Origin of the sequence: Streptomyces sp. NPDC057010, from assembly GCF_042673805.1 — a bacterium.
Classification (GTDB): domain Bacteria; phylum Actinomycetota; class Actinomycetes; order Streptomycetales; family Streptomycetaceae; genus Streptomyces.
This window is the reverse complement of record NZ_JBHUSC010000004.1, coordinates 110,038-167,708: the sequence shown is the minus strand read 5'-3', so window position 1 is coordinate 167,708 and position 57,671 is coordinate 110,038. Positions and strand designations below refer to the sequence as shown.

Sequence of the window (57,671 nt, the reverse complement as noted above, 5' to 3'; positions counted from 1 at the left end):
GTGACCACAGCGCTGGACACGCCGTCGGGCACGGTGAGGCTTCCGGAACCACCCGCCGCGCAGGTGATCGTGGTGACGGCATCCGCCACGACCGGGGCGGCGCACACCCCTTCCGCCGCCGCCGGAACCGCAAGCACCGTCAGGCCGCCCGCGGCCAGTACGGACGACGCGGCCACCGCCAGCAGGCGGTTGTGCCACCAGGGTCTTGGTCCGCGTAACACGGCAGTCGATGACATCGAAGTCTCCCCCTCTCAGCTCCGCCCGGCGGCTGGAGCGACGGCCAGATACCGGCGGAAGCATCGCAGCGGCGGAGGCGCGGCGCGCGCGAAATGCCGGATCGTTGCGGACGGGGCGGAGTTTCGCGGTCGCCTACCCCGGGGCGCTCACGGCGGGGTCATGGGCTTCGGATCGCCCGCCAGGCGGACCGTGCTCAGGATCCGCATGACCAGCTCGTCGCTGATGGCGCCCGGCACGCCCGTGCGTCCGTGGAAGTCCCAGGCGACGAGGTCCCCCTTGGAGTTCTTGAAGCCGAAGGAGACGGCTTTGCCGTCACCGTCGCATCGGGTGGACTGCTGGGCGCCTTCCGAATGGGCCTTGATGTAGGTCCCCTTCACTCCGTACTTCGTGGTGTACTCCACCGGCTCGTCCCACTTGACGACGCGCTTGTCCGGCTGGGTGAAGGCGGCGTACACCCAGGTCGGTGCGGTCTTCTCGGCCACGTCCTCGGTGGATCTGGCGCCGTCGGCGCCTTTGGTTCCGACGGTGGCGAGGGCGTGGTCGTTGACCACGCCGTCGCCGTTTCCGTCGATGCTGCACCACTTGTGCTTGTAGAACGCGGGCGCCGAGTGTCCGATGAGGACCTTGTCCGGGTCCTTGCTGTCCGGGTAGGCCGCCACCACGCTGGACTCGGCGACCTCCCAGCCCGGGGGGACGTCGAAGGCGGTGCCGTGTTCGGGATTGACCACCGTCTTCCACCCCTCGGTCGAGGCGGCTCTGGCGGCGTCCTCAGCCCGGTGGTACATGGCAACGGCCCCGGCGGCGGCCGCGGTCGCGGCCAGCGCCGACACGGCGTAGATCCCGATGACGATCCTCCACCTCGCGGCGTCCTGCGGATTGCGCACCCTGCCCCTCCTCCTTGCCTGACTGGTCGTGTACGTGGGTACGTGGCTACTTGCCGAAGGACAGGAACGCGCGGCTGGCCTTCCTGGGCTCCGAGGTGTAGACCCTGCCGTTGAGCAGGAACAGCCGTCCGCCCGCCCAGGCGACGCGCAGGCTGGTGCTGTAGAAGACGCTCTCGGCGCCGGCGGCCGCGGCCGGGCTCTGCAGGACGGGCTGTGCGGTGCCGTCGGCCGGGGCGAGGGAGACGACCGAGGCCGCTTCCCCGCTGCCGGGCGAGACGTACACGACGACCCTGCCGTTCTCGATGGCGAGCGGCCATACCGTGCGGCCCTTGGGCTGCCCGGCGGTGCGCCACTTCTCCTTGCCGGTGTTCAGGTCGATGGCGACGACCTGGTCGGTCGCGTCGATGCCGAGTTCCTTGCCCTGCTTGCCCGCGCCGATGTACAGCGTGTCGGCATCGGCCACGGCGGAGTAGCAGTCCTGGAAGCCGCCGGAGTTGCCCCAGCCGTTGCAGCGGCCGCTCACCCCGAACGTCGCTTCGCCCTGGGAGCGGACCTTGCCGTCCGGGGTGAAGGCGATGATGTGCCAGATGTTGCGCTCCTTGTGGTACGCGGCCACCACGATCGGCTCCGCGGACAGTACCCGGCCGAGCTTCCATCCCTTGTCGAACATGTGGCTCCACTTGACGGTGCCCGTCGCCGGGTCCAGTTCCTGGAGCACGACCTGGTCCTGGTTGAGGCAGGTGCGGGCGGCGAGCAGGCGCGGGCCGCCGGCGAACATGGTCACGTGGCAGCCGCTCTCGGTCGGCGTGGCGAAGAGCTTGTGACCGTCGGCGACCGAGAAGGCGCTCCCGTTGCCCGTCCGGCCGACGGCGACGGTGTCACCGGTGATCGCCATCTCGAACGTCCCCGTGGTGTCGAACCGGTTCTCCTGGGGTACCGGCGCCTTCCACCCGGCCTTGCCCGTGGTCAGGTCGATCTGCTGGAGATCCGTGCAGGTCGAGGTGCCCGAGTCCTTCTCCTGGAGACCGAGGACCAGCTTGCCGTCAGCGGACGGGGCCCTCGGAGCTCCACAGATCGGCGTCGGGAGCGGGATCTTCCACTTCTCCTGGCCGTCGGCCACCGCGTAGCCGGCGACCTCCTTGAACGTCGCCCTGACCACCACGTCGCCCACCCACCACGGGCCGAACTGCGAGACTCCCGAGCCCGCCACGTCGATCTGGTTGTCGCGGAGCCAGACACGGGCCTCACCTGGCTTGATATCGACGTTGGGATCGTAGACGTCCCGCCCGACACCGGGGCCCTTGCCGTCGCCCTGATCGACCGAGGCCGAACCGGACGGCGCGGGCGCCGTCCCGCCCTGCTGCGCGAGCCGGTGGTCGCGGTCGGTGCGGACGGTGACGAACACGCCGCCTCCGATGGCGAGCAGGACCGCGACCAGCACCGCGAGCACCACCGTGCCCGGCCGGTCGGCGAGCCAGTCGCGGGCCGGGGCGGGGGTCCCGGGGGCCTCCGGCTGCGGCTGTGGCTGCGGCTGCGGCGCGAAGGCGCCGTGGACGGCGGGGTCGATCGGGGGCCCGAATCCGACGGGCGTCGTCGGAAACGGCCCGCCAGGGTTCGGCTGTTCGCCAGAGGTGCGACCGGTCATGGGAAGAGTGTGTCCCGGACGCCGAAATTCTAGAATAGATTTTTAGACTACTTAGCGATCTACGTAATTTTCACGCCGCGGCGACCATCATGCCGCCAGGCGAGGCCCCGTCGTACGAAACCCAGTTCGTCAGCGGCATGGGGCGCGGGCCGCACGTCCGGGTGGATCTTTCCCGCCCGGACGCTTTTCGGCGCTGCCCGCCGACACCGGCCGCGAGAGTTGCCGCATGATCACCAACTCGCCTTCCACGCCCGGTTCCTCCGACGAGCCCGCTGCGGCACCCGCGCGCCGCAGGCCTTCCCGTCGTACCGTCATCGCCGGTGCGGCCGCCGTCGCGGGGGCCGGTGCGCTGACCGTCGCGGCCGCGTCCGCGGAGACCCCGCGGACGTCGGCCGGCACCGCTCGCCCCGATTGGGACACCTGCCTCACCATCGCCCGCGCCATCCTCGTACGGGATGACGACGATCAGCCCCTGGTGCCCCGCTACACGGACGTCCTTCTGAAGAGCGGTCTGCCCCGTTCCCGCGCCCGCAAGAAGGTGCTGATCGTCGGCGCCGGGCCCGCCGGGCTCACCGCCGCACACCTGTTGCACGAAGCCGGGCACCAGGTCACCGTCATCGAGGCGAACGGCAACCGCGTGGGCGGCCGCATCAAGACCTTCCGTGCCGGCGGCCACGAGAACTCCCCCGCACCCTTCGCCGACCCGAAGCAGTACGCCGAGGCCGGGGCCATGCGCATCCCCGACAGCCACCCGCTGGTGACCGGACTGATCGACAGCCTCGGCCTGAAGCGCAGGCGCTTCCACCTGGTCGACGTCGACGGGGCCGGGCGCCCCGCCTACCGTACGTGGATCTACGTCAACGGCATCCGCGTACGCCGGGCCGACTACGCGCGCAGCCCGCAGGAGCTCAACCGCTCCTTCGGAGTCCCGGCGGCCTACGAGCCCCTGCCCGCCGCGCAGATCGTGCGGGGAGCCTTCGCTCCCGTACGCAAGGAGATCGAGGGCAAGAAGGACAAGGAACTCGTAGAGGGCTGGGCGCGGGTGATCCAGCGCTACGGCCACATGTCGATGTACCGCTTCCTGACCGAGGAGGCGCAGCTCGACGAGCGCACCATCGACCTCATCGGAACCGTCGAGAACCTCACCTCCCGCCTGCACCTGGCTTTCGTCCACAGCTTCATCGGGGCTTCGCTCATCAGCCCCGACACGGCCTTCTTCGAACTCCCCGGCGGCACCGCCACCCTGGCCGACGCGCTCTACGCACGGGTCAAGGACCTGGTCAGGCTCGACCGCCGCGCCACCCGCATTACGCACGGCGAGGGCAAGGTCACCGTGGAAACCGTCTCCGAGGGCCGCGACGGCGGCGCCGTGCGGCGCGAGACCTTCACCGGCGACGCCGCGATCATCACCGTGCCCTTCTCCGGTCTGCGCCACATCCCGGTGTCCCCCGCCCTCTCCTACGGCAAGCGGCGCGCGGTCACCGAACTGCACTACGACGCCGCCACCAAGGTGCTGCTGGAGTTCAGCCGCCGCTGGTGGGAGTTCGACGAGGCCGACTGGAAGCGCGAGCTGGAAGCCGTACAGTCCGGCCTGTACCGGAAGTACCAGCTCGGCCAGACTCCGGGGGACGGGGCCCTGCTGGGCGCCCACTCCTCCGTACCGAGGGGTCACGTCTCCGGCGCGCAGCGCTCGCACTACGCAGCCTGCCGCGTCGTCACCCGCGATCAGCCCGAGGCGGCCGACGTCATCGGCGGCGGTTCGGCGACCGACAACCCCAACCGCTTCATGTTCCAGCCCTCGTACCCCGTCGAGGGCAGCCCGGGCGGGGTGGTCCTCGCCTCCTACAGCTGGTCGGACGACGCCCTGAAGTGGGATTCCCTCGACGACGCGGAGCGCTATCCGCGCGCCCTCGCCGGAGTGCAGGAAGTGTTCGGGCAGCGGATCGAGGTGTTCTACACGGGCGTGGGACGGACCCAGTCCTGGATGCGTGACCCGTACGCCTACGGCGAGGCCTCCGTACTGCTTCCCGGCCAGCACACCGAGCTCTTCCCGCACGTCCGCAAGGCCGAGGGGAACCTGCACTTCGCCGGGTGCCACACCTCCGTCAAGCCCGCCTGGATCGAGGGGGCCCTGGAATCCGCGGTGCGCACGGCGCTGGAGGTCAACTCGGCGCCGTAGGCGGGGCCGTACGGGGGCCGGCCGGGGCCGCGAGGCCGCCGCGTCCGGCCTCCCGGCGTCAGCCTGCGGCGAGCACGATGAGCCAGTCGCCTTCGGTGAACCGGATCCGTTCCCGCTTGTCGGGATTGATCCGCACACCGTAGGCGGGGGCGGTGGCGGCCTCCGCGCGCAGCCGGTATCCGATCGCGCACTCGCGGCGCCGCCGCGCCGACTCGACGGCGGTGGCGAACGTGACGTCGCGGCCGGCCGCGACGTAGTGCGTGACGGGCTTCAGGTAGAGCTCGCTCCCCTCCGCCCGGAACAGCTCCTCGAAGAGGGCGGCGAGGTAGGGGCTCTCCGAGATCTGGGTCATGAGGAGGCTGATGAGCCGACCGCTGACGATGAAGTCGGCCCCCTCCCGGGCGGGCGCGAGCAGCCGGTTCCCGTCGTCCGCCATCTCGGTGGTGAGCGCGAGTTCCCGGTGCGCGGCCTGCCCGATCGCCCGTAGGTGCAGCAGGGTGACGAGCGTGCGGTCGTCCGCCTCCGCCTCCAGTTCGGCCTCCGTCCGCGGGGCGAGCGCGTCGGAGGGCGTGCGGCGGCCCGTCTCGCCGATGACGATCACACCGTCGTACGACGGCACGTCCAGCTTGGCCAGGACGCCGGGGTCGGTGATGTCCCCGCTGTGGAACGCGACTTCGAGATGGCGCCGGCCCATCGCGACGGCCGAGTCCCTGTGAGCCGTCGCCTCGTCGCCGAGGGCCACGACGTCCAGGGTGGTTCCCGGAGCCACGTACTCGTCGAGCTGCTCCACGACGAGGGGAGCACGGCGGTTCCAGCCGAGGAGCAGCAGGCGTTCGGCGCCGGGCGGCTGTGCGTCCTTCCTCACGATCGCGCCCTCGTCGACCCAGGGGGCCGCGTCCGCCGGTACGGCCGTGTCGTCGTCCTGGCAGACCACGATGATCCCGTCTCCCGTACGGATGACGGTGCCGGGATCCGGGTTGAGCACGACGCTTCCGTCGGCGCCGAGCAGACCGACCACCGAGGACGTGGCGAACGACAGCAGGGCGTCACCGAAGGTCCGCCCTGCGAGGTCCAGGGCGGGCGTGGTGTAGAACTCGTCGCCCTTGAAGGCGAGCAGTTCCTGGTACACGAGGGAGAGGCCGGGCCGGCGGGCGGTCTGGACGAGGAGCCGGGCGACGATGTCGTCGACGCACAGGACCTGCCCTCCCGGCCCGGCTGCCAGCCGCGCTGTGACGAGGTTGCGGGTGTCGCGGACCGCGGCGACGACCACCACCGCGTTCCCGGCGTCCGGCACCGCCGCGCCGAGTGCCAGCAGGGTCTTCACCACGTGGGCGTCACCGGTTTCCCCGTCGGGCGGCAGGACGAGTACGGCCTTCGCCGTCCGCGGACTGACCCTGGCCAGCTCCGTGGGGTCGGTGGTGCGGCCGCTGCGGCAGACGATGCGGGTCCTGGCGGTGCCGGTGACGTGGGTGGAGATCTCCTCCTCCATCTCCGTCTTGTCCTTCGGAGCGAGGACGGCGAGGGCGGACCGGCGTTGGTTGGCGTTGGCCTCGACCAACTCCCCGATCACGGGGAAGATCTGGTCGGACCAGCCCAGGATGACGGTGTGCCGCGTCTCGAGCACCGTGGAGTGGCCCAGGCGAAGGGCCATGATGCGCCGGTTGATGCCGGTGGTGATCAGACTGACCAGCGTCGACACGAACAGCAGGGCCACCAGGGCGAGGGCCACGGAGGCGAGTACGTACAGGGGAGGTCCGACCGCGCCTCCGATCTTGAGGGTCTGGCCCACGCTGACCCACACTGCCGTGAGCCGACCGGAGAGGGTCGTCGGCGCCGTACGGTCGGCCCAGACGAGCACCATGCTCGCCGGGACCACGACGCTCAGGCAGGCCACTGCCAGCCAGCCGACCAGCGCGGTGGTTCCTCCGGCCACCAGGTGGTCGAACCTGTACCGCAGGCGCAGCCGGAGGGACGTCCTGTGCTGCCCCGCCATTGAAAGCTCCCGAGCCTGAGACCACGCGCCCACGGCAGCGGCTCCCCGCGGCCTCGGGCTCACGTTAGACAATTCCGGCCGCCCCATCCCACCCAGGCTCCCTGCCCTCACCCGGAGGAATGAACGTGCGGGTACACCGACTTCGTGGCGCGGGGGCGGGAGCGGGAGCGGGAGCGGCTCCAGGCCGCGCCCGCCCGGCGTCCTGCTGTGCCCCCTCAGCCACTACGCCGAAGACCACGCCCCCCCTTATGGGTGATTCCAACGGCCCACGCCGTGAACCGCAGGTCCGGGTGGCGAAGTGGGGAAGTCTCGGCCGTCGCCATGGGTGTGGGGCAATCCGGTGCCACGTACTCCATCGTGGTGTGCAACGCCGGGGACGATTCGGCGAGGGGCAGGTCAGGGTTCTCGAGCAGTTGCCGGCCGGACTCACCGAGACGGGGCTGAGCGGAGAGGGATGGCAGTGCAAATGCTGCAAATGCTGCCACTCAGGGCGAGACGGACTACACCGTCATCACCGGTGGCCCCTGTGGCGGTAACGGCGGAGGCGGAGGAGGCGGGGGCGGGGATGGCGACGGAGGCGACGGTGTGTCCCTCCTCGGCATCAACCTCAGCGGGCTCATCTCGCAGAACTTCAGCAACGTCAACACGGGCACCATCAAGACCCCCAACCCCTACGCCATCCCCCACCGCTGAGAAATCCAGTCGACGGGCGAGCGCGCGACGCAGTGTGATGGGCCGGACTGTCCGCCGCACGCAGCGGGCCGACTCCAGGAGTTGCTCTTGGCAACCGGGACCCCGGCCACCCGCCCCGCGATCGATACCTCACTGGTCAGACGCCTGGTCGATACCCAGTTCCCGCAGTGGGCCGAGCTGCCCCTGCAGCCGCTCGAACCAGCCGGATCGGACCACGTGATCCACCGGCTGGGCGAGGAGCTGACCGTCCGACTGCCCTGCCATGCCGGCGCCATTGGGCAGGCCGGGAAGGAGTTCGAGTGGCTGCCCCGGCTCGCCCCGCACCTGCCCCTGCCCGTTCCGGTCCCGGTAGAGGTGGGGGAACCCGACTTCGGCTATCCGTGGCCGTGGGCGGTCTCCCGCTGGCTGGACGGCGAGGTAGCCACTGCCGGGGCACTTGCCGACTCGTCCGAGGCAGCCGTCGAACTGGCCCGGTTCCTGAGGGCACTTCAGCGGTTCGCACCCGAGGAGGTTGCGGCCGGAATCTCCCGCGCAGACCTCACCGCCCAGCCGCTGGCCGCGCGCGACGGGGCGACGCGCGCCGCCATCGCGGAAGTCGCCGGCACGTTCGACGCCGTGGCCATGACCGAGCTGTGGGACGCGGCACTCAATGCCCCCGGATGGGATCGCCCCCCGGTCTGGTTCCACGGCGACTTCCACACCGGCAACCTGCTGACCGTCGACGGCCGCCTCAGCGCGGTCATCGACTTCGGCGAGCTGGGCATCGGCGACCCGGCCCGTGACCTGACCATCGGCTTCACCCTGATGTCGGCCGAACCCCGGGCGGCCTTCCGCGCCGCGCTCGGTGTGGACGACGCCACCTGGACCCGAGGCCGCGGCTGGGCCTTGGCCACGGCCCTGAACGCCCACTCGCGTATGCCGCCGTCAACCTGAGAGTCGCCGCGCAGACCACCCGTCAGATCACCCAGGCCCTCATCGGCTAGGCAACCCGCGGATCCAGTGCGGCCTTGACGGCCGCCTCCACTGCCGCGCACCACGCAGCAGATCCTGAGTGGCCAGCCGGGTCAGGACAGGCCGATCTGGCCCGAGCGGGCTGGTCCTGCGCTAGCCTCGTGGCAGAACTATTCCCGGGAGGGCCCGATGCGGATCGTCTTCGACGAGGCGGAGCAGGACGCGCTGCGCGCTGACGCGCGGGACCTGGCAGGTGATGATCCGCAGATCGCCTACGTGCTTGAGCGCCTGGCCGGCGAGGGCATCGATCTGGACCGGATCACCCCTTGGGAAGACCTGCGGGAGAACCTCGGGCAGCCCCCGCTGGATGACAGCGGTTCCTCTGCGAACGTCGCCTGATGGGCAAGCACGGCCCGCGGCGCGCCCGCGTCGTCTTCTACGACGTGGCGCAGGAGCAGATCGAGCGGATGTCCGAGATGGAGCGCGCACGTCTTGATCCAGTGCTCGTCTCCGTCTCCCGGAATCCGGAAGTCGGCGTGCTGTCGAAGCACGGGTCCGTCCGCGAGCACCGGGAGGACGGGGTCCGCATTCTGTACGTGCCGACCGCGTTGGGCACGCTGGTCCTCGTCGCGTACGTCGAGGCCTGACCGCAGCTGGTCCGGGGGCCGGGTCGGGCGTGGACTGCGGGGAACGGAGGGGCGGTGCGCGTCGACGGGTGACGGAGTTCCCTGGATTCGATGTGCTGTTGAGCCGGTTGGCGGAGCAACGCGGGCTGTGCGTTGACGACCTGTCGCGCTTGGCCGATGTCCCGGAGGCCGAGGTGCGGGCGCTGTTGGACGGTGCACGCCCGGCTCGTCGCTGCTGCGGCGGCTCGCCCCGCTGTTCCCGCTGGAGGCCGAGGACCTGTTCGTCATTGCCGAGGTGGCTTTGCCGCCGGGGATGACGCCCCTTGACCCTCGGGCCGGAACGGCTCTAGCTCACCTCGCTCGGCACGCAGCCCAGTTGCCGCGGGTTCAACGGGACCAATTGCGTCGGCTCGCGCAGTCGCTGCCGCAGGAGCACCGCACCCAGCCGGTCCCGCCCGGTCCTGGTGCACTGCTCCTGCGCTTGCTCGCCAACCGGAACCTGGGATGGGTGGCGGGGGCACAGACATTCCTGGCCCTGACCGGCCGGTATTGGTCTGCGGCAACGTACGGACAAGTCGGCCACGGCCGCGTCGAACTCACACCCGATCTCGTGGCCGACTTCGCCACCGTGCTCGGCATCCGCGCCGACGACCTGGCCGCACTGACCGGCATCGCCCTGTAGGACGGGACGGTGCCCCCGTCAGAAGCCGCCGTCGAGTGTGACACCGCGGAGAGCCTGCGTTGAGAAGCGAGCGCAGAAGGTAGTCACGCAGTTGCCGGCAGCCCGACCGCCCGTGCTGCGCCGCCGGGGCTGGCGCTGGCTCCCCCACCTCCATTCACGAGGGTTACGACGCCATGCACCTCTTGTGCCGCAGTACGTGCCGTGCGGATCCGACGGAAGCCGGGTGCGAGGCTCACACGAGCCGGATGAACGCCTGTGCGTCGGCCACCGCCGCTCCGCCGGGGTCGTTGTTGAAGTAGGCGAAGACGTCCGCGTCGCGGGGCCAGGTGTCGGCGATCCGTTCCGCCCAGCTGCGCAGGGCGGTACGGCCGTACCGCGGCCAGGGGTGGGCGCGGCCCTCGTGGAAGCGGACGTAGCCCCAGTCGGCCGTGCGCCAGAGTGGGGTCACGGGCCGCGATCCCCGGTCCGCCCAGCACAGGGCCGCGCCCCGGTCAGTCAGCACCGATCGCACCTCCGGACTCCACCACGACTCGTGACGGGGCTCGACGGCAACACGTACACCGGCGGGGAAACAGGCCAGGCAGCGGTCGAGCGCGTCGGGATCGCCGCGCAGCGTGGGCGGGAGTTGCAGCAGGACCGGGCCGAGCCGGTCCGCGAGGGAGGCGGCGTGCTCCATGAGCCTGTGGACCGGTTCGGCCGGGTCGCGCAGGCGCTTGATGTGAGTGAGGAACCGGCTCGCCTTCACGGCCATCACGAAGCCGGGCGGAGTCCGCTCGCGCCATTGGGCGAACGTCTCGGGTGACGGCAGGCGGTAGAAGGCGTTGTTGCTCTCCACGGTCCGGAAATGCCGCGCGTACTCCTCCAGCCACAGCCGCTGTGGCCGGTCCGGGGGGTAGAAGACGCCTGACCAGTCCCGATACTGCCAGCCGGAGGTGCCGACGATCACGGCCATACCGTTCGCCTGCCCCTGGGTGGCCCGTCCACACCTGGCGGGGCTTGTCGAGCTGCATGCGCAAAAACGCTCGGCCCGGTTTCCCGGCCGAGCGTTTCCCTGCCTGTTGGCGGTTTAGTACCAGTGGTTGGCGGACCAGAAGTTCCAGGCGTCGACGGGGCTGCCGTAGCGCTCGTTCATGTAGTCCAGGCCCCACTTGATCTGGGTGGCCGGGTTGGTCTTCCAGTCGGCGCCCGCGGAGGACATCTTCGACGCGGGCAGGGCCTGGACCAGGCCGTAGGCGCCGGAGGAGGCGTTGGTCGCGGTGTAGTCCCAGCCACTCTCGTGGGAGACGATCTTGTCGAACGCAGCGAACTGGGCCGGGTCCTTGATCATCTGCTGGGCGATCGCCTTCGCACCCATCGGGGCAGCCTGCGCGGGAACCGCGGCAAGCATGGAACCGGCGACGCCCAGGGCGAGGACGGTACCCGCGAGGGTCTTCTTCGAAGCGGCGATGCGGCGGATGACGGCGTTGGACACGGATTGACCTTCCGAAGGGGACAAGGACGGTCGCGGGCACGCCGGAGCATGCGTGAGCCACTCACGCGAAGGAGAGGGATTCGTCGGCGGCGGGTGAAGCACCCGGGCCGCCCTGCGACTCATCCAGTTCTACAGACGCCCCCACCCCCTGGCAACGACCCCGCCTACTAGCCGCCCTCGCAGCCAAGGCGCAACGACCCCCCGCCACGGTGGCGCGAAAGGCCGCATAAGGGGTGATTGAGGTCTACTGTCCCGGTTCGTATGTGACCTGGGTCCTGTGGGGCGGCTCACCGCCCAGGGCCCCGGATCTCACCGTCCGTACCCGTCCGTACCCCTTTGGAGTGTGCTCCGGCCCACCACTGACCCCCCGAATCCAAGGAAATGGGAGCGACGGGGAGCCATTTCCCGTGGGTCGGCGCAGCGGGCGGGGGTCAGGGCTTCGGGACGGTGTTGACGTGGTGGGTGCCGGCGCCGTAGAAGCCGTCCACCGTTTTCTGGACGTCCGCCAGGGAAACGGCCTCGTCGGCCTTGTAGTAGAACCAGTTGACCTTCATGTCCCACGTGCGCGGACCACCCGTGAAGGGGAGGTCCACGAACCAGTTGCTGAAGTGGACGTCCATCTTCTCGCGCGCGACGTACTTGCCGGAGCTGGTGAACAGGTCCTTGCCGTCCAGGGAGTAGGTGACCTTCCCGTTCATGGCGGTGATCATCATGGTGTGCCAGCCCTCAAGGCGCTGCTTGAGCGTGTGGTTGACCCGGTCCGGCGGATCGGCCTTGTACCAGCTGACGTTGTCGAGTTCCGGACCCACCGAACCCCAGCCGCCGTTCGGCAGGTACTCGTGGTCGAGTTCGCTGTAGTTGGGCGAGGCGTCCTCGGGGGAAATCGGGAAGAAGGTCTGGACGACGTGGTCGCCGTTGCGGCCGCTCGTGGGCTTGTCGCGGAGGTAGATCCGAGCGGCGAAGGTCCCCGTGAAGAGGTTCCGGCCGGTGCTCTGCACCTCGACCTGCCTGGTGCCCTGCTTGGTGCCGTCGGTGGAGGACTGCAGCTGCAGGACCCTGCCGCCCTGGGCGGTCGTGTCGGCGGGGAAGCCGGCGCCGGCCGCGGACCAGGTGTCCTTGATCCCCGGGCCACCCCCGTCGGTACGGACCTGCCAGCCGTGGGCGGCGAGCGAGGGGTCGTCGGGGCCGCTGTAGTGGAAGTCGTCGAACAGGGTTCCCGGCGGTCCGGACGGGGTCGGCGAGGCGCTCGGGGCGTCATCGGCACCGCCGGCCGACGTGGAGCCGCCGCCGGAGCACGCGGCGAGCACGCACAAGAGGGCGGGCAGCGTGAGCGCGGCCCACGCGCGGTGACGAGAGGTGCGGCGAGGCTGGCTCACGCGGGCTCCTTGGGGCGTAGAGGCGGTATCTGGACACGCCCTTTGCATGAGGATCAATGGCTGATCACACGAGGGGGGTCATCCTAGCCACGGCTCGGACGGGGTCGCGCAGGTGGTCACGGGCGGCTGTGATGCCGGAGCCGCCAGCCTTACCGGCCAGTACCGTCAATTGGTATTTCGATCCGATTACGACGCCCGAGCAGACCGATCCAAATGCATACATCGAGCCAAATTCGATTCAGGCCGGTGCACTAGCGTTCGCCCTGCGATCCCGCGCTCTACGTACCCTGCACTGAAAGGCCTCGCAAGGTGCGCCCAGTCATCACTTCCATGGAACGCGGATCGGCACACCCGGAACCGCCCTACACCTCCACCTCGAGCTTCGAGGAGCCCGCGCCCGCACCGGTGTTCGTCGACCAGTCGGGTCTGCGCGGCCGTCTCCTGCGGGGCCTCGGCTGGCCGGTCTCCGTGGTCGGCGCGATCCTGGCGGTCGCGATGGGCAGCAGCCTGGTCGGCGGGCAGGCGGACGCCCCGGCGATGGGCATACCCGCGCAGCCCTCGGGGTCGCCCGCCCCGCCGCCGGCGCCCTCACCCGCGCCGTCGCTGTCGGCCACCTCCACGCGCTTGCCCATCCCGTCACGCTCGTCGCCCACGTCGGCTTCTGTGGCCTCGTCGTCCTCGCCCCGGGCGGGCACGCCGGCTGTGACACCCCAGGCGAAGACCTCCGCCATCGCGTCGAAGCCCGCGACCACCGCGCCGCGCGGGTCAAAACCTTCGGTCCAACCGACCAAGCACCGCTGATCGTCCGCACCACCCATTTCCAGGAGCGTCATTGTCCCGCCACCAGCGCCGCCGACAGTCCCTGTCAAGGCCGCGCCGACTGGCCGCGCCGCCTCTGCGCTTCTTCATGCCGCTGTCCCTGCTGGCCTGCCTGCTCTCGCTCATCGTCCTGCGCGGCCTCGCGACCAACGAGGCGTTCCACGACTCCCGGGTCGCGGAGTCGGTCGACAAGCACACCGTGCCGGAGAACCTGCTCAAGGGTGGCCCGGTCATCGATGCGCGCGGCGCCAAGAACGAGCACCCCGTGAGCTACCGCATCCCCGACCGCACCGTGGTGCTGAGCTTCGACGACGGCCCCTCGCCGGAGTGGACCCCGAAGATCCTGGAGCTGCTCAAGGCCCGCGACATCCACGCGTCCTTCTTCATCACCGGCGGCATGACCGCGCGCCATCCCGAGCTGATCCGGCAGATCGTCGCGGACGGCCACGAACTCGGCGTGCACACCTTCACACACCCCGATCTGGTGTACCAGTCCCACGCCCGGACCAGCTGGGAGCTCGCGCAGACGCAGCTGGCGCTGGCCGGCGCCGCGGGCGTGCACAGCACGCTGTTCCGCCCGCCGTACTCCTCCAACGCCGCGGCGCTGGACGACTGGACCTACCCGGTGATCAAGTACGTCGGCGCGCGCGGCTACGTCACCGCGTTCATCGACAAGGACACCGACGACTGGAAGCGTCCCGGCGTCGAGGAGATCGTCAAGGCGGCGATGCCGTCCCAGCCCGGTGCGGGCGAGATGATCCTGCTGCACGACGCGGGTGGCGACCGCAGCCAGACCCTCACCGCGCTCGTGCAGATCATCGACAAGCTGCAGGCCCAGGGCTACCGCTTCGCCACCATCTCCGAGGCGCTCGGTGCCTCCAGCGCCACCACGCCGGTGCACGGTTTCCAGCTGTGGGCGGGCAAGGGATACATCTGGGCCACCCAGTTCGCCGTGGTCACCCTGCCGGTGCTGATCGGGCTGCTGGCCGTCGTCGGCTTCCTCAACTTCGGCCGGTTCGCGCTGATGCTCGTCCTCGCACCGATGCACGCCCGCCGCGCCAAGCGGCGGGACGCCTGGGGACCGCCCATCACCGAGCCGGTCACCGTACTGGTCCCGGCCTACAACGAGCGCGAGTGCATCGCCAACACCCTCAACTCCCTCGCCGCGAGTGACCATCCGATCGAGGTGATCGTCATCGACGACGGCTCCACGGACGGCACCGCGGACATCGTCGAGGAGATGGGCCTGCCGTTCGTCCGGCTGATCCGCCAGGTCAACGGCGGCAAGCCCAGCGCGCTGAACACCGGCGTCGCGGCCGCCTCGCACGACATCATCGTGATGATGGACGGCGACACCGTCTTCGAGCCGTCCACCGTGCGCGAGCTCGTGCAGCCCTTCGGCGACCCGGGGATCGGGGCGGTCGCGGGCAACGCCAAGGTCGGCAACCGCGACAGCCTGATCGGCGCCTGGCAGCACATCGAGTACGTCCTCGGCCACAACCTGGACCGCCGGATGTACGACATGCTGGGCGTCATCCCGACCATCCCCGGCGCGGTCGGCGCCTTCCGCAAGGCGGCCCTGCAGCAGGTCGGCGGGATGAGCGACGACACCCTCGCCGAGGACACCGACATCACCATCGCGGTGCTCTGCGAGGGCTGGCGGATCGTCTACGCCGAGCACGCCCGCGCCTGGACCGAGGCCCCCGCGAGCCTCCAGCAGCTCTGGTCCCAGCGGTACCGCTGGAGCTACGGCAGCATGCAGGCGATGTGGAAGCACCGCGGCGCCGTGACCTCGCGCGGGCCGGCCGGGCGTTTCGGCCGAATCGGACTGCCGCTCGTCGTGCTGTTCGGTGTGGTCGCCCCGCTGCTGGCGCCGCTGGTCGACATATTCCTGCTGTACGGGGTGCTGTTCGCGGACGCCTCGATCACCCTCACCAGCTGGGGCGGCTTCATCCTGCTCCAGGCCGCTCTGTCCTGGTACGCCTTCCGGCTCGACCGAGAGAAGCCCTGGCACCTGATCAGCCTGCCGATCCAGCAACTGGTCTACCGGCAGCTGATGTACATCGTCCTGTTGCAGTCCGCGATCACGGCGATGACCGGTGGCCGACTGCGCTGGCAGAAGCTCCGGCGCACCGGCGAGGTCGCTGCACCGGTGGAGGCCTGACCGTGACTGCATCCATCGACCTCGGGCGCACCCAGGACACCCTCCGGCTGCGCATTCCCGCCGCCCTGCGACCGGGGCCGGAGGCAGAGGCGGGGGCGGAGGCACCGCCCCAGCGCAAGGGCGGGCGGGACCGCTACCTCGACCTGCTGCGCGCGCTGGCGCTGGGCCGCGTGGTGCTCTACCACAACTTCGGCTGGTTCTGGCTGCCCCTCGTCTTCCCGTCGATGGGCGTGATGTTCGCGCTGGCAGGCTCTCTGATGGCCCGCTCGCTCAGCCGTCCCGCTCTCGGCGTGATCCGCGGCCGGCTGCGCCGCCTGCTGCCGCCGATGTGGCTGTTCGGCGCCATCATGATCACCCTCCAGATCCTCGACGGCTGGGGCCCCGGCTCCGAGGGCCGGCCCGCCTGGTGGTGGGCCAAGCTGGCGTTCTGGATCCTGCCGCTGAGCACTCCGCCGTACGCGGAAGAGCTGGCCGGCTTCCAGCACCACGTGGAACTCACCTGGGCCGCGCAGGTCATCGTCCCGCTCTGGTACCTCCGGGCCTACCTCTGGTACGTCCTGCTCTCACCGCTGCTGCTCCGGGCACTGCGGAGGTTTCCGGTGGTGACGCTGTCGGCGCCGCTGGCGCTGGTGATCGTCATGAACGCGTTCTTCGCCGACCAGGAGTTCATCTACAGCCGGGTCTGGGAGACCGCCAACGACTTCGCGACCTTCGGCGCCTGCTGGATCCTCGGCATGGCCCACCAGGAGGGGCTGCTCAAGAAGATCCCGCAGTACGTGGTGCCGTCCATCGCGCCGCTGGTCATGGTGGCCGGCCTCTGGTATCTGCAGACCCGGCCGGTCGATCCGACCGAAGCGACCGACATCGAGTCCTGGCCGATCGCCCAGGCCCTGTGGTCCCTCGGCTTCGTCGCCCTCCTGCTCCACGTCAGCCCGTCATGGGAGGTGTGGCCCAAGCCGCTGGAACGCTGGAACGGGCTGGTCAGCCTGCTCAACGCACGCGCCGTCAGCGTCTACCTCTGGCACGAGGTCGCGCTGGTGCTCGCCGTCCCGCTGATCGACCCCCTCTGGACCGTCCACTTCATCTCCACGCACTTCCGGTGGCTGCTGGCCAGCCCGTGGTTCACGCTGCTGGCGGCGATCCCGTTGATCGGCCTGCTGGTGCTGACCTTCGGCTGGATCGAGGACGTGGCCGCCAAGCGCTCGCCACGGCTCTTCCCGTACCCGCGCCGCCAACGGGGCAGGCGCCGGGCCGCCTGATGCCGACGACGGCCCGGCCCCGCTGGTGGGCCGTTGAGGGCCCGGCTACCGGGCCGCGCGTACGCTCGTCCCGCGCGCGGACCTGCGGTGCTCGGTCGGGGTGATCCCGTACACCTCGCGGAACGCCCGGCCGAACGCGGCGGTGTTGCAGAAGCCCCACCGGAGCGCGATCGCCTGCACGGGCTGCCCGTCCAGCTCCGGGCGCGCGAGATCGGCGGCGGCGCGTTCCAGCCTGCGTTGACGGATGTGCGCCGCCACGCTCAGGGGCTGGTCGGCGAACAGGTTGTATAGGGTGCGCAGGGAAATGGCGTGCCGGTCGGCCACCGTCTGCGGCGTCAGGTCCGGGTCGCCGAGGTTGTTCTCGATGAAGCGGTGGATCTGCTGCAATGCCTGCTGTGCGCGGGCCTCGGCGGGCGCCTGGTCAGGCTCCCCGAGCTGCTGTGCGAGGAACGCGGTGGTCAAGTCGAGGGTGACGGAGCCCAGCGCGCGCAGTTCCTCCGGGCGGCACTGCGGGCCGCGCGTGACCAGCGACTTCAGGAAGTCGGCGAGGATCGCCCCCGACCCCGCCGCCGCGCACAGGCTCTGCGCGAGGAGGCGGTCGACGCGGTCCGGGTTCAGTGCCAGGGCCTTACGGGGGATCTGCATGACCACCGTCTCGGTCTGCCCGCCCGTGCATGCTCCTTCGCTCGGCCGTGAGGTGTCGGTGAGCACGAGTCCCCCGGCGACCATGGATTCGTTGCCCCGCTGGGAAATCCTGGCAGCGCCTCGCGTGATGAGCGCCAGCTGCAAGTGCTCGGGATCGCCGCGCCGTACGTGACTGGAGGTGCGGCGCGAGAGCAGCGGTGAGCAGGTCAGAGCGGAGAGCTGCACCTCTCCGAGGTCGAGGTAGGAGAAGCTCGCCCGGAAATCGGCAGCATGACGGGAACTGAGCATGACGGGCATCACCTCGCTGGACACCGTCTGGCAGAACCAATCGAACCTGTCTCTGCTGGCAACCGCCGCAGTTGACACTTCCAACAACCCACACGCTCCCCTGCCCCGTTCTCGACATCAATTATCAGCCGGAACCTGCGGGTGTCAGGACCGGTCGGGGCATGGATCACGGCGGCGGGCCCTCGTGGAGGGCGAGGGCCCGCGCCCGCGCAGGGGTTCAGCCCCGGGGCAGCAGTTCCAGGGCGCGGCCCTGCGCGTCCCGTACGATCTCCCGCACTGCGACCACCGCGGCGCGGGCGACCGGCCCCCGGATGCGGGGAAACAGGACGCCGGTCCCGTCCAGTGGGGAGCCGGGCGCGGGAGCCGTCCACTCCACCGGGGCGTCGAGCCGGCTCTGGTCGATGACCAGCGCCAGCAGGGTCCCTGCCGTGCCCCGGTGGAAACGGCCGGCCGCGGCCAGCACCGCCTCCTCCCTCGGCACGCAGTGCACCGTCCCGTCGCGTGCCAGCGAGGCCGGCTCGTAGGGCCGGTCGGGCCGCGCCAGCCACTGCGCGAGCGGAGCCACGTGGTAGAGCAGGCTCCCCTCCTGCCGGGGGGCGGGGAGCCGCGCCTGTCCGGCACCCGTGGTGGGGGCTTCGGGCGGCGACCAGTGGCCCAGGGAGATCTCCGCCGTGATCCCCGGACCGAACCCGGCCAGCAGCCCGCGCCCTCCGGGCCGCGGGCCGCCCTCGGCGAAGAGCCGGGCCAGGGCGTCGAACACGACGGCGCTGGCGATGTTGCCGCGCTCGGTGAGCGTGGCCCGGCTGTGCCGGAAGACGTGCGCGGGCAGCCCCAGGTGCTCCCCCAGGTCGTCCAGGATCCGCGGCCCGCCGGCGTGCACCAGGTAGAAGTCCAGCTCCCCGACGTCCCAGGCGTACGGCTCCGCCATCGCCCGCAGCGCCGGAGCCAGCACCCCCATCGTGGCGGGCACCCGCTTGTCGAGCCGGAAGTGGAACCCGGTGTCCCGGACCGCGTACGAGATCCACTCCTCCGTCCCGGGTACCAGGTGGGATCCGTTGTGCTCCAGGCGGATCCCGTGCCCGCCGTCCCCGCGCACGACGACGGCCGCCATCGCGTCCCCGAAGAGGCCGTTGGACAGCAGGCTGCCCACGTCCAGGTCGGTGGGCTGGTACAGCAGCGAGCAGAACTCACACGCGACGATCAGCACATTGCGGCCCGGATAGGCCGTCACGAAGTCGTGGGCCCGGTTGACGGCCGCACCGCCGGCGGCGCACCCCAGCTGTGCGACCGGCAGCTGCCGGGTGTCCGAACGGAAACCCATGCTGTTGATCAGGTGGGCCGTCATCGAGGGCATCATGAAGCCCGTGCACGACACGTACACGATCATGTCGATGTCGCGGGCGCCGAGCCCGGCGTGTGCCAACGCCCCCTCCACCACCTGCGGGAGCCTCCGCCTGGCCTCCTTCTCGTAGACCAGGTTGCGCGCCTCGAAGCCCGGGTGGCGCAGGGCCTCTTCCAACGGCTGCACCAGATGGCGCGTCCGCACCCCGGTGTTGGTGATCAGCCGTAGTACGAGGTCCAGTTGTGGATGCCCGGCGAGCAGGGCGCGGGCGGTCTCCAGGGTCTCCTCGGCGGTGACCACGTACTCGGGGACCGCCACCTGCGGACGGCACAGGGTCGCCACCGCGCTCACCACGCCACCGGCAGCGCGAGCGGGTAGCGCCAGATCGACCGCGTGTTCCAGCGGATCTCCTCGGCGGGCACCGCCAGGCGCAGCCCGGGGAAGCGCGACAGGAGCGTGCCGACCGCCGTACGCAGCATCAGTCGGGCCAGGTGCGAGCCGAGGCAGTGGTGCATGCCCCAGCCAAACGTCATGTGCGGCGCCGGGCAGACCCGTTCGAAGTCCAGCTCGTCGGGACGCTCGTACGCGGCCTCGTCGCGGTTGGCGGTGAGGTAGGAGACGTGGACGGCGTCACCGGCGCGGATGGTCACCCCGCCGACTTCTACGTCCTCCAGGGCGACGCGCGGGATGCCCACGCCCTGGCGGAAGGGGATGTGGCGCAGCAGTTCCTCGACCGCCTGCTCCAGCAGCTCGGGGCGGGCCCGGAGCCGGGCGAGGTGCGCGGGGTGGGTGAGGAGGGTGAACACCATGTTGGACATGTCGTACGTCGTGGTGTCGTGACCGCTCACCATCAACAGCTGGGCGAGTACGGCAAGTTCTGCATCGGTCAGGGTCTCGTCACCGATCCGCGCGGTGACCAGGGCGGAGAGCAGGTCCTCGCCGGGCGCGGCACGGCGCACGGCGGTGAGCTCGTCGAAGTAGCCGCGCAGCTCGTGCTTGGCCGCGACGGCCGCGTCACGCGCCTCCGGTGTCATCGTCATCATCGCCACGGCCCGGGCGCGCAGCCGGGGGCGGTCCTCGGCGGGGATCCCGAGGAGTTCACAGATGGTCTCGAGCGGCAGCCGGCCCGCCAGGTGCTCGGCCAGGTCCGCGCCGGGGCCCTCGGCCTCCATCGCCGAAAGCAGGGCGTCCACCCTGGCACGCACCCACGGGCCCATCCGGTCCAGCTGGCGGGGACCGAAGGCGTGGGTGACGAGGCGGCGGACCCGGGCCAGGACGGGCGGGTCCATCAGGTTGATCGCCTCGGGCTGGGCGATGGGCGCCGGGGTGATGCGGGGGAAGTCCGCGCCGACGAGCGCGGCCCGGCTGAAGCGCCGGTCCGAGGTGACCAGCTGGACGTCCGCGTAGCGGGTCACCAGCCAGCACGGCCCGCTGCCGTAGGGCATCTCGACCCTCGCGACGGGCTCCTCCCGGCGTAAGGAGGTCATGAACGGATCGGGCTCCAACGCCACGTCGTGGCGGAACGAGTATGTCTGGCTCACATCATGATCAAACGACCGGTGACCAGCGCGGTCACGCGCCGATCACCGGCCCTTCAAGAGGTCGCCGATGCCTTGAGGGCCTACGGCGGGGGCGCAATCCAGTCCGCCTGGAGCTGCGGAGCCAGGCTCCCTCCGAAGAAGTGCGAGCTGGCCGGGTTTCCGGTGTTCTGATAGGCCTTGAGAGAGATCCTGTCACCGACATCCAGCGCTAGAGTCGTGGCGACGTCCTGCGTGATTCCAGAGCTCGTGTCGCCCGGGTTGGTGTTCTGCATGTCCACCGCGGCCAGAGCATCGTTCACGAAGATGCCCAGCATGTATTCCTTTCCGTCAGCCGGAGCGGGCGGACCGAACTCCCAGCCGAGCTTTCCCTTGAGGAGGAAGCGCCCGGCAGTGTTGACCACCAGCTCGTCCGCTGCGTCGTCGAACATCGCGTCCGTGTCGTAGTCGGCCGCGCTGAAAAAGATCTTCGTCGGGGTGTCATGCGGGATGGACTGGCCGAGCGAGCTGAAGATGCTCGCGCCGACATTGACCGTGGCCTCCGGATCCCCGGGGCGTTCCTTCTTGCACTTGTCCTTGCCGCCATGGTGCTGCGAGTCCCTGCACTTGCCGTCTCCGTCGAACAGTCCGCTCGGCGCGGTCACGCGCTCGCCCGCGCCCTGAGCCGCCTCCGCGGTCGGACCGACCGCACCAGCCGCCAGGAGCAGTGCGAGTGAGGTCATCGCGCCGCCGGCCATTCGCCTGGCCCGACGCGGCACAGTCCTCGGCGGAAGGCCTCTCCTGCTGTCAGAACCCACCTAGACACTCCTCGTTCGATCGATTGAGGATTCCATGTCCGAACCCAGGAGCGAGCCTGGGCCATGGGCGGCCTGTCGATCGCCATGCCCGCCGGGAACACGCCGAACATGAGCAGCTCGGAGTAACGGCGGACGGTCTATGGCGGAGCCGCTAGGACGGGGGTGGCGGGGTGGGCTTCGGGCTCGGGACCAGGTGGTCGAAGGCCAGGCCGCTGGAGGCTTCGCCGCGGCCGGCGTTGCGGCGGGCGCTCAGCCAGACGGTCACGCGGCCGTCCTGGCCGCGGGTCCGGTTGAAGGCCACGGTCAGCCGCGAACCCGCCTGCGGGACCTCCTCCTCGTTGACGTAGTACGAGCGCGTCCGGCTCTGCGCGGGTACGTCCAGGCCCTCGCGCAGCAGTTCCGTCCGCGGCCGGACGGGCGCGCCGTCGACGGCGTGGGGCATGGCGGCCCGCTGGAGCCGTACCGAGCGGTGGTCCTCGCCGGTGTGGACCGCGATGAAGGGGATCCAGTTCTCGGGGACGGAGTTCATCGCCCGGTACGCCACCGGCGCACGCGGCGGCCCATCGGGCTCCCGCGTGTGGTGGAGGCGGAGCCGGTGGGCCGTGCTCTCGGCGGACATCTCACTCCCCCGGCGCGGCTCCCCGGTCGCCGTGCGGACCGTCTGCTCCAACCCCCAGACCAGGTTGGCCTGTTCGTCGCGGACCAGCAGCACCTCCTCCAGCACCGGTCCCTCCGCGACGGAGGGCGCGCCGGGCGGGAGCAGCAGGACCGGCGGGTCGAGGGGTGGTGGCGCCGGTGCCCGTCCCCCGGGGGGAGCGTCGGGGACCACCGCCGGGTCCAGGCTGAACATCGTCCAGCGCCGGTCCTCGTCGCCCGTGTCGGCGGGGGCCGGGGTGATCCACAGTTTCGTGCCGAACACGTCGGTCACGCTCAGCCCGCGGATCGACGCCAGGGTGCCGGACGGCAGGTCGCAGGGCAGTTGATACCAGTCGTTGCTGTAGACGAGGGCGAACTCCAGGAAGATGAGCCGGGCCAGGTCGGTGCTGTCCGGGCGTACCGCCGCGAAGTTCGTGCGCCCGTCCTCCACCGCCCACCAGCGCGGCAGGGGCATCCCGGAGAAGCGGACCGGGCTGGGGAGCACCGTGCGGTGGACGGGTGCGGGGGCGGGCGGGGTGCCGCCGAGCGGGCCTTGTCCGTCCACCGAGAAGGCGTGCCAGTCCAGTTCGCCGCCCGGGTACTCCGGTGCGGTCAGGACCCGTTCGCCCTCCGGGGTCGACGCGGCCACGCTGAAGCGGTGTTCGAGGCGTTCGGGGTCCCAGGCCGGGGCCCCGCCCGGCTGGTCGATCAGCGTGTCGAACCAGGCGGTGAACTCCCGGCCGAGGGCGTCCAGTTCCGGGTAGTGGATGTGCGCGGCGTTGACGATTCCGTCCGAGGCCCGGTGGGCGGGCGCGTCCTTGAGGTACCGGTAGAGCAGGTAGCCGTCCATCTGGCGGCCCGCGGCGGCCTGGAGGGTGGCCCACACCTCCGGGTGGGCGACCCGTGCGGTGTCCGCGGGGGCTTCGGGGTCGGGCAGCGTGACCGGGTAGCGGGTGACGTACTGTCCGCGGAAGTCCTCGGCCGCGGCCAGCCGCAGGCCGCGGATCAGCTTCAGCCAGCGGTGGCCCATCGCCAGGCGCAGGTCGAAGGAGACCGGGTCCGTGCCGAACCGGAAGGGCAGCGGCCGGCGTTCGGCCACCGATTCCAACGGCCGGTCGCCGGCCAGCGGTTCCACCGGGCCGGTCGGGGGGCGGTACCGGGTGGGCGGGGCGGCAGCCACCGAGTAGGTGGCGGTCACCGGTGAGCCGGCGTCCGAGGCGCGGAACTCGCCGAGCTGCCACTGGCGGGTGAGCAGCCACAGTGGGTCGCGGATCTCCGCGCGCAGGGCGGCGGCGAAGTCGGCGGTACGGGGCCGCCCTTCCAGCCGGTTCCACACGCCGACGGTGGGTTCGTACCGCTCGTCCAGGGCGAGCGGGAACTCGATCCGGGCCGGTTCAGTCATGGGCCGTCGCCTTCCAGCGGAGGTTGCCGAGCGCCAGGTCGGTGCTGACGGTGATCGGCTTGCGGGTCGCGGACATGACCGTGGCGGGCAGCAGCTGGGCGTACGCGGTGTCCTCCAGGTGCGCGGGCTCCACGGCGCGGGTTCGGGCCAGGTCGAAGGTGTCCGTGATCGCGGCGAGGAGGTCCTCGGTGGTCCAGGCGCCGTCCGTACCGGGCGGTGTGACGAGCAGCATGGCCTGCGGCGGCTCCGAGTCCGGGCCGTCGTAGTGGACCGCGATCCCCGTGGTCTCCCGGCCCGTCGGGACCACCTCCGTCCATTCGTCGAGGAGGAGTCCGCAGGCCCCGGGGGCGGCACCGGGCAGCGGCTGCGCGGTCCGGCCCGCGTAGTGCGCCGTGTACAGGACACGGTCCTCGTCGAGCGGCCGGCGCCGTCGGGGGTCCCGGGGGAAGTCCATGGCGAGCCAGTGGTCGTCGGGGCGGCGGGGCAGCTGCACGGGGATCAGCCGGGGTTCCTCCCGGGTGACGGTGAGGCGGCCGTAGCCGTTCAGCGCGTCCGCCAGGACCACCGTCTTCTCCCACAGCCGGGGTTTGTCGCGGATCCGGGCCATGCCGTGCAGCCAGTCCTCGACGGGGAAGCTGCGGGGCGCGGGCGGGTCCGTGCGCAGATGGGCGATCAGCGCGTCGCTGTCCCGGAGGGCGGCCCGCCAGTCCTCGGTCAGCGCCTGGGACGGCGTGAACTCGGGTACGGCGAGCACGTCCTCGCCGAGCAGGGCCTTGAGGGCGTCCAGCCCGGCGCGGACCCGGTCGGGTCCGGTGACCGCGGCGTCGTACGCCCGCAATCCGTCCTCGGCGCGGCCGATGCGCTCGCCGATGTCGCGCAGCAGGTCCATGGTTCGGGTGAGCAGTTCGCGGGCCTGGGTCACGACCCGGTCGCCGTACGGGGTGAGGTCGAGGCCCTCGTGGTCGAAGGCGTCGAGCGGGAGCAGGGCGGACACCTCGAAGAGCAGGCCCGACAGGGTGGTGCGTACGGTGCCGTGCACCCCGGCGAGGGCGGCCTGCCGGTCGGCGAACTTCTGACGGCGGGAGTACAGCTGAGCGCGGTAGAGGGCGGGCGGGTCCGGGGGCGGGTCGGCCGGTGCGGTGGTCAGGAGCCGTTCGGCCTGCAGGAGCAGGCGGTAGCGTTCGGCGTCCGGGGTGCCGGCCGGAAGCCCGTCGTACTGTGCCAGGAGGAGGTCCGCCTCGCGCAGGGCCCGGTCCATCCGGGCGGCGGTCCGGGCGGTGGCCGCGAGCACGTCGGTGAACACCGCGCGTCGCCATACGGCGAGTTCGGCCCAGCCGCTGCGGAGCAGTCCGAACCGGCCGGCCGCGGCGGCGAGGTCGGCGTACTCGCCCAGGAACCCGTCGATGTGGCGCAGCAGTTCGGCGCGGGCGGACGGCGTCGGCGCCCCGGGCGGGAGGAGCGGTGCGAGTTCGTCCCGGAAGCCCTCGGCGCGGGTCCCCAGCGCCGTGAGCGTTTCGAGCACCTTGGCCGGCCGCTCCCGGCGCAGGAGCACGGCCTCGTCGGCGGTGCGGTCCACGGGGGCGACGCCGGCGCCGGGCACCAGGTCGGTGGCGCGCAGTGGACGGGAGGTGGTCAGGAGGGTGCGCAACGCGCCGATCAGCGGGGACAGTTCGAAGAAGCTGATCTTGTCCGGGACCCGGCGGGTGTAGTGGATGACCGGCAGGGCGTCCGGGCGGGGCGGGGTGACCGAGCCGATCACCTCGCGGACGATCCGGTCGTCGAGGTCGGTCATCGCGGCCTCGCCCGCAGGCCGGACCGCCCACAGCAGTTCGATGGGCTGGAGGCCCAGTTCCGCCTGGGTGACCACGCGCTCGCGCGGCCTTGCGGAGACCGGATCCGTCCAGGTGACCAGGACCGCCACGTCCTGCGGGTCCGGGAGCAGTCCGGTGAGCCAGTCGTTGACGGCGGGTTCGGCGCGCGCCCGCGGGCTGTTGCGGGCGGCCGCGCCGGCGCCGTGGTCGGGGCCGAGGCCAGGGGTGAGGTGGAGGGCCAGCCGGTGGGTGAGGGTGGTGCCGCTGCGCGGGGTGCGGACCACCTCCGGCTCCGGCGGGAATCCCTCCCCCGCGTAGGCGTCGAGGGTGGCGGCGGCGCGTTCGGGGTTGCCGAGCAGCGTCTGGTGGGTGCTTTCGGCCACGGCCAGGTCGGCCAGCGCGTCGTGGATGGCGACGAGGTTCCGCAGCTCCGCGTCCATGGCGGCCCGCTGGGGGCTACTGGCGTCGGGCAGTCCCACGGCGCCGTACGGATAGTGGATCTGGCCGTCCCGCGTGGCGCGGCGGACCAGTTCGAGGCCGTCCACGACGGTCCTGGCCTCCACCAGCCGGACCTCGTCGGGGGACGCGGAGGCGGGAGACAGGCGCCCGGCGCGCAGCGGGAACGCGCCGCGCAGCAGGGGGATGAACCGGTCGAGTTCCACGCCGGGGTGGCCTTCGTGCAGGCCGCGTTCGAAGATGCGGCCGAGCATCGCGCCGGGCGACTGGCCCTGCCGGAGCCCGTCCAGCAGGGCGAGGGCGGTGCGGACCCGCCGGGAGCCGAGGTCGATGGCGAAGGCTCCGGTGCCTTCCCGGTGGCCGTTGGCGAGGTAGCCGGCGCGCAGCACGGCGGCGGTCGTGGCCTGTGCCGGGGAGGGGGCGTGGATCCAGCCGCCGTTGCGCGGGTCGTGCGGCAGGGCGGCGCCGAACACCGGCCGGAGCTCCTCCGGTACGGGTACCTCGCCGAGCGGTTCGGTGCGCGGGGTGACGTCCTCCAGCCAGCCGTACGCCCCCAGGTGCAGGCCTCGCCGCGGGGCGCCGGTGCCGTCGGGTCCGTACCTCAGTTCCATGAGCTTCTCGGTGGCCTGGCCGAGCCGCCAGGCGTCCAACCGGTAGGTGGCGCAGTCCAGGTGCTCGGTGAGGAGGCGCTCCAAGCGGGCCGTGGGCAGCGGTGCGAGCAGCTTCAACGCCTCGATGACCTCCCCCAGTTCGGCGGTGGCGGGGTGCCCGGCGGCCAGGGCGCGGGGGACGAAGAGGTGGAGGGGTTCGCCGTTGCCGGTGATGTCCGGTGCGGGGGCGTAGAGCTGGCGGTACCGGCTCTCGCTGGGCAGGCGCACCTGCGGGTGGGCCGGGTCGTCGGCGATGTGGACGAACGGCGGGTCGGCGGGCGAGGGCGCCGGCAGGCCCTTCGCGAGGGCGAGCCGTCGGCCGGCCTCCACCCAGGCCAGTAGGACGGCGTGCCGCAGCAGCAGGTACAGCAGGGCGGCCGGGCGGGCGTCGTCCTCGAAACCGGTCTCCTGCCGGAGGGCCTCCAGGTCGGTCCCGGCGTGCTCGGCGAGCCACTGGAGGTAGTTCCGGGCGGGGGCGGTGGTGTAGGGGCGGACGGGCCGCGTCTCCGACGGCGGCCGGTCGTCGACCAGCGGGCCGAGCAGCGGGTGCTGGCCGTCCACGAAGAGCCTGCCGAGCAGGTCCGGATCGGTGCCGGCGGCCCCGAGCCGGGTGAGCAGGGCCCGGACCGGTTCGGCCATGCGCAGGCTTTCCAGGGCGGAGACGACGAGGTGGCCCTGGCCGCCCAGGTTCTCCCGGTTGAACAGGTCGTCGACGGACTGGGCGTACCGCTGGTGGAACTCGGCCGAAGAGGGGTGGAGGGCGAGGATGTCCAGCAGCTGGCGGTGCGTGTCACGGTCGGCGGTGCCGAGCCGCGCCACCCTCGCGGTGGCCTTCTCCCAGTCCGCGGCCGCCTCGGTGAGCACCCGGTGCAGCCCGGCCCGGTGGGTGTCCGCGGCCGGCCAGGTCAGCTGTCCGAAGGCGGTGGTGACGAGGATCCCGTACGGCTGCCGGCCGATCCGGACCACCGGCAGCGGGCCGCGGCCGGAGACGTTGCGCAGGAAGAAGTCGCGGGTCCGCGCCACCGCCTCCTCGGGCAGCAGCGGGTGGAGGGTGGTGCGCAGGTGGTTGCCCCAGGTGGCGGGCCACAGGGCGGTGTTGGCGGCGCGGGCCTCGCGCAGGTCGGTGTGGTCGGCGTGCGGGACGCCGGCCAGGGTGGCGGGTTCGATGCCGAGGAGTTCGGCGAGCCACTGGCCGTCGGTCTTCGCCGTCCGGTCGCCGGGCGCCGCGGCGGCGGTGAAGCCGTGGGCCGTCCGGCGCACGGCCTCCGCCTCCCGGCGGGGGTCCGGCCCTGCCGGGGCCTGTTCGCTGTTGTTGGTGGGGGTGCCCTGAGGAAGGAGTGCGAATCCGGCGGGGCTGCGGACCTGGTGGCCGATCAGCTCGGCCAGCTGCTCGGCGGACTTCTCGGCCGTGGCCCCGGTACGCAGGCCGAGGACCACCAGCCGGTGCAGTCCTTGCCGGAGCGTGGCGTCCAGTGGGATGCGGACGGCCATCCCTGCGGCGACCGCCGCGTCGAAGTCGGTCAGCCAGGCGAGGGCGGGCGGCACCCGCAGGGTGCCGGTTTCCTCGTCCACCTTCAGCTGCTCATCGCGCGCGGTGCCCGGGTCCGGGCCGACGGGGAGAGGGCCCGTGACGGCGGCGCCGGTGGCCCGGCAGACCAGCCGGCCGTCGCGGTAGCCGAACACCTCGAACCGGTCGGGCAGCAGCACGGCCTCGGCCGGGCGCGTCCAGGACTGCGCGGCGACCTCCGACTCGGGCGGCTGCGGCACCACCAGGAAGGCCACCGCGACGGCGTCCGCCTCGGTCAGCCGGGGGCCCTCCAGCCCGGCGGGCGGGCGCGCCCGGACGGCGGCGGCGCGGGCCGGCCCGACCGCGGCCAGGAGAGCGGCATCGGCGGCGCGGAGCAGCAGGCGGTCACCGTGCGCCCGCCAGACGGCGCTCCAGTACGTCACGGTGGGCTGCCGGTCCTCGGCGGGCAGGGCGCGGTCGCTGGTGACCACCAGAACGGTGGTGCCCGCTGCGAGCCCCGACGGCCGGTCGGCGGGGTTGGCGGGCGCATGGGTGCGGATCAGGTCGGCGGCCCGGCCCTGCGCCACCCGCCCGGTCAGCTCCTGCCAGGCGGCCCGCTCCCCCTCGGCGTCGCCGGCCGCCCGCCAGACGGCGGTCCAGTAGGCGGTCACGGCACCGAGCTCGGCCCGGGTCGGCAGCGGCTGGAGGCTGTCCACCGACCACTCGTCGGGGAAGATCCGCACCAGCAGTTCGGTGCCCGTGAACCGGGTCTCCAGCCGGACGGGGCCCAGCAGGACCGGGTGGGTGCGGGCGAGCTCAGCCACGGGGCAGCATCTCCTGTGCATGGACGGCCATCAGGACCGGGGCCTGGAACAGCATGTAGGCGACGTCGGCGGAATCCAGCCGGGCGTTCCAGGACCGCAGCGCGGTGTCCTCACCGTGCTGGTCGATCTTCTCCTCGTCCGACCTGATGTCGGAGAGGTCCTGGAGCTCGACAACGGGAGTGAGGCCGTCCAGGGCGATGAACCCCCGCCGGCCGCCGGGGTCCAGGTGCTCCCAGGTCAGGTCGTTCCACACCTCCACATCGACGGGCTTCCCGTCGTCGGCGCCGAACCGGGGTTCGCCCGGGCGTTCCTGGAGGACGAAGAACCAGCCGGGGTCCTTGGCGTCGCCCTTGGCCTCCTGCGCCGTCAGGTCGAAGCCGAGCAGGGTGATGTCCGGTTCGATGCGGGCCTCGTAGCGCGGCAGCAGGATCTCGTGGGGGCCGGGACGGTTCGGGTCGCGCGGGGTCACCGGGGTCCGCTCCCGTTTCGGGTCGGGATGCTCGTTGCTGGGGTTCCAGCGCGCGCGGTGCGCGTAGACCGCGGTGTTCGGGTACTTCTTGAGCAGTTCGCCGCGGATCACCAGAACCAGCTCGTCCCGTTTCCGGGCCGGGTCAGGCTGCCGGTGGTCGTGCGCGCCGAGCTCGCTCTGCGGTGTCCACCGGTGGATCGGCGGGATGTCGTACAGGCGCTCCCGGCGGGCGGCCTCGCTCTCCTCCGCGGCGTCGGTGGACACGCGCGGGTCCCAGAACTGCCGGAACGGGGTGCCCCGTTGGTCGGTGGGGTGCTCGCGCCACAGCAGTTCCCGGGCCATCTCGTGGTTGAGGCCCACCATGAACGCCTCGATGAACTCCTGGTCCGTGTCGAGCAGGGTGACCGTGTTCACCGGTACCCGGTCGAGGTGGGGTACGAAGGATTCGACCGACAGGCCCAGCAGTGCCTCGTACATCGGCAGGTCGATCACCGGGTAGGCCATGACCTCCAGGAACCGCTGGGCGAACGGGGCCAGTTGGGGAGCATCGAGCCGCACCGTGCTGAGCAGGGCGTGCGGCACGGTCGTGGCCGCGTCGAGCCCGCCGAGCACCCCTCCGGCGGTGCCCGTCACGTCGAGCGGGTCGGGAACCGGCGTGCGCGCGGAGGCGGTGGCCGTACCCCAGCCCTCGTACAGGTCGGTCAGGCCCAGCTTGAACCGCCGGGCCTGCTCACTGTCGACGGGCTCGGCGGGATCGGTTTCCGTGGCGGCCGGCGCTACGGGGACGGTCCCGTCGGGGCGGCGCAGGACGAAACCGGGGCTCACCGGCAGGGACTTCACCGGGTCGGGCAGCGGCTGCGGCCGGATGACGCGGTCCACCTGGACCGGGGTCACCACCGAGGCCGGAACGGTCTTCTCGGGGGCCGCGGTGACCAGTTGCGGTTCGGTGTCCATCCGCGGCAGCAGCGCCTCGGGCGGGTGGCTCTCGGGGAAGTCCAGGGTCCGCATCAGCCGGGAGCCGGGCCGGACGATCCTGCGCATGGCCGCCGAGACCGGGGCGGCGGCGATCCGGCTGGCGGCCACCTTGAACCCGGCCGTGACCTGCTCGGTCGGACCCTCCGGCCCGGCGACGGCGGCGGCCGGGCGGGCCAGCGGCACGGTGACGCGGGGGTGTGCGGGTGCGGTGAGCGCCAGCGCCCGGCCCACCGGGCGGGCCGTCGCACGCACCGCCCGCAGGCCCGCGGGTCCGCCGCCGGGTGGCGGGGGCGGCGGCCCCAGGTGCCGGTCCTGGAGCCGGAGCCCGACCTCGCAGGCCAACTGGGCGGCGCGGATCCGGTGGTTGACGTCCACCAGGTCACCGACCTGCGCCCAGGCGGCGGCCATGAACTCCTCCTGCCGGGCCTGTACGACCTGGGTGCCGAAGTTCGCGGCGATCCGGAACCGCGGGTCGAGGTTGAGCCGGTGCACCCAGTTCTTGGGGTACGGCAACGGACTGCCGTCCGCGGCCCTCAGCAGCCGTGACGTACGGGCCGGCCAGCGCCCGTACAACGGCGGGGTGATCACCGGGTCCACCCCGTCGGCCGGCTCCACCCCGTCGGCCAGTTCCAGCGCTGGCGGCCCGATGGCGGCCGCCAGTCGGGCGTGCGCCTCGGCGGGCGTGTGCGTCGGGTAGTCGTCGGCGAGGTTGACCAGGGCTGCCAAGGCCTCCTGGAACTCGTGCGGGTAGTGCCCGGTGGGCGGCCGGTGCCCCTCGTCCGCGGTGAACCGGCTGTCCCAGTTGTCCCAGTCGTCGTTCGGGCGTACGGCCTTCAGTGCTCCGCCGAGCTTGAGCACCCCGCCGATCGACGGCGGGAAGTCGATGCCGAGCAGGGCGGGGCCGGGGCTTTTGTGGACGTCGATGTCGCGGCGGCCCACCTCGGGGTCGGCCTCGGCCGGCTCCAGGAGCCGCACCAGGTACTCGAAGTCGCCCGCCGTACCGGTGTGGAAGGACCAGCGGTGGTAGTAGGGCATCCGGGTGTCCTCCCGGCCCGGCCCCCAGCTCGCGTCGGTGGCCCCGACTCCCTCCTGCCCGAGGCCGAGCCCGGCCCGCCGCCCGGATTCGAAGGCCGGTACCAGGAAGGCGTGGTAGGTGGTCAGGGGCTTCAGCCTGCGCGGGCAGATCAGCCGCGAGCAGGCGTCGTCGGGGCTGGTGCGCAGCAGGTGTCCGAGGGTGTCGAGGGGGCCGTCCATCACCTCGGTGAGTACGCTGCCGGTCCCGCCGAGGTCTCCGTTGACGTGGACGTGTGCCCAGGCTCCGAGTTGATCGGCCGGCGGCAGTGCGTTCACGTCCGTGACCACGATGTACGGCAACGGCCCTTCCGCAGGCCCCCCTTCGCGGAACTCGCCGCCGGTCTCGTTCTGCGGGTCGGCGGCGGTGGCCAGCACGATCAGGGCGAGCCACGGGCCCAGCCGGCCCGCGTCGTCCGGCACGCCGGGGCTGTAGGCCCAGGGGAAGTCCTCCTCGTAGAACTCGATGTGGCACAGGAAGTTGGGCTCGGCGTTGGTGACCGAGGGCTGCGGTTCGGTGCGGGAGATCGCCCGGGGGTCCACGCCCACCACGTCCCCGGGGCCGTAGAGCTGCACCTGCTGGGTCACCGTGCGCGCCGACACCGGACGGTCCGGGCTCTCCCCGGTCAGCCGCAGCGTGACCGGGATCCGCGGCCGGGGCCCCTCCGCCGCGAAGCCCTCCTGCCCGATGCGGGTGGTGAGGCCGGTGCGCAGCCAGGGCAGGAAGGAGTACGCGTTGGGCGTCACGATCCGTCTCCGGTGCGGAAGAGTTCGGTGCCGCGGGTGAGGTCGTCGGCCCGGGGATCGGCGGCGGCCAGGCCGGAGCGTACGGTTCCGCCGGTGATCAGGACCTCGGTGCCGGACAGCGCCGCGGCGGCGAAGGCCCAGCGGCCGGCGGTCAGTCCGGGGGCGGGGTCCCAGCTGTCGCGGGTGGTGTCGTAGATCAGCACGCTCTGGTAGCCGGCCGCGTCCTCGGTGTCGCCGGTGCCGCCGATCACCAGGACCCGGTCCGGGCCCAGGGGCACCGCCCGGTGGTGGCCGCGACCGCCGCGCACCGGTGTGCCGGCGGTCCACTTCTGGGTGCCCAGGTCGTACCGCTCGGCGTCGATCACGGCGTACGGGTCATAGGTGCCGTCTCCGGGCACCCCGGGCAGGCTGCCGCCGATCACCAGGGCGGTGGTCGCGGACAGGCGCAGCGCCTGGTGGAGGCTGCGCGGCCGGGTGAGGCTCCCGGTGGGGGTCCAGGCCGCGGTGGACGGGTTGTACAGCTCGCAGTAGGCGAGGGCGGTCTCCCGGCCGGGGGCGATGGGTGCGGTGCCGCCGCAGACCAGGACCCGGCCGTCCGGGAAGGCCAGGGCGGTGTGTCCGCCGCGGGCGTCGTTCATCGGCTTGAGCGCGGCCCAGCTGCCGCCGCCGTCGTCCGGGGTGTAGACCTCGGCCGAGGCCAGGGCCCGGACCGAATCCCCCGAGCGGACCGTGTAACCGCCGCAGACCAGCACCTTGTTGTCGGCCGTGCGGACGGCGGCGTGGCCCCAGCGGGCCTCGCTCAGGTCCTTGCCCGGGGTCCAGGTGTTGGTCTTCGGGTGGTAGACGGCGGTCGACTTGAGGGCTGGGGACGGGCCGGGCGCGGCGGTGCCGCCGGTGACGAGCACGTCGCCGTTGGCGAGCAGGGTGGCGGTGTGCAGGCGGCGGGCGCCGCCGGGGACCTGGCCGGCGGAAGCCCACGTCCCCGCGGTCGAGGGGGTGGCGCCCGGGGTGAAGAGCCAGGCCTTGGCGAGGGCGGCGGACCTGCCGTCGGCCCCTGCGACGACGAGGACCTGCTTCTTCTCGTTGCCCAGCGGCACGGCGGTGTCGTACTGCCCGTACCAGCAGGCCGCCTCGGGCAGGTCGCCCTGCGGCGTCCACTGCCCGGTGGCGGCCGCGGGGGTGGTGATGGTCATGGGGTGGGTTCCTCCGTCGTCGCCCTCGGTCGGGTCACGGGATGGGTCGCCCTCACGGGACGAAGAGTTCGGTGCCTGCGGTGGTCACGACGCCGTCCGGGCCGGGGGCGGCGGGCCCGGCGGCGACCAGTCCGCCGGCCGCCAGTACCCGGCCGTCGGCCAGGGCGAGGGCGGCGAAGTCCGCGCGGCCCCGGTCCAGGGGTCCGGTGGGGGTCCACCGGCCGGTGGCCGGGTGGTAGCGGAGCACGCTGCGGTGGGCGGCGGTGGCCGTGGGGCCGCTGGTTCCGCCCATGACCAGGACCTCACCGGTGGGCAGCCGCACGGCCCGGTGCCGGCCCCGCCCGGCCGGCATGTCGGCCGTGGCTGTCCACGTGTCGGCGTGCGGGTCGTAGATCTCGGCGGAGGCCTGGCTGAGCCCGCTGACCCGGCCGTTGCCGGGCTGCGGGACGGGGTCGCCGCCGGTGACGAGGATCCGGCCGTCGGCCAGGACGGTCGCCTGGTGTCCGGCCCGGGGGGTGCGCAGGCTCGCGGCCGGGGTCCAGGTGTCGGTGGCCGGGTCGTAGCGCTCGCAGTAGGCCAGCGCGACGGGGCCGCCCCCGGTGGCCAGGGCGCCGCCGATGACGAGCAGCCGGCCGCCGGGCAGCGGCACCATGCGGTGGCCGGACCGGGCGTCGGTCATGGGCGCCGCCTCCCCCCACCGGTCGCGGACCGGGTCGTAGACCTCGGCCGAGGCCAGCGTGCGGCCGTCCCGGGTGCCTCCGGCGGCCAGCAGCCCGCCCTTGGGCAGCGGGAGGGCCGCATGGTCGGTGCGTCCGGCCAGCGGGGCTCCGTTCGTGGTCCGCCAGCCGCCGGCCACCGGGTCGTAGAGCTCGGCGGAGGCCAGGGCGGTCCCGGCGGGCCCTGAGCCGCCCGCGACCAGCACCCGGCCGTCGGCGAGCCGGGTCGCGGAGTGGCCGCGGCGGGCGGTGAGCAGCGGCGGGGCGGCGGTCCAGACGGTGGTCACCGGGTCGAACAGGCCGGTCGCGGCCACCGGCGCCCCGGTGGCGTCGGCGCCCCCGGCGAGCAGCACCGCCCCGCCGGCCAGCAGGACCGGCTCGGCGCCGAAGACCGCGGCGGGCGCGGGCGTGGCCGCCGCCGTCCAGGTCCCCGGGGTGCGTGGCCGCTCCCGGGCGTCCGAGACCGGGATGACGTGCAGCCTGCCGGCCAGGCGGGGATCGGAGTCGGTCCACCGGGCGAGCGCGTCGTCCGCGGCGGCGGGGCTGCGGAAGTCGGCGGCGGGCGGCAGCGGGGCGCCCGGGAGCTGGGGCGGGAAGGCCTGGGCGTTGTTGCGGGTGTGCGCCACCACGTACCGCTGTCCCGCCGCCCGGACGGTCTGCTCCTCCGGCAGCGGCCGGCGGCGGCGTGCGTCGGTACGGGAGAGCGGCGAGCGGCTCGTGCTGCTGCCTTCGAGCAGCCGGCCGAAGACGGCGGGGCTGACGCTGACGAGCTTGCGCGCCGGCGGCGGCGCGGGCTCGTCGGCCACCGCCCGCACGGAGGGGGCCCCGGGCACGGGCTGTTTGACCTCCCGCGCCTTCCGGTCGACGACGATCGCCTCGTAGCGGGCGCTGCGCCGCACGACCCGGGGCGCGGCCAGCACGCCTTCGACCGCGGCGAGTTCGACTCCGGCGTCCTGCTCCTCGTAGGCGGGCCGGGAGAGTTTCGCGGCGTCGTCCATGTCCTGGAACTGGGCCATGGGGAACTTCTCGCCGGTGTCGGAGAGCTTGACGAGTTTGCCGGCCGGGTCCGGTTCGATGAGGAACCGCTGTCCGTCGCTCGCCTGCTGGGCTCCGACCTTGTCCACGCGTACGTCGAGCGGTACGACCCGCTGGGCCACGAACAGGGTGCCGCGCGGGTGCAGGACGAGGCCGTCGGCGGCGGTCAGGTCCCGCAGGGTGACGAGGGTACGGGTGCCGCCGTCCGGGAGCCGGGTGGTCCAGCCCTCGGTGCGGCGGACCTCGTTCTCCAGCAGGGCGAGGACCTCGACGGGCGGCAGGGTGGTGTGGTGGGACTCGCCCCATTCGATGTCGAAGTCGGCGGAGATCTCGAAGAACAGCAGGGAGATGGAGCCGCGGCCGCGGGCCCGGAAAGGCGTGGGGCCTTCCAGGGTGAAGTCGAGCGAGATGCCGAACAGGCCGACTCCGAAGGCCTTGAGGGAGACGTGGGCGGAGATGGAGATGACGAAGGCGAACGGTGAGAACCGGAACAGGGCGTCGAAGGAGAGGCCGCCCTCGATGCCGAAGTCGTCGAAGCCGAGCCTGAGTTCGGCCCGGGCGCCGAACTGGACGGTGTTGCTGGTGACGGCGAAGTAGCCCGAGACCCGGATCAGCTGGCCCGGCCGGTTGAGGATGTCCACCGAGATCCGCTCGGGGACCGGGAAGGGCAGCTCCGGTGCGCGGAAGGAGGGGTGGAAGCCGCCGACGCTGAGCACGAGTTGGGGGTCGTCTCCCCAGGAGACGAGCAGCCCCATCCCGCCGTGGATGGTGAGGCCGATGATGCGGGAGTCGAAGAGCTCGGCGTAGAACCACAGCCGGGACTTGTCGACCTCGAGGGCGCCGACGAACTGGACCTGGATGACCACCAGGGGAAGCTGCTCGCTCGGCAGGATGCAGCTGAGCACCCCGAGTACGGCGATGTTGCCGGGCGGGACCTCGATGACGATGCCGAGCGAGATCCGCAGCAGCGCGGGGGTGCCCCAGCCGATCTTCGCCATCGGTCCGACGAGGAAGGTGCCGTCTTCGGGAGGGAAGAAGGCGCGCAGATCGCTGAGGATCCGTGGTGCGTTGGCGACGACGTCCTTGGGGAACATCACCGATTCGATGGCGCCGGAGCGGATGCCGGCGACGAGCGCCTGGAGGTCCATGCCGCGGTTGAGGCCGATCAGTCCGCCCACGGCGAGCAGCGAGAACCCGAAGCCGAGCTGGATGCCGCCACCGCCGAATTCGGCGGCGATGACCATCAGCAGGGAGAAGCCGCGGCTGCCGTCCGGCATCCGGGTACTGATGAGTCCGACGGCCTTGAGGGCGACGATCCCGGCGAAGTCGAGTTCCAGGGCGCCCGCGTACTCGCCGCGGTCCGGGTCGAAGGACAGGTAGCCGCCGCCCTTGACGATGCCCGCGTCCACCGAGAGTCCGGCGCCCTTGGGCGGCTTGAACCCGAGGCCGACTTCGACCGGGCCGAGGTTGCCGTCGTTGTCCGGCCGGAACGCCAGCCGGGCGGTGAGGCCGATGTCCTCGACCACCGCCTGGACCGGCCCGAGCGCGGCCCGGAAGGTCGCGCCGAGCGCCACCGGGAGAGCGTCGCCGGAGGGGGTGGCGGAGATGCTGAGGGCCTGGATCCGGACAGGGCCGAGCTCCAGCCGGGTCGGGATCCGGATCTCCAGGGCGGCGTTGCCGCGGAAGGAGAATCCATCGCGGTGGGAGACCGCGAGGGTGAGGTCGGCGCCGAGGGTGAATCCCTCACGGGGCAGGACGGTCGCGACGAACCCGTCGGCGTCGCCCGGGCTGAGGACGAACTCCAGTCCGTTCAGCCGGAATTCCGCGTAGACGTCGGTGCCGCCGGAGTCCAGGCGTACTCCGCCGCCGCCGGCGAGGCCGCGGAACTGCAGGCGGGTGCCGTCGGCCGATCCGACCAGGAGGACGGGGTCGCCGTCGGCCCGCGCGCGTTCCACGACGGCCTCGACGGCACCGTCGAGCCGTACCGGCGTGCCGTCCCCGGCTTCGAACCCGGCCACGGTCTCGATCGGCCGGCCCGGCCGGAACCGCAGGGCCACCCCGCCCTGGAGGTCGAGTTCGGTGCGGACGGTCAGCGCGAGGTCGTCGCCGAGCGGGATCCGTACGCCGAGCCGGCCCGCGTACGAGGGGAGCAGGGCCAGACCGCCGGGGCCGCCGCCGTCGGGCGGCAGCTCCAGCAACCGGATCTCGGCGGTGTGGCTGTCCTGCCCGCTCTCGTCGGGCTGCTCCAGCAGGACGGCGCGTACGACGGGCACCGGTGGCTCGGCGGCCGGTCGTTCGGTGCCGTGCACGGACTGGACGGTCCAGTCGTCGGCGTAGTCGCGGGCGGTGTGCGCGCCGAGGGAGAGCAGCAGGCTGTCGAGCTGGTCGGTGAACCGCGCGTAGCCGAAGCCGGGACCGCCCCAGCCGTGGGCGTCCTTCAGGACGGCGGCCGGATCGGTGAGCACCCGGGGCAGGTCGGTCAGGTCGAGGGAGTGGTGGTGGTGGCCGGGGCGGTTCCCGGCCGGGGGCACGTAGCGGGACTTGACCACGCCGAGGGCGCGCAGGGCGAACCCGAGGGCCGGACGGTGGCGCTGGAGGTGGCCGATCACCAGGTGGTCGACGAGCTGCTTCGGGAAGTGTTCCCGGAAGCCGTCCGCGCGCAGATGTTCCGGGACCGCCTCGTCGGGGGCCGTGGCGATGGCCCTGATCCCGCCGACCAGTGCCTGGAGCGCGCCGAGGACCCGGGGGACGTCGTCGGCGCCGAAGCCTCCGTCGACCAGCCCGCGCAGGGTCTCGGCGAGGGTGTCCACGCCGGCGCGCAGCGCGGCCAGCGGCTGCGGGACCTCGGGCGCGTACCAGCCGAGTTCCCGCAGGAGCCCGGCGCAGGTCTCGGGCGAGACGAGCGCGGAACGCAGCGGGACCAGCGCGAGGCCGATCTCGGCGAGGAACGTCTCGAAGGTGCCCGGCCTGCTCATCGGCGCCGCCCGGGGTAGAACCTGCTGCTGATGGCGGCGTGATGGCTCGGGTCGACCCGGTTGACGATCAGCCACATGCAGACGAAGCAGAAGGACCCGGCGTCTCCGGTGCCGCCGCCGTTGCGCATCTTGCACGCTCCGGCGGGCCGGTAGTGGGCTCCTGCGTAGTAGCGTCCGCCTTCGAAGATGCCGATCAGGGTCCGGCGGAGTTCGTGCGGGGCGAGGCCGGGGACGGGGTGCGGAGTGTCGGGCCGGTCCCTCGGGATCTTGTGGTCGGGATCGCTGTTGAGCGGGTTCGGGTTCTGCCGCAGGAAGGCCATGACGCGGCGGTCCACCACGGTGAGGGGGGTGCCCGCGCCGTCCCTGAGCGGAACGTAGAGCACGGAGCCGGTGCCGAACACCGTGCTCGGCAGGTTCGGGCCGGTCAGGACCAGGGTGCCGGTGCCGTCGGCGATCGGGGCGATCTCCAGCCCCTCCAGCAGCACTCCGCCCAGGGGGAGCTGCTCGCCGGACTCCAGGAGTTTGAACTGTCGCAGGGACACTTTGTTGCGGCCTGGCCCGGCTTTCTGGACGGCGCGCCAGACGTCGAGCTGGTCGGGGTCGACGGCGATGGTGATCCCGGGCGGGCTGCCGGACGTCGCGCTGTCCCGGACCAGCCGCGAGGAGTGCTGCATGCGGGGCAGGTCGAGCCATTTGACGTTGGCCATGTTGATCTCCCGCCGGGGGGCCGGGTGCAGGCGGACGTGGCCGAGGCGGGTGAGGTTGTCCGAGACCAGATCGCCGGCGTCGTCTCCCCTGCCGTCCGCCGGATTCGCCTCGTACTCGTCCCCCAGGTTGAAGGTGTGCCCGAACTCGTGCGCGACCACGTCGACGACCTCGCCGAGCTCGATGGTGTCGGGGTCCGGAGCGGGGATCGCGCGGAGCATGAGGGCGGGGTCCACAGGGGAGGTGACGTCGTACGTGAAGACGAGCCTGGTGGCCTGGCGGAGCGGGTTGAGGGTGATGGAACGGGCGCTGTTGACCCCGCGGCCCACGTGGTCGTAGAGGACGACGGCGATCAGTCCCCGACTCCGCCGCAGGCCCGGGGTCTCCAGCGCCCATACCTGGCCGATGTGGCGGTGGACGTGGGAGTACGGGTTGATGTAGCCGAGGGCCTTGGCGTAGGTGAACAGGGAGTTGAGCGGATTCACCCGACCCGGTGCGTGGAGCTCCGGGGGGTGCCGGCGCGGGTCGAACCGGAGCAGTCCGGTGGATCCGGTGTCGTAGAACTCGTAGACGCGCTTGACGAACGGCTTCAAGTCGGGGTCGTTCGCCGCGTCCTTGGCGGGCTTGCGCACCGGCTTGCCCTGGCCCATGGTGCGGTCCGCGGGCCGCTGGCCGGCCATGAGGCCGAAGAAGCTGTCCCGGGCCTGGAGGATGCCGAGGGAGCGGTGGGTCCGGTACGCCTTGAGCAGTTTGGCGTTCACCCGTGCGGGGTTGAAGTCGTCCAGCCCCTGGTCCTTCCAGACCTGTACCAGGTCGGGCCGGATGTCCACCCGGGGTGGCAGCCCGACCCTCTTGACCAGCTCGGACATGGCGTAGGGCCGCCGGTCGAGCGGGACACCGGGCGGGATCGCCTCGACCGGGTTCTCGTACGGGATCAGGGTGCCGCTCGGCAGCACCGGTTCCAGGGTGGTGTCGGTGACCCGGTTCCCGCAGGTGATGCCCCGCTCGAAGGACTCCTCGAAGGCGCTGAAGACGTTGAACCGCTCCTTGAGGGTGCCGTAGGGCTCGTGGCGGCGCCGGCTGAAGAGTTCGGAGGTGATGGTCTCGGCGGCCTTGGAGAAGACGGCCCGGTCGGCGTCGCTCCCCTCGAACCCCTCGGCGAGGATCAGGACGTTCTGCATGTCGTCGAGTTCGGAGAGGTTCCACAGCTGGTGGTCGGCCAGGATGCGGCGTTCCTTGCGGTAGTCGGCGACTCCGACGGGCAGTACCCGCGGGGGCTTCGTCCCGAGGGTTCCGGTGATGTTGACGAAGTCGGGGGTCTCCCCCGGCGGTACCTGCGGGGTCTCGACCAGCCCGCGCAGCCATCCGCGGTCGGTGATCACCACGCGCTGGGGGTCCTCCGAGGTCAGCGTCACGTAGCCGTGCCCGCTGATGTCCCCGATGAGGTCGGTGGCGTTGTCGTCGTCGCTGAACCGGGCGTAGATGGTGGGCAGCGCGTGGCCGATCACGGGGTCGAGGGCGGTGGTGAGGGTGCTGTTCCCGAACCACCAGTTCTCCAGCCGCTGGTGCACCTGGAGCCGGCCGACCAGGTACCGGTCACCCACGCCGACTTGGAAGAGGTACACGCCGATTTCGTCGGGGTGCACCACGCCGTTGCCGTCGACGGTCGGAATTCCGTCGAACCGGTTGCCGGTGGCCCGGTACGGCGCCATGAACGCGTACGTGCAGTCCGCGGGACGCACTTCGGTGAGGGTGTACGGCTCGACGACCCCGGGCTTCTCGGTGCGCCGGAACACGCGCAAGGTGAGGGGAGGTGTCCCGGTGAGCGCGACATGCAGATCGCAGTGCGGAAGCAGCACCAGATCGTCCAGCTCACCCGCCATGTCGGCCCTCGCAGCCCCTCGTCCCGCGACTCCCCCACTGATCATTCAGGAGCCCGAAAGGGCAAGTCAAGGCATATGCCATAGATGTGATGATCAGGCAAAATAGGCATGTTTTGCGCGGCTCGGCCGACTGCGGGGCCGCCCGCCCCGGGATCCACGGGGCGGGCTCAGGGTGCGATGTCCTCGAGGTCCTCGACCGTGCCGGACATGACGGCCCGGACGTGTTCGGTGAGGTGATCCACGGGCCAGTCCCACCAGGCCAGGGCGAGCAGGCGGGCGATCTCGTCGTCGTTGAAGCGGGTGCGGATGAGCCGGGCAGGGTTGCCGCCGACGATGCCGTAGTCGGGGACGTCGTCCACGACCACGGCGCCGGAGGCGATGATCGCGCCGTGCCCGATGCGCACCCCGGGCATGACCATGGTGTTGTAGCCGAACCAGACGTCGTTGCCGACGACGGTGTCGCCCCTGCCCGGCAGGCCGGTGATCAGGTCGAAGTGCTCGGACCAGGAGCCGCCCATGACGGGGAAGGGGAAGGTCGAGGGGCCGTCCATGCGGTGGTTGGCCCCGTTCATGATGAACCGCACCCCGGTGCCCAGCGCGCAGAACTTCCCGATGACCAGTTTCTCCGGCCCGTAGTGGTAGAGCACGTTGCGGGTCTCGAACGCGGTCGGATCCTCCGGGTCGTCGTAGTAGGAGTACTCCCCCGCCTCGATCAGCGGCGAGGTCACCAGCGGCTTCAGCAGGACCACGCGCGGCTGGTCGGGGAAGGGGTGAAGCACGGTCGGGTCCGCGGGAAGACGATTCATGGCAGTCACCCTAGGTCGGCGAAAGCCTGCGGATCCTCCCGTTCCGAGGGACCGCGAGCGGGCGTCACGCGGTCACAGTCCGATGGCGTTCATCAGGACGATGGCCCCGAGGTTCAGGAGGATGACGGCGATGACGACGCCGATCACGACCCAGGCCCTGCGCGATTCGTCCATGTCCACGAGTCACCTCCCGGCTCGGCCTCCACCCATGATGACCCGGTTCTCCGTGATGCACAGGTCGAGGCCGGTCAGGAGACCCAGGCTCCGGTCATGCCGAGGACGGCCGCGCCGTCCTGGTCGGCCAGCTTGGTGCCGGTGAACGCGCGGGCCCACTCTGACGTCTGGATACGGAACGCGGGCCTTTCGGCCGTCAGCGCCTCCATCACGGCCTCGGCCGCGCCGGCGGGGGTCTGGGCGCCGTCCAGGAACTGGCCGACCGTACGGTCGATGTAGTGGCGCAGCGCGCCGGAGTAGGGTCCGGCCCCGGCGATGCGGGCTTCGATGTCGAGTCCGATGTTGTTGACGAACTCCGTGGCCACGGCGCCCGGTTCGATGACGGAGACGCTCACTCCGACGGCTCCCGCGACGGGGGCCAGGCTCTCCATGTATCCCTCCACGGCGAACTTCGCGGCGCAGTAGGCCTCGTTGAAGGGCTGGCCGATGACGCCGCCGACGCTGGTGACGGTGATCAGGCGGCCTCCGGTGGCCCGCAGGTGCGGCAGCGCGGCCTTGGAGACGTTCAGCACGCCGAAGAAGTTGACCTCCATGACATCGCGGACGTCGTCGACGGATTCGAGTTCGAGGGTGCCGACGTGTCCGGCGCCGGCGTTGTTCACGACGGCGTCCAGACGGCCGTAGTCGGCGATCACGCCCTCCACGGCGGCTGCGACGGAGCTCTCGTCGATGACGTCGAGCTGCCGGATGTCCAGCTCGACGCCCGCCTCGGCGGCGGCCTTGCGCAGGGCGTCGGCCCGGCCGGTGTCGCGCAGCGTGGCGATCGTGCGCCATCCGGCCCGGGCGGCGGCGACGGCGGCCGCGAGGCCGATGCCGGAGGAGGTTCCGGTGATCAGGACGGTGCGGGCGGAGGCAGGGGTGGCGGTGCCGGGGGCGGCGGGGAACGAGGACATGGCGGACCTTTCACGGAACGTGATTTATGTGCGTGCACACACACTATAAAATTGTGTGCGTGTGCACGCAACCCCTAGACTGCCGACATGGCGAAAAAGCTCACCGAAGCCGAGATGCCGGCGGCCGACTACGCGTTCTACGGGCTCGTCTGGGCCGGCACCGTGATGACCGACCGCGTCGACCGGGCGCTCGTGAAGGGCCACGACCTCCCCGTCTCGTGGTTCGAGGTCATGCTGTGGCTGGCTTCCAGCCCCGACCCCGTACCCGCTTCCGTCCTGGGCAACAGCACGCTGCTCAGCCGCAGCCAGGTGTCCCGGGTCGTGGACGCCCTGCAGATCCGGGGCCTGGTGACCCGTACGCCGTCGGCACGCGACGCCCGCTCGGTTGAGGTCTCCCTCACCGAGGCGGGACGTGCGGTCTTCGCCGAGGCCGACGCGACCCGCCGCGAAGCCCTGGCCCCGGTCTTCACCGATCTGCTCGACGAGCAGGATCTGGAGGCACTGGGACGCGTGTGGCGCAAGCTCAAGGCCCAGAAGGGCGAGCCGGGTCGGAGGTGAGGGTCGCGGCGGCCGCGAAGAGGCGGGCGCAGCGCTGCGTCATGGCCTGCGGGGTCTGCTCCGGGTGCTTGACCCACCAGCGGACGAGGGTGGCGACCAGGTCCCGCCAGACGTACTTGAGCGCGTCCGCGTCCAGCGGGTCGGCGGTGCCGGCCGCGCGCAGCAGCTCGGCGGTGCCGCCCTCGGCGAGCCGGTCGATGGCCGACCAGTACTCCGATGCCCGGCGTGCCGCCTCGCCGCCGGGCGGCAGGGTGGTGTCGTACAGCACGAACCACGCCTCCCGTCGCCCCTCCAGCGCGGTGAAGATGCCGTGGAGCACGCGCAGCGGGGTGTGCGGGGCCGTCCCGTCGGGGCCCATCGCCGTCCGGACGGCATCCAGGAGCCGGTCCCCCACCGGGACCAGGCAGGCGATGTACAGGTCCTCCTTGCTGCCGAGGTACTGGTGCAGCAGCGTCTTGGTGACGCCCACGCGCGCGGCGATCGCGGGGAGCGACGCGGCGGCGTAGCCGCGGGTCCCGAACTCCTCCGTGGCAGCCTCCAGCATCTGCTGCCGGCGGTGCTCCCTCGGGACTCCCTTGGTGCCGGCTTTCGAAGGTGGGACTGCCATCGGGGTTGCCATGCGCCGATATTATCATTAGGTAATTTACCTCTGGGTAAATTCCTGCGACCTCTGGAGCGCATCCATGGCCGGCACCACCACGCAGCCGACGTCCCGCACCCGCTCCTGGTGGGGCTGGGGCTGGGCGGACGCGCATCCCGACGACGCGGAATGCGCCGCGATGGGCGCCCTGCTCCCCGGCACCCTCGCCCGCCCGCTCCCCGTGCCCCGCGTCCGCGACCTGGGCATCGGCGGCCCCGCCGTGGAACCCCCGGCGAACCTCGCCCACCTGGTCAGCTCGGATCCCGGGGACCGCGCCGCCCACGCCATGGGCAAGGCGTACCGCGACGTGGTGCGCGCCCTGCGCGGGCGGCCCGGCCGCATCCCCGATCTCGTCGCCCGCCCCACGGACGACCGGGGCGTGGCCGACCTCCTGGAGTGGGCGGGCGACCGGCAGATCGCCGTCGTCCCGTACGGCGGGGGTTCTTCGGTCACCGGGGGCGTGGAGTACCGGGGCGACGCCCACCGGGCGGTGCTGTCCCTCGACCTGACCGCCCTGGCGCGCGTCCTGGAGGTCGACACCGAGGGCCGGGCCGCACGCATCCAGGCCGGCGTGCTCGGGCCGAGCCTGGAGGACCAGCTGCGGCCCCACGGCCTGACCCTGCGGCACTTCCCGCAGAGCTTCGAGTTCTCCAGCCTCGGAGGCTGGCTCGCCACCCGGGCCGGCGGTCACTACGCCACCGGCCGCACGCACATCGACGACTTCGTACAGTCGCTGCGCGTGGTCACCCCGGCCGGCACGAGCAGCTCCTGGCGGTTGCCGGCCTCCGGGGCGGGCCCCTCGCCCGACCGGCTCTTCCTGGGCTCCGAAGGCGCTCTGGGGGTCATCACCGAGGCGTGGGTCCGCCTCCAGGAACGCCCTCGCCACAAGGCGTCCGCGGCGGTCTCTTTCACCGGCTTCCCCGCCGCGCTGCGTGCGGTACGCGCCATCGCGCAGTCCGACCTCTCCCCCGCCAACTGCCGTCTGCTGGACGCCGGTGAGGCAGCGCTGTCGGGCGCCGCGCAGGACGGCTCCGCCGTGCTGGTCCTGGGGTTCGAGTCGGCCGACGAACCGGTGACCGCCCGGCTCCAACGAGCCCTGGACCTGGCGCGCTCGTACGGCGGAACGCCCGGTGCGGACGAGGGGTCCGGCGGTGACTCCGCCGTGAGCGCGTGGCGCTCGGCCTTCCTGCGGATGCCCTACCTGCGCGACGGTCTGGCCAGGATGGGCGCGGTCGCGGAGACCTTCGAGACGGCGGCCACCTGGGACCGGATCCCCGGCCTGATCGACGCGGTACGAACCGAGGTCGGCGCGGCGGCGCTCAAGGCCACCGGACACCCCGCGACCGTCAACTGCCGTCTGACCCACGTCTATCCGGACGGCGCGGCGCCCTACTTCACCGTACTCGCCGCCGGCCGGGCCGGTGACGAGGACGCCCTCTGGGACGACCTCAAGGCCGTCGCGGTCGAAGTGCTGCACCGCCACCGGGCCACCATCACCCACCACCACGGCGTCGGCCGCGACCACCGCCCGGGCTACGACCGCCAGCGCCCCGAGCCCTTCGCCCTGGCACTTCGGGCCGCGAAGGGGGCGCTCGACCCCCGGGGCATCCTCAACCCCGGCGTCCTCGTGGACTGAACGGGGCCGGAGCAGCCGTGGCCCCGCCGCGGGATCGGGTGCGGCGGGGCCGGGAGGCGTGGGGCTTCAGGAGGCCGGCACCGGCTTCTCCGGCGCCAGCGAGTTGCCCGCGGGGATGCTGCCGCAGTCGGACGGGGCGCTCCTGCCCTCGAACCGGTCGCCCAGCCACTTCATCGCGACGGGGGCCCAGACGACGGGCACGCCGACGTGGCTGAGCAGGTCGAACTGCTGGTACTTGATCGCTCCGTTACCGGTCCCGCAGTACTGCCGGGCGAGTGCGCGCACGTCTCCGGCGACCATGACCCCGTCACCGGTGCCGATGCCCGGGCGGTTGCTGAAGGTCCCTTCCAGGACTCCCCCGTTGCCCTGCGCGATGAGCCCCGGGATGGTCGGGGTGGGCGCCGAGCCGAGGTTGATCCTGTTCACGGCCTCGACGAAGGCGGGCACCGAATTCGGGTCGGCGTACTGGGGCTTCGCCAGCTTCTGCCAGGTCAGCCCGGGGTAGTGGCCCAGCGCGTCGACGATCGACCCGTGCTCCAGCTTCTGGTACACCTCCAGGCCGTAGCTGTTCAGGTAGGGCTTGAGGTCGATGCCGTACGACCGGGAGACGCCGATGATCGCCATGGGGATGACCCCCGTCCACACGAGGGAGCCGTCCACGTACTTGAGGTTGTGTGCCGGGTCCACGAGCAGACCGCCCTCGGCGAAACCCACCAGCCTGCTGTTGACCTCGGGCGCGTAGGCCGGTGCGAGGGCGGCCGCCCAGTTGGTCGCGATGGCTCCGCCGGAATATCCCATCAGGCCGAACCTGGTGTCGGCGTTCATGCCGGTCTGCGCGGACCTGGTCGCGGCGCGGATCGAGTCCAGCGTGTTGGTCGCGTACTCCGGGCCGGCCGCGAAGTTGGCGGTCTGTCCTTCGGTGTCCGGGATGACGAGGTTGTAGCCCTGGAGCAGGAGCGGCACCAGGAAGACGGCCTCGGCGTTCGCGATGGCGCCGCCCAGGGTGAGGTCACCGGCGATGGCCCGGGAGGGGCCGTCCTCGGGGCTGAGCGAGTCGTAGAACGACTGGTAGGAAACGGCCTTGCTGCCATCGCCCGTCAGGCTGCGCACCACCGTGGTCACGTTGGCGGACGGACGGCCCTGTGCGTCGGTCGTGCGGTACAGCAGCTGGATCGCCTGGACCGGCGTGGGAAGGCCCACGAGGTGGTACTGCAGCGTCCGTGTCTTCAGCACGGTGCCCGGCGCGAACGACGACAGGGGCTCGCTGCCGGAGTAGGCGTAGAACGAGTCGCTCGCGGCGGCGGTCGACGGCGTGGCCGCGGCGGCCGTGGCCACCGGAGCGGCGGTCACCGCCAGCGCGGCGACAAGGGCGGTGGCCAGGAGACGAACAGCGTTTTTGGACATGACTCCCCCGAATCGTGGAATGGGATCGCTCGACTTGTCGGAGATGGAACGCGGCGGGACGGCCTGGCGGACCGGCCGGAATCAGGCGTTCCGGGCAACGTCATCGTGGGGCGCGGCAAGCCACCTTGGCGGCGCCGTCGGCCCCGTGCGCCGTGCGCCGGGCCTGATGTGCGGTCAGGTTCCGGCCCCGGCGGAGAGGCGGCGTGATCAGGGTGGGGGCGCGGCGGCCTGTTGCGCGAGCACGGGTCCTCCGGTGCGGGTGGGGGGTGGGGATCCGGTGGAGGATGCGGTCTGGGTATGAACGCGTCTGGCGATCCACCGGGCGGGCGTGTTACCAACTAGTAAGTAACGTCCCGGAAACCAGGATGGGGGCGGCACGGGCCCGTGTCTCCGGGCGGGACTACAGAGATTCGTGAGGTGGATTGTGACCGCGTCCAAACCCGCGGAGGGCTCCGTGGAACCGCGGCTCGGCGGCATCCCGGTGCACAAGCGGCTCCTGGCCGCCGCGCCGGCCCTCGCGCCCGCGGTGATGGCCCGGCTCGTCGAGCAGTTGCCCGCCTACGGAGCACTGCCCTCGGAACAGCTCCGCGGCGAGATAGCCAAGGAGGTGGACCGCGGGATCCGGGCCTTCGTCCAGACGCTGCGCGGCGGCGGACTGCCGGAGGAGGCCGAGCTGGCGAGGATCAGCGAGTCGTCGGCCCGGCGCGCCGACGAGGGCGTGCCGCTGGAGGCCGTGGTCGGCGCCTACCACCTCGGCGCGGAGGAGTGCGCGGCCCGGGTCCTCTCGGCGGCCGAGCCCGGCGACCTGCCGGACGTGCTGCTGGTCCAGCACCGGCTGCTCGGCTACCTCCGACTGGTGAGCTGCGCGATCGCGGCGGGGTACGTACAGGAGCGACAGGCGGCCCTCGGTGACGAGCAGGTCGCCCGGCAGTCCCTGATGTCCCGGCTGCTGGAGGGCGGCAACCCTCAGGCCGCGGCCGACCGCGCCGGCATACGACTGCCTCCGTCGTACCTCGTCCTGGCCATCACGATGGGACCGCACCCGGATGAGCTGCTGCCCGGCGTGAACCACTCGGTCGCCGCTCGCCGTAAACTCCGGCGGCTGCGCAACGAACTGCAGCGCCACACACCGGGCGTCCCGCTGTCCGTGCTGTCCGGCGACGGCGGACTGGTGCTGATTCCGCGCGAGACGGCGGCCGCCGACTTCGCCGCCGCGGACCGGGAGCGGCTCACCCGGCTCGTCGAGCAGCTGGGCCGGATGTGCGGCGCCGAGCTGCTGGTGGCGGCGGCCGCTGCCGCACCTGACGGCGCTGCGGACGCCGCCCGGATGGTCGGCGAGGTACGGAGGGTGGCGGAGGCATCGGGCCGGGGGCCCGGACTCTACCTGCTCGACGACGTGCTGCTGGAGTACCAGCTGAGCCGCCCGAGCCCTGCCAGGGACGGGCTCGCCGCGCTGCTCGGGCCGCTGGCCGGACGCCCGGAGCTGCTCGACACCTTGCGCACCTTCCTCGCCTGTGGCCTCGACCGGCGCCGGGCCGCCGCCCGGCTCCAGGTCCACCCCAACACGGTGGACTACCGGCTGCGCAAGGCGACGGAGCTCACGAAACTGGACGCGGCGCGGGGCGCCGACCTGCTGACCCTGCGCGCCGCGCTGGCCGCCCACGACGCCGTACGGCAGGAGGAGCCCGAGGCGGGCTGACGTGCCGGGCCTCCGGGGCGGCCTCTGGCCCTGTACGAGCCGCCGTTCGTCGTCGACGCGGCGAGGGCGGCGGTCCGGCGCTAGCTCTTGCGGGCCAGCGGCTGCCCGGCGAAGCTCACCCCTGCCAGGCCGTGGGCGATGAGGTTGCGGATGTTGCCGTGATCGGTGTCGTTCGGCGTCGCCAGCACGCTGCGGTAGTGCTCACCGAACGCCAGCAGCGCCTCCTTGTCGCTCAGCCCTTCCAGCAGGGCCAGTCCCAGCGTCTTGCAGGAACCCTCGTTCTCCCCTGCGGCGTTTTCCAGGTCGCCGTTGCGGAACGCCTGCGGCTGGTACTCGTAGTGCGCGGCGACGTACGCCAGGGTGTCGGCGAACTCGTGCTCACCTGACGCAAGGCTTGCCCGCAGCGAGTTCAGATCAGTCATGGTGGTTCCCCTGGGTTGGACAGACGATCCGGATGCCGTCCGTGAACGGACGACGATACCCCCTTGGTGCCGGTCGGCAGGAATCGCGTGGGACGTCCGAGAGAGCGGCATCTTCGCAGGTCACGACGTGCGTCTGTGTGACCCGCCGAGAGTCCGGCCCGCACGTTGTGTACTCGCCCTAGGAGGCGGCCAGGGCCTCCAGGGCGGGGACCGTTTCGGCCGGGGACGGCAGGGCGGCGTTCTGCGCGCGCAGGCGGGCGGCGGCCTCGCGCAGTGCCTGGTCGGTGATGAGGCGGGTCAGGAGCGGGGCGTCGACCTCGGCGGAGGTGGAGCGCAGGGCGGCGCCGGTCGCGGTGAGGGCGTCGGCGTTGGTGAAGTGGTCGGCGCCCTGCGGCAGCAGGAGCTGGGGCAGGCCGGCCTGCAGGGCGGTGAGCAGGGTGCCCGAGCCGCCGTGGTGGATCAGTGCGTCGGAGGCGGTCAGCAGCTCGGCGAGCGGAATCCAGGGCAGCGGGCGGACGTTGTCCGGAAGGGCGCCGAGCGCCGTGAGGTCGGCGTCGCCGACGGCGAGCAGGAACTCGGCGTCCACCTCGGCAGCGGCCTCGATCATGCGGGCGATGGCGCGAACGCCGTCCAGCTGGGTGAGCACGGTGCCCAGCGTGACGGTGACGCGCGGGCGCGCGGGGCGGCGCAGCAGCTCGGCGGGGACGGTGCCGCCGCCGTTGTACGGGATGTAGCGCATCCGCAGACCGCCCGGGTCGCCGCCCAGCGAGGCGGGGACGACGTTCAGCGCGGTGGGCTCGGCGGGGCCGTCCACCCTGTGCGCCTCGTACACGTCGGTGAAGTTGGCGGCGAGCCGGCCGACCATGTCGAGGCCGGAGCTGACCCCGAAGTTCTGGACCACCGACGGGATCTTGAGTTTGGCCGCGACCAGCGGGGCGGAGGCCTGGAAGGCGTCGTGGACCAGCAGGTCGGCGCCCCAGCTCTCGGCGGTCTTCAGCAGGCCCTCCACGGTGGGGCGGGAAGCGAAGGCGAAGGCGCGGGCCGCCCTGTCGCGGATCTCGTCGGGGGTCATGTCCGGGGCGACGTAGCGCAGCTCCCCGCCGGTGGCCCGCTCGAACGCCTCCCACAGGGTGCTGCCGTCACCGATCTCCACGATGGGGAAACCGGTCTCGCGGAGCTGCTTCAGCGGCTGCGCGTTCGCGAACAGCACCTCGTGACCGGCCGCACGCAGGGCCTGCGCGATCGGGATCATCGGGAAGAGGTGGCCGGCCGCAGCCGGTCCGGTGAAGAGGATGCGCACGATTTCTCCCTGCCAAGTGGTGTGCCGGTCGAGGCGATTCGTACGAAGTCGCCACGTTCCCTGGGAGAACCACCGGGAACATCCATTCCGTTCCCCTGGCAGGATCGATAATCGGACGTTCTGTCGCGGGTTTTCCGGCCGGAGCGGCCGACGCAGAGCTCACAGCATGACGTGTTTGACCTGGGTGTAGTCCAGGAGCCCCGCCATGGAGAGGTCGCTGCCGTAGCCCGAGTGCCTGACCCCGCCGTGCGGCATCTCGGAGACGGTGGTGCCGTGCGTGTTCACCCAGACGATGCCGGTGCGCAGGGCGCGGGTGGCGCGCATCGCCCGGTCGTGGTCCGCCGTCCACACGCTCGCGGCCAGGCCGTGGCGGACGTCATTGGCGAGGTGCACGGCTTCCGGTTCGTCCGCGAAGGGCTGCACCGTCACGACGGGGCCGAAGATCTCCTCCTGCACGATCTCGTCGCTCTGGTGTACGTGGGCGACGACCGTGGGCTCGTGGAAGAAGCCGGGCCTTGGAGAGCGGGCGCCGCCGGTGACGATCTCGGCGTGCTCGGGGAGCCGTTCGAGCAGGCCGCGCACCGACGCGAGCTGGACGGCGTTGTTGAGGGGGCCGAAGTCGGTCCCCGTGCGCAGTTTTGCCGCCGCGGCCGCGAAGGCGGTCAGGAACGCGTCGTGGATCCGGTGGTGGACGAGGAACCGGGTGGGTGCGGTGCAGTCCTGGCCGGCGTTGTAGTAGGCGACCGCGGCGAGGGTGGCGGCGGTCTCCTCGATGTCCACGTCGTCGTGGACGATGACGGGTGCGTTGCCGCCGAGCTCCAGGTGGACGCGTTTGAGGTCGGTGGCCGCGGCGGCCGCGATCTCCCGGCCCGCCCGCACGCTTCCGGTGACCGCGACGAGGGCGACGTCGGGGTGGGCGGTGAGCGCGCGGCCCGTGCCGCGGTCGCCGCAGACCACGTTGAGCACGCCCGGTGGCAGGTGCGCGGCGGCGAGGCGGGCCAGCAGCGCGGTCGAGGTGGGGGTGGTGTCGGCGGGTTTCAGGACGGTGGTGTTGCCGGCCGCGAGAGCGGGCGCGACCTTCCAGACGGCCATCATCAGCGGGTAGTTCCACGGGGTGATCTGGGCGCAGACCCCGACCGGTTCGCGGCGCAGCACCGAGGTGCGGCCCTCGGTGTACTCGGCGGCCGCGAGGCCCGGCAGGTTCCGCGCCGCGCCGGCGAAGAAGCGGAGGGTGTCGACGATCGCGGGCAGTTCCTCGTTCCCGAACTGGTGGCCGGGCTTTCCGGTGTCGCCGGTCTCGGCGGCCACGAAGGCGTCCGCGTGCCGCTCGATGGCGTCGGCGATGCCGAGCAGGGCGCGCTGGCGTACGGCCGGGGTGGTCGTGGACCAGTGCGCGTACGCCGCGGCCGCCGACGCGCAGGCGGCGTCGACGTCGGCCCTGCCCGAGCGCGGAGCGCGGCGGTGCGCCAGGCCGGTGGCGGGGTCGATCAGGTCCGTCGTCGCGCCCGAGGCCGCGGGCCGGTCCTCGCCCGCGATGTGGTTGTGCGCGGTGTCAGCCACGGCTCAGTGCCTCCCTGGCGGCGGCGCGGCCGGTGCGTACGGCGCCTTCCATGTAGCCGGCCACCCACTGGTCGGATCCGCAGACGTAGAAGGGCGGTTCGTGGGTGCCGTGCCGGGGTCCGACGGCCGTGACGTCGCCGGGGGTCCACTGGGTGACGTACCCCTGGGTCCACCGGTCGGTGCCCCACAGGCGGAGATGGGTCGCGAGCGGCAGGTGGGCCTCGTCACCGTAGAGGCGGGCGATCTCGGCGAGGAGTTCGGCGGTGCGCAGCGGGGCGGGGATGCCGAGGAGGACTCCGAGCCGCTCGGGCGGTACGAGGGCGGAGAGGATGCCGTCGCCCTGCGGCCAGGTGCTGCCGAGGACGCCTTCGCACTCGGAGAGGCCGCTGCGGTCGCGGTCGCGCCAGAACGGCCGCCGGTAGGCCGCGACGAACTTCGCGGCGAGCGCCTGGCGTTGGCGGTGCAGGGAGGCGAGGCGTTCTTCGGAGACCCCGGTGACGGCGACGGATCGGAACGGGCCGACGGGCAGGGCGCTGACGACGGCCCCTGCGGTGAGGGTCTCGCCTCCGGCCAGCCTTACGGAGCATGCGCCGGGCCGGCGTACGGAGAGGGCCTCGACGGGTGAGCCGGTGCGTATGCGTCCGCCGAGGCCGGCGGCCATGCGCAGGGCGACCGTGGCGGACCCCTCGGCCACCCGGAGCCCTTCCCAGGCGTCGTAGTCGTAGTGGTCGGCGCCGGGTACGGCGGCGTGCTTGCGCAGGGCGGCGAGCAGGGAGGTGCGCTCGTACGAGCCGTCCGAGAGGGCGAGTTGGCCGATCTCCCAGAGGCGGACGACGGCCGGGGTGGCTCCCCGGTCGCGCAGCCAGCCGCCGACGGACAGCCGGTCGAGGGCTCTTGCGTCGGGGTGGGCCCAGGGGTCGTCCGGGTCGACGTCCTGGGCCAGGGCACGGAAGGCGGCGGTGACCTTCCGGTGGCAGGCTTCGTCGCCGGGGCCGAACCAGCGGGGCGGGTCGCCCGCCCAGACGCCTTCGGGGGTGGCGCGGGTGAGGGCGCCGGGTTCGGCGACGTAGCTGGGGGTGAGGGTGAGGCCGAGTTCCGCGACGAGGGCCGTGTACGAGGTGTGGGCGCGGCCGACGACCTCTCCGCCGAGCTGGACCAGCCGGCCGTCGGGGAGTTCGGTCTGTTCGACGCGGCCGCCGACCCGGTCGCGGGCCTCGACGACGAGGACGTCGGCTCCGCCGGCGGCGAGGTCGCGTGCGGCGGCGAGGCCGGCCAGGCCCGCGCCGAGCACGATGACGTCATGGTTCATGAGGGTGTTCCTCCGGTCGGGGCCGCTTCAGTCCAGGACCAGGCAGTGTTCGGGCTTCCAGCCGATCTCGACGCGCTCGCCGCCGCTCCACCGGTCCTCCCTGCGGGAGCGGACGGTGTTCTGCTCCAGTACGGACACCGTGACCCCGGGGGCGAGTTCGATGAGGTAGGTGGTGGTCGGGCCGCAGTAGACGGTTTCCCGGACGACCCCGGTGGCACGGGCCATGCCGGGTTCCAGGTCGGACAGCCAGATCTTCTCGGGGCGGATCGACAGGTTGACGCGGCTGCCGTCGGGGACGGCCGCGCGGTTGCCGACGGGCAGCTCCGGGCCGTCGTCGAGGGCGACGCGGCCGGAGCGGTAGGTGCCGGGGACGAGGTTGGAGGTGCCCATGAAGGATGCGGTGAAGGTGCTGGTGGGGCGCTCGTACACGTCTTCGGGCGTGCCGCACTGTTCGACCCGGCCCTCGTTCATGACGGCGAGGCGGTCCGACATCGTGAGGGCCTCGTCCTGGTCGTGGGTGACGAAGACGAAGGTGATGCCGACTTCGCGCTGGATCTGCTTGAGCTCTACCTGCATGTGGCGGCGGAGCCCCAGGTCGAGGGCGGCCAGCGGCTCGTCGAGCAGCAGGACCTGGGGCCGGTTGACGAGGGCGCGGGCGAGTGCGACGCGCTGCTTCTGGCCGCCGGAGAGGGTGGCCGGTTTGCGGCCGGCGAGGTGTCCGAGCCGGACGAGGTCGAGCATGTCGCCGACGCGCCGGCGGATCTCGGCGCGGCCGACGCCCTTGCGCTTGAGGCCGAAGGCGACGTTGTCCGCGAGCGAGAGGTGGTCGAAGAGGGCGTAGCTCTGGAAGACGGTGTTGACGTTGCGCTTGTTCGGCGGCAGGCCCGTGACGTCCTCGCCGTCGAGCAGGACGCTGCCGTCCGTGGGATCGGCGAACCCGCCGATCATCCGCAGCAGGGTGGTCTTCCCGCAGCCGGAGGGGCCGAGGAGCGAGAAGAACTCGCCCTGGGTTATGCCGAGTTCGACCTCGCGCACGGCGTAGGTGTCGCCCGCGCCGGGATACTGCTTGCTGACGCGGTCGAGCCGGACGGCGGGCGTCGGGTACACGGGGGTCGGGTGCATGGGGATCACTTCCCGGAGAGCAGGTCGAGGCCGCCGCGGCGCCCGAACAGGCGCGGAATGGCGAGTGCGAGGACGATCAGGCCGACGGATCCGGCCAGCATCAGGGTGCCGACGGCGTTGATGGTGGGCTGTACGCCGAAGCGGATCGCCGAGTAGATGCGTACGGACAGCGGCTGCGGGTCGACGCCGGTGGTGAAGTAGGCGAGGACGAAGTCGTCGAAGACGAGGGCGAAGATCAGCACCGCGGAGGCGAGGATGCTCGGGAGCAGGGCGGGCAGGGTCACCAGGCGCAGAGCCTGTCGGCGGGTGGCTCCGAGGTCCATGGCCGCCTCCTCGACCTCGGGGTTGAGGGCGGCGATGCGGGAGCGCAGGATGACCGTCACGTAGGAGATCGAGAAGGTGATCTCGGCGAGCATCACGGTGGTGGTGGACAGGGTGATGCCCAGGCCCTTGAAGAGGAGCATCGCGGCGACGCCGGTGACGATCTCGGGGGTGATGAGCGGGACGAGCATGACCAGGCCGGCGAAGGAGCCGAGGCGGCTGCGGCTGCGTACGAGGCCGAGCGCCAGTGCCACGCCGAGGACGAGCGAGCCGGCCATGGCGGCCAGGGACACCTTCAGGCTCATGCCGAGGGAGTCGAGGAGTACGGCGTCGTGGGCGAGGGCCGAGTACCAGCGCAGGCTTGCGCCGTCGAAGACGGTGAGGGACTTCTGCGCGTTGAAGGAGAACAGGACGACGACGCCCACGGGGAGGTAGAGGAGCGCGAAGAAGACGGCCGTGACGGCGATGGCGAAGCGTGGCCGGCGCTCGACGCCCCGCCGGCGGCGGCGCTGAACGGTGCTCATCGGGCGGCCTCCGCCTCGTCCTTGCGGGCGCGTCGCAGGTAGCCGAGCATCCCGAGGAACAGGACCGCCATCAGCAGCATGGTGAGGGCCGAGCCCAGGGGCCAGTTCTGGCCCTGGAAGAACTTGTCCTGGATCAGGTTGCCGATCATGATCTGGTCGGGGCCTCCCATGAGCTGGGCACTGACGAAGTCGCCCATGGCGGGCAGGAAGACGAGGACGCAGCCGGCGGCCGCTCCCTGGCGGGTGGCGGGGACGGTGACGAAGAGGAAGGTGCGCAGGGGGCCGCCGTAGAGGTCGCGGCCGGCCTCGATGAGCGAGGTGTCCATGCGCTCCATCGCCGCGTACAGCGGGATGATCATGAAGACGACGAAGCCGTAGACGAGTCCGGCGATGACGCCGACGCCGGTCTGGAGGATCTTGGTGCCGTCGCCGGCGAGGCCGGTCGCGCGCAGGGCCTTCAGGAGGGGTCCGTCGTCGGAGAGCACGACGGACCAGCCGTACATCCGTACCAGGTAGTTGGCGAAGAAGGGGACGACGATCGCTGCGATCAGGAGGTTCTTGAAGCGGCCTCCGTGCAGGGCGATGGCGTAGGCGACCGGGTAGGCCACGGCGAGGCTGACGAGGCAGGTGATCAGGGCGTAGCCGAGGGAGCGCAGCAGGACGGCGCTGTAGGCCGGGTCGGCCAGGGCGGTGAGGTTGTCGGGGTTGAATCCGAAGCGCGGGTTGCCGAGCGGGTCGGTCGTGCCGAGCGCGAGGGTGGCCACCAGGAGGAGGGAGGCGAGGAGGAAGCCGGTCATCCAGAGCGTGCCGGGGAGCAGGAGCCAGGTCCACAGGCGCGGCTGGGTGCGGGTTCGGCTTCGGCTTCGGCTTCGGCTTCGGCTCCGAACCTGGTCTTGCTCCTGACGGGGTGTCCGGGCGGGTGTGCCCGCCGCGGCCGGCTCGCCGGGCGTCCGCAGGGCGGGCCCGGACCGGTTGCTTCGTGGCATGTCAGCCGGCCTTCACATCGGTCCAGGCGGCGTCGCGGGCCTGCTCGCCACGCGTGTCGCCGTTGCGGAAGAACAGGTCCGCCTTGAGGTCGTCGGCGGTGACCAGGCACTGGGGGAAGGGCTCGACGAGCGCCGCGTAGGTGTCCTCGGTGCCACGGACCGGCATCGGATAGCCGATGTACTCGATGTTCTTCTTCACGTTCTCCGGGCGGAGCATGTAGTCGATGAAGAGCATCGCGGTCCCGGGGTGTGGTGCGTTGGCGGGGATGGCGTAGCAGTCGGAGTTCACTGGGGCTCCCTCGCGGGCGACCTCGAAGCCGAACACGGCCGGATCCTCGGCCTGGGCCAGCATCGCGGCCATGTCGCCGCTCCACGCCTGTGTCATGTCGGCGTTGCCGTTGAGCAGGTTGTTGTAGCTGTCGCTGGAGAAGCCGCGCAGGTGGGGGCGGAGCGAGTGCAGGGTCTCGCCGACGCGGGCGAGGTCACCGCCGTCGCCGGTGGTGAGGGGCAGGCCGAGCTTGAGCGCGCCCATGCCGAGGACCTCGTCGCGGTCGTCGAGGACGAAGACCTTGCCCTTGGCCTTGGCGTTCCACAGGTCGTCCCAGGAACCGGTGAGGTCGCCGAGCCGGTCCCGGCGCCAGCCGATGCCCGTCTTGTACATGGTGAAGGGGACGGTGTGCTCGGACCGGGGGTCGTACCAGGGGTCGGCGAAGTAGCCGTACCCGCCGAACACGGCTTCGGCGCCGCGCAGCCGGGAGTGGTCGATGCCGCGCAGCCGGCCGCCGGCGGCGAGCCGCTGTGCCCATTTGGCGGTGGGGAAGATGATGTCGTAGCGGTTGCCGGCGTTGAGCTTGGCTGCCATGCCTTCCATCGAGTCGTAGTTCGACTGGATGACCTTGACGCCGTACTCCTTCTGGAAGCCTTCGAAGACGGTGGGGTCGACGAAGTCCGCCCAGTTGAAGTAGACGAGGTCGCCGTCGACCTTGACGTCGATGGGTGTTCGGGCGGCCTCCGCGTCCGCCGGGTCGTCGCCGGAGGCGAAGCCGCAGCCGGCGGCGGCCAGGGTGAGGGCGGCGGCGGTGCCGGCGCGGAGGAACGAGCGTCTGGTGGGGTGGAGTGCCTCGGGGGACATGGGGTCCTCTCCGTAGGGGCCGTGGGGGGACGGCGGGAACGACGACGGTCCGTGGGGGGCTCGGTCGTGCGGTGCGGTGCGGTGCCGTGGGCGCGGCACGGCGGGGCCGCCTACGGCTCGGCGCGGTGGAGGTCCGCGCGGATGCGGCCGGCGAACCACGCGACCGCCGCCTCGCGGCGCGACAGCGGTCCGGGCTCGAAGCCGGGGGTGGAGAGCCCCTTCTGGACGCGGGCGACGAGCTCGGCGTCCTCGTCGTTGGTGATCCAGCCGATGTGGATGTTCAGGCGGCGGGCGAGGCGGGTGCGCAGGCCGGTGCCGCGACGGGTGTAGAAGGCGCCGGGCACCGCGACGCGGTCGACCGCCGTGGGGATCGCCGTCCAGGCCAGCACGTGGTCGGGGTAGAAGTCGATGAGCGTGTTCGGGTAGATGACGGCGTAGCGCCAGGTCCGGCGGTCGGCCTCACCGAGGCCGGGCATGGGGG

General features: G+C 72.1%; 40 protein-coding genes and 2 pseudogenes (2 of these 42 only partly in view). 10 read left to right on the top strand and 32 right to left on the bottom strand.

All coding sequences use genetic code 11. The features are described 5' to 3' along the window. The 3 genes from ACFTXQ_RS06660 to ACFTXQ_RS06650 all read right to left on the bottom strand — a co-directional run. Positions 1-236, bottom strand: partial view of an IPT/TIG domain-containing protein gene (locus ACFTXQ_RS06660; protein ID WP_382636501.1) — the beginning only. The gene continues 1,597 nt to the left of window position 1, outside the view; only the first 236 of its 1,833 coding nucleotides appear in the window; the start codon lies at positions 234-236; the stop codon falls past the left edge of the window. A 147-nt stretch (positions 237-383) separates the two neighbouring features. Next, positions 384-1,121 (bottom strand): hypothetical protein, encoded by a 738-nt coding sequence (locus tag ACFTXQ_RS06655; protein ID WP_382636500.1) that lies wholly within the window; start codon positions 1,119-1,121, stop codon positions 384-386. A 46-nt stretch (positions 1,122-1,167) separates the two neighbouring features. Beyond that, a complete protein-coding gene (locus ACFTXQ_RS06650) occupies positions 1,168-2,766 on the bottom strand; it encodes a PQQ-binding-like beta-propeller repeat protein (RefSeq protein ID WP_382636498.1) in 1,599 nt (532 codons plus the stop codon). Positions 2,767-2,992: 226 nt separating this feature from the next. On the opposite strand from ACFTXQ_RS06650, the gene ACFTXQ_RS06645 reads away from it, so the two are divergent. Continuing rightward, positions 2,993-4,945 (top strand): flavin monoamine oxidase family protein, encoded by a 1,953-nt coding sequence (locus tag ACFTXQ_RS06645; RefSeq protein WP_382636497.1) that lies wholly within the window; start codon positions 2,993-2,995, stop codon positions 4,943-4,945. A gap of 58 nt (positions 4,946-5,003) precedes the next feature. On the opposite strand, the gene ACFTXQ_RS06640 is transcribed toward ACFTXQ_RS06645, so the two are convergent. After that, complete coding sequence (locus tag ACFTXQ_RS06640) at positions 5,004-6,938, bottom strand: NAD-binding lipoprotein (RefSeq protein WP_382636495.1); 1,935 nt, start codon at positions 6,936-6,938, stop codon at positions 5,004-5,006. 780 nt (positions 6,939-7,718) lie between these two features. Between ACFTXQ_RS06640 and ACFTXQ_RS06635 the strand changes: the two are divergent. The 4 genes and pseudogenes from ACFTXQ_RS06635 (at position 7,719) to ACFTXQ_RS06620 (ending at position 9,890) form a co-directional block, all read left to right on the top strand. Further along, a pseudogene (locus tag ACFTXQ_RS06635) lies at positions 7,719-8,614 on the top strand (aminoglycoside phosphotransferase family protein). Between the two features lie 157 nt (positions 8,615-8,771). Beyond that, positions 8,772-8,981 carry a hypothetical protein gene (locus tag ACFTXQ_RS06630; RefSeq protein ID WP_382636493.1) on the top strand — a complete coding sequence of 70 codons (210 nt, stop codon included), beginning with the start codon at positions 8,772-8,774 and terminating at the stop codon, positions 8,979-8,981. Beyond that, positions 8,981-9,229, top strand: coding sequence for a hypothetical protein (locus ACFTXQ_RS06625; RefSeq protein ID WP_382636491.1), 249 nt, complete (start codon positions 8,981-8,983; stop codon positions 9,227-9,229). Before ACFTXQ_RS06630 ends, ACFTXQ_RS06625 begins: the two co-directional genes overlap by 1 nt. Before the next feature lie 487 nt (positions 9,230-9,716). Then, positions 9,717-9,890 (top strand): hypothetical protein, encoded by a 174-nt coding sequence (locus ACFTXQ_RS06620; protein ID WP_382636490.1) that lies wholly within the window; start codon positions 9,717-9,719, stop codon positions 9,888-9,890. Positions 9,891-10,122: 232 nt separating this feature from the next. On the opposite strand, the gene ACFTXQ_RS06615 is transcribed toward ACFTXQ_RS06620, so the two are convergent. From ACFTXQ_RS06615 to ACFTXQ_RS06600, 4 genes are all read right to left on the bottom strand, one after another. Beyond that, positions 10,123-10,842 carry a DUF72 domain-containing protein gene (locus ACFTXQ_RS06615; protein ID WP_382636488.1) on the bottom strand — a complete coding sequence of 240 codons (720 nt, stop codon included), beginning with the start codon at positions 10,840-10,842 and terminating at the stop codon, positions 10,123-10,125. Positions 10,843-10,956: 114 nt separating this feature from the next. Then, the gene (locus tag ACFTXQ_RS06610; protein ID WP_382636487.1) at positions 10,957-11,361 is read right to left on the bottom strand and encodes a transglycosylase SLT domain-containing protein; all 405 of its coding nucleotides are present in this window, start codon (positions 11,359-11,361) and stop codon (positions 10,957-10,959) included. A gap of 431 nt (positions 11,362-11,792) precedes the next feature. Continuing rightward, on the bottom strand, positions 11,793-12,737 hold the full coding sequence (locus ACFTXQ_RS06605) for a glycoside hydrolase family 16 protein (RefSeq protein WP_382636485.1): 945 nt from the start codon (positions 12,735-12,737) through the stop codon (positions 11,793-11,795). Between the two features lie 362 nt (positions 12,738-13,099). Continuing rightward, positions 13,100-13,528 (bottom strand): hypothetical protein, encoded by a 429-nt coding sequence (locus tag ACFTXQ_RS06600; RefSeq protein ID WP_382636483.1) that lies wholly within the window; start codon positions 13,526-13,528, stop codon positions 13,100-13,102. A gap of 41 nt (positions 13,529-13,569) precedes the next feature. Here ACFTXQ_RS06600 and ACFTXQ_RS06595 point away from each other — a divergent pair, with 41 nt between their 5' ends. Both ACFTXQ_RS06595 and ACFTXQ_RS06590 read left to right on the top strand, forming a co-directional pair. Beyond that, a complete protein-coding gene (locus ACFTXQ_RS06595; RefSeq protein WP_382636481.1) occupies positions 13,570-15,720 on the top strand; it encodes a bifunctional polysaccharide deacetylase/glycosyltransferase family 2 protein in 2,151 nt (716 codons plus the stop codon). A 2-nt stretch (positions 15,721-15,722) separates the two neighbouring features. Then, the gene (locus tag ACFTXQ_RS06590) at positions 15,723-16,979 is read left to right on the top strand and encodes an acyltransferase (RefSeq protein ID WP_382636479.1); all 1,257 of its coding nucleotides are present in this window, start codon (positions 15,723-15,725) and stop codon (positions 16,977-16,979) included. Between the two features lie 45 nt (positions 16,980-17,024). Here the strand turns inward: ACFTXQ_RS06590 and ACFTXQ_RS06585 are convergent, their stop codons facing one another. The 13 genes and pseudogenes from ACFTXQ_RS06585 to ACFTXQ_RS06525 form a co-directional block, all read right to left on the bottom strand. Further along, positions 17,025-17,990, bottom strand: coding sequence for a helix-turn-helix domain-containing protein (locus tag ACFTXQ_RS06585; RefSeq protein ID WP_382636756.1), 966 nt, complete (start codon positions 17,988-17,990; stop codon positions 17,025-17,027). Between the two features lie 139 nt (positions 17,991-18,129). Next, on the bottom strand, positions 18,130-18,477 hold the full coding sequence (locus tag ACFTXQ_RS06580) for a DUF952 domain-containing protein (protein WP_382636754.1): 348 nt from the start codon (positions 18,475-18,477) through the stop codon (positions 18,130-18,132). A gap of 48 nt (positions 18,478-18,525) precedes the next feature. Further along, positions 18,526-19,596, bottom strand: a pseudogene (locus tag ACFTXQ_RS06575) (type III polyketide synthase); the annotation flags it as partial. A 5-nt stretch (positions 19,597-19,601) separates the two neighbouring features. Beyond that, on the bottom strand, positions 19,602-20,741 hold the full coding sequence (locus tag ACFTXQ_RS06570; RefSeq protein WP_382636752.1) for a cytochrome P450: 1,140 nt from the start codon (positions 20,739-20,741) through the stop codon (positions 19,602-19,604). A gap of 134 nt (positions 20,742-20,875) precedes the next feature. After that, a complete protein-coding gene (locus ACFTXQ_RS06565) occupies positions 20,876-21,514 on the bottom strand; it encodes a hypothetical protein (protein ID WP_382636477.1) in 639 nt (212 codons plus the stop codon). 226 nt (positions 21,515-21,740) lie between these two features. Next, positions 21,741-23,627, bottom strand: coding sequence for a hypothetical protein (locus tag ACFTXQ_RS06560; RefSeq protein ID WP_382636475.1), 1,887 nt, complete (start codon positions 23,625-23,627; stop codon positions 21,741-21,743). Next, a complete protein-coding gene (locus ACFTXQ_RS06555; protein ID WP_382636473.1) occupies positions 23,620-28,875 on the bottom strand; it encodes a hypothetical protein in 5,256 nt (1,751 codons plus the stop codon). The genes ACFTXQ_RS06560 and ACFTXQ_RS06555 overlap by 8 nt, the downstream gene beginning before the upstream one ends. Further along, a complete protein-coding gene (locus ACFTXQ_RS06550) occupies positions 28,868-32,137 on the bottom strand; it encodes a hypothetical protein (protein ID WP_382636472.1) in 3,270 nt (1,089 codons plus the stop codon). The genes ACFTXQ_RS06555 and ACFTXQ_RS06550 overlap by 8 nt, the downstream gene beginning before the upstream one ends. Continuing rightward, the gene (locus ACFTXQ_RS06545) at positions 32,134-33,330 is read right to left on the bottom strand and encodes a Kelch repeat-containing protein (RefSeq protein WP_382636470.1); all 1,197 of its coding nucleotides are present in this window, start codon (positions 33,328-33,330) and stop codon (positions 32,134-32,136) included. Before ACFTXQ_RS06545 ends, ACFTXQ_RS06550 begins: the two co-directional genes overlap by 4 nt. Before the next feature lie 52 nt (positions 33,331-33,382). Next, a complete protein-coding gene (locus ACFTXQ_RS06540) occupies positions 33,383-38,056 on the bottom strand; it encodes a DUF6603 domain-containing protein (RefSeq protein WP_382636468.1) in 4,674 nt (1,557 codons plus the stop codon). Further along, positions 38,053-40,644, bottom strand: a complete 2,592-nt coding sequence (locus ACFTXQ_RS06535) for a hypothetical protein (RefSeq protein WP_382636466.1) — start codon at positions 40,642-40,644, stop codon at positions 38,053-38,055. Before ACFTXQ_RS06535 ends, ACFTXQ_RS06540 begins: the two co-directional genes overlap by 4 nt. Before the next feature lie 167 nt (positions 40,645-40,811). Further along, complete coding sequence (locus tag ACFTXQ_RS06530) at positions 40,812-41,450, bottom strand: CatB-related O-acetyltransferase (protein ID WP_382636464.1); 639 nt, start codon at positions 41,448-41,450, stop codon at positions 40,812-40,814. A 248-nt stretch (positions 41,451-41,698) separates the two neighbouring features. Next, positions 41,699-42,577, bottom strand: a complete 879-nt coding sequence (locus ACFTXQ_RS06525; protein ID WP_382636462.1) for an SDR family oxidoreductase — start codon at positions 42,575-42,577, stop codon at positions 41,699-41,701. An 87-nt stretch (positions 42,578-42,664) separates the two neighbouring features. Here ACFTXQ_RS06525 and ACFTXQ_RS06520 point away from each other — a divergent pair, with 87 nt between their 5' ends. Then, positions 42,665-43,135: a MarR family winged helix-turn-helix transcriptional regulator gene (locus ACFTXQ_RS06520; RefSeq protein ID WP_382636461.1), complete on the top strand. Its 471-nt coding sequence runs from the start codon at positions 42,665-42,667 to the stop codon at positions 43,133-43,135. On the opposite strand, the gene ACFTXQ_RS06515 is transcribed toward ACFTXQ_RS06520, so the two are convergent. Then, a complete protein-coding gene (locus ACFTXQ_RS06515; RefSeq protein ID WP_382636459.1) occupies positions 43,101-43,742 on the bottom strand; it encodes a TetR/AcrR family transcriptional regulator in 642 nt (213 codons plus the stop codon). The genes ACFTXQ_RS06520 and ACFTXQ_RS06515 overlap by 35 nt on opposite strands. A gap of 76 nt (positions 43,743-43,818) precedes the next feature. On the opposite strand from ACFTXQ_RS06515, the gene ACFTXQ_RS06510 reads away from it, so the two are divergent. Next, on the top strand, positions 43,819-45,411 hold the full coding sequence (locus tag ACFTXQ_RS06510; RefSeq protein ID WP_382636457.1) for an FAD-binding oxidoreductase: 1,593 nt from the start codon (positions 43,819-43,821) through the stop codon (positions 45,409-45,411). A 66-nt stretch (positions 45,412-45,477) separates the two neighbouring features. On the opposite strand, the gene ACFTXQ_RS06505 is transcribed toward ACFTXQ_RS06510, so the two are convergent. Continuing rightward, the gene (locus ACFTXQ_RS06505) at positions 45,478-46,815 is read right to left on the bottom strand and encodes a lipase family protein (RefSeq protein ID WP_382636456.1); all 1,338 of its coding nucleotides are present in this window, start codon (positions 46,813-46,815) and stop codon (positions 45,478-45,480) included. Positions 46,816-47,239: 424 nt separating this feature from the next. On the opposite strand from ACFTXQ_RS06505, the gene ACFTXQ_RS06500 reads away from it, so the two are divergent. Then, the gene (locus ACFTXQ_RS06500; protein WP_382636454.1) at positions 47,240-48,514 is read left to right on the top strand and encodes a PucR family transcriptional regulator; all 1,275 of its coding nucleotides are present in this window, start codon (positions 47,240-47,242) and stop codon (positions 48,512-48,514) included. Between the two features lie 80 nt (positions 48,515-48,594). On the opposite strand, the gene ACFTXQ_RS06495 is transcribed toward ACFTXQ_RS06500, so the two are convergent. The 9 genes from ACFTXQ_RS06495 to ACFTXQ_RS06455 form a co-directional block, all read right to left on the bottom strand. After that, positions 48,595-48,936, bottom strand: coding sequence for a HopJ type III effector protein (locus tag ACFTXQ_RS06495; RefSeq protein WP_382636453.1), 342 nt, complete (start codon positions 48,934-48,936; stop codon positions 48,595-48,597). Between the two features lie 178 nt (positions 48,937-49,114). Then, positions 49,115-50,236: a nucleotide disphospho-sugar-binding domain-containing protein gene (locus tag ACFTXQ_RS06490; protein WP_382636452.1), complete on the bottom strand. Its 1,122-nt coding sequence runs from the start codon at positions 50,234-50,236 to the stop codon at positions 49,115-49,117. A 159-nt stretch (positions 50,237-50,395) separates the two neighbouring features. After that, positions 50,396-51,796, bottom strand: a complete 1,401-nt coding sequence (locus tag ACFTXQ_RS06485) for an aminobutyraldehyde dehydrogenase (protein WP_382636450.1) — start codon at positions 51,794-51,796, stop codon at positions 50,396-50,398. Continuing rightward, entirely contained in the window at positions 51,789-53,105 is a 1,317-nt protein-coding gene (locus tag ACFTXQ_RS06480) for a flavin monoamine oxidase family protein (protein ID WP_382636449.1), read from the bottom strand. The genes ACFTXQ_RS06485 and ACFTXQ_RS06480 overlap by 8 nt, the downstream gene beginning before the upstream one ends. Positions 53,106-53,132: 27 nt before the next feature. Beyond that, positions 53,133-54,227 (bottom strand): ABC transporter ATP-binding protein, encoded by a 1,095-nt coding sequence (locus tag ACFTXQ_RS06475; RefSeq protein ID WP_382636447.1) that lies wholly within the window; start codon positions 54,225-54,227, stop codon positions 53,133-53,135. Positions 54,228-54,232: 5 nt separating this feature from the next. Next, positions 54,233-55,072 (bottom strand): ABC transporter permease, encoded by an 840-nt coding sequence (locus ACFTXQ_RS06470; protein WP_382636445.1) that lies wholly within the window; start codon positions 55,070-55,072, stop codon positions 54,233-54,235. Beyond that, positions 55,069-55,869: an ABC transporter permease gene (locus ACFTXQ_RS06465; protein ID WP_382636443.1), complete on the bottom strand. Its 801-nt coding sequence runs from the start codon at positions 55,867-55,869 to the stop codon at positions 55,069-55,071. The genes ACFTXQ_RS06470 and ACFTXQ_RS06465 overlap by 4 nt, the downstream gene beginning before the upstream one ends. A 190-nt stretch (positions 55,870-56,059) precedes the next feature. After that, the gene (locus ACFTXQ_RS06460) at positions 56,060-57,190 is read right to left on the bottom strand and encodes a spermidine/putrescine ABC transporter substrate-binding protein (RefSeq protein ID WP_382636442.1); all 1,131 of its coding nucleotides are present in this window, start codon (positions 57,188-57,190) and stop codon (positions 56,060-56,062) included. 110 nt (positions 57,191-57,300) lie between these two features. Next, a protein-coding gene (locus ACFTXQ_RS06455) for an aromatic ring-hydroxylating dioxygenase subunit alpha (protein WP_382636441.1) crosses the window boundary here: on the bottom strand, positions 57,301-57,671 show its final stretch. Its footprint extends 763 nt past the window's final position; the window shows 371 of its 1,134 coding nt (coding positions 764-1,134); its start codon lies beyond the right edge, outside the window; its stop codon occupies positions 57,301-57,303.

What these genes read in the sequence shown, in the direction of transcription:
- ACFTXQ_RS06650 (WP_382636498.1), bottom strand. Translation starts at nt 2,766, where the DNA reads ATGACCGGTCGCACCTCTGGCGAACAGCCGAACCCTGGCGGGCCGTTT.
- ACFTXQ_RS06645 (WP_382636497.1), top strand. Translation starts at nt 2,993, where the DNA reads ATGATCACCAACTCGCCTTCCACGCCCGGTTCCTCCGACGAGCCCGCT.
- ACFTXQ_RS06640 (WP_382636495.1), bottom strand. Translation starts at nt 6,938, where the DNA reads ATGGCGGGGCAGCACAGGACGTCCCTCCGGCTGCGCCTGCGGTACAGG.
- ACFTXQ_RS06630 (WP_382636493.1), top strand. Translation starts at nt 8,772, where the DNA reads ATGCGGATCGTCTTCGACGAGGCGGAGCAGGACGCGCTGCGCGCTGAC.
- ACFTXQ_RS06625 (WP_382636491.1), top strand. Translation starts at nt 8,981, where the DNA reads ATGGGCAAGCACGGCCCGCGGCGCGCCCGCGTCGTCTTCTACGACGTG.
- ACFTXQ_RS06615 (WP_382636488.1), bottom strand. Translation starts at nt 10,842, where the DNA reads ATGGCCGTGATCGTCGGCACCTCCGGCTGGCAGTATCGGGACTGGTCA.
- ACFTXQ_RS06570 (WP_382636752.1), bottom strand. Translation starts at nt 20,741, where the DNA reads ATGACCTCCTTACGCCGGGAGGAGCCCGTCGCGAGGGTCGAGATGCCC.
- ACFTXQ_RS06565 (WP_382636477.1), bottom strand. Translation starts at nt 21,514, where the DNA reads ATGACCTCACTCGCACTGCTCCTGGCGGCTGGTGCGGTCGGTCCGACC.
- ACFTXQ_RS06560 (WP_382636475.1), bottom strand. Translation starts at nt 23,627, where the DNA reads ATGACTGAACCGGCCCGGATCGAGTTCCCGCTCGCCCTGGACGAGCGG.
- ACFTXQ_RS06545 (WP_382636470.1), bottom strand. Translation starts at nt 33,330, where the DNA reads ATGACCATCACCACCCCCGCGGCCGCCACCGGGCAGTGGACGCCGCAG.
- ACFTXQ_RS06540 (WP_382636468.1), bottom strand. Translation starts at nt 38,056, where the DNA reads ATGAGCAGGCCGGGCACCTTCGAGACGTTCCTCGCCGAGATCGGCCTC.
- ACFTXQ_RS06535 (WP_382636466.1), bottom strand. Translation starts at nt 40,644, where the DNA reads ATGGCGGGTGAGCTGGACGATCTGGTGCTGCTTCCGCACTGCGATCTG.
- ACFTXQ_RS06530 (WP_382636464.1), bottom strand. Translation starts at nt 41,450, where the DNA reads ATGAATCGTCTTCCCGCGGACCCGACCGTGCTTCACCCCTTCCCCGAC.
- ACFTXQ_RS06525 (WP_382636462.1), bottom strand. Translation starts at nt 42,577, where the DNA reads ATGTCCTCGTTCCCCGCCGCCCCCGGCACCGCCACCCCTGCCTCCGCC.
- ACFTXQ_RS06520 (WP_382636461.1), top strand. Translation starts at nt 42,665, where the DNA reads ATGGCGAAAAAGCTCACCGAAGCCGAGATGCCGGCGGCCGACTACGCG.
- ACFTXQ_RS06515 (WP_382636459.1), bottom strand. Translation starts at nt 43,742, where the DNA reads ATGGCAGTCCCACCTTCGAAAGCCGGCACCAAGGGAGTCCCGAGGGAG.
- ACFTXQ_RS06510 (WP_382636457.1), top strand. Translation starts at nt 43,819, where the DNA reads ATGGCCGGCACCACCACGCAGCCGACGTCCCGCACCCGCTCCTGGTGG.
- ACFTXQ_RS06505 (WP_382636456.1), bottom strand. Translation starts at nt 46,815, where the DNA reads ATGTCCAAAAACGCTGTTCGTCTCCTGGCCACCGCCCTTGTCGCCGCG.
- ACFTXQ_RS06495 (WP_382636453.1), bottom strand. Translation starts at nt 48,936, where the DNA reads ATGACTGATCTGAACTCGCTGCGGGCAAGCCTTGCGTCAGGTGAGCAC.
- ACFTXQ_RS06480 (WP_382636449.1), bottom strand. Translation starts at nt 53,105, where the DNA reads ATGAACCATGACGTCATCGTGCTCGGCGCGGGCCTGGCCGGCCTCGCC.
- ACFTXQ_RS06475 (WP_382636447.1), bottom strand. Translation starts at nt 54,227, where the DNA reads ATGCACCCGACCCCCGTGTACCCGACGCCCGCCGTCCGGCTCGACCGC.
- ACFTXQ_RS06470 (WP_382636445.1), bottom strand. Translation starts at nt 55,072, where the DNA reads ATGAGCACCGTTCAGCGCCGCCGCCGGCGGGGCGTCGAGCGCCGGCCA.
- ACFTXQ_RS06465 (WP_382636443.1), bottom strand. Translation starts at nt 55,869, where the DNA reads ATGACCGGCTTCCTCCTCGCCTCCCTCCTCCTGGTGGCCACCCTCGCG.
- ACFTXQ_RS06460 (WP_382636442.1), bottom strand. Translation starts at nt 57,190, where the DNA reads ATGTCCCCCGAGGCACTCCACCCCACCAGACGCTCGTTCCTCCGCGCC.